Below are 55,567 nucleotides of genomic sequence, written 5' to 3' on the forward strand. Positions count from 1 at the left end.
TCGAAGTACTCCCTCGGCGGCAAGGTCGTGCACACGTACTACGACCATGTCTCGTTCGACAAATTCGTCGAGGCCAACTGGAACCTGAAGGACCAGATCTCCGCCCGCAGCCGCGACAACCTGCCTAACCCGGTGTCGTTCCGGGAGAATCCGTATGTACCGGTGAACGCGCCGGCCATCGGCAACCTCATGGACATGTTCAACTTCACCAGGAAGGACGTCAGCGACACCACCGCGATCGTTGACTGATCGCTTACGGTTCGCTCGATACCGACCCTGTCCGCGAAAGCGGACAGGGTTTTCCGTGTTTGCAAGGAGTCAGATGATGATGAAGCTTTCCCTACGCAGATTGGGGGTCAGAGCAATGACTCTGACCCAGCTGGCCGGTGCCGCTGCGTGTGCATTTGCCATGACTGCGACCACACCTGTCCACGCCGATCCCGGTGACTTCGGCGCCATGCCCGGGCTGTGGAAGATCCTGGTGCGGCACGTGGCCAACGGCAAGGCAGGCGCGCCGGAAGTGCATTGGCATTGCGTGGATGAAGGTGCCGATCCCTGGACCACGTTCGCCGCGTGGACGCCGGCGGAGGGCGAGTGCACTGCCACGGACCGGCAACGCCGCAGTACCTCGCTGGCGTGGAAGCTCACCTGCAACGGGACCCCGCCGGCTTCGGCGCATGTAGATTTCGACAGCGCCAAGCACTACACAGGCAGCGTCACGGCCGAAGGCCGCGGCGAGGTTACGCAGGTGGAGGGTAACCGTTACGCCGCCTGCACCAGTCCGCAAGATTAACGCGGCGGCGGCAGCCGCAACGCCAGAATCCAAGGTCATCTGGCACAATGGCCTAATTATGCGGATGGCGACGGCCAGACTATGTGGGACCGCGCAATTGAAACCCGAAGACCTACAACGACTGGTAACGGTCGCGATGCCCTACGGAAAGTACAAGGGCCGTCTCATTGCCGACCTTCCCGGCGCGTATCTCGCCTGGTACGCGCGAAAGGGTTTCCCCACGGGCAACCTCGGCACCTTGCTCGCCCTGGCGCTCGAACTCGATCACAACGGCCTGAAGTCCCTGCTCGACCCCTTACGTCAACGATGAGCAGGCCTACCGAGGCCCGGTCGACCCCCGCACCACCAGCTCAGCGGACAACACCCGCTTGCGCGGCGGCACCTCCGGGTCGTTGAGTATCTCGATCAGCATCGTCATGGCTTCGCGCCCCAGCGCGTTTTTCGGCTGGGAGATGGTGGTCAGCGGTGGCGAGGTGTAGCGGGAGAAGCGGATGTCGTCGAAGCCGACGACGGAGACGTCTTCCGGGATGCGCAGTCCACGGGAGACCAGGGCGCGCATCGCGCCGATCGCCATTTCGTCGTTGGAGCAGAAGACCGCGCTGAAGGACTGGCCTTGCGAAAGGAACAACTCGACCGCTCGTTCGCCGGCTTCGATAGAGAAATCCCCGGCGGCGGTAAGGGCAGGGTTGGCGGCGATGTTCGCTCGCTGTAAGGCGAGGTGGTAACCCTGCTCGCGGTCGACGCAGATCGGGCTCAATGAGGGACCTGCGATGAAGGCGATGTCGCGGTGTCCCAGGGTCACGAGGTAATCGACAGCTGCGGACGCCGCCGCGACATTATCGACATAGACGCTCGAGATGGCGCTGTCCTTGACGTATTCGCAGGCGTTGACGAGCGGCAAGCGGCCATCGATGGGAATCGCCGGCACGCGATGGAACATGGTGATGATGCCATCGGCCTGCCGGGCTGCGACCATGTCGGCATAGGCCTGTTCGCGCACGAGATTGCTCTGCGTTTCGCCTAGAAGCACGGAGTACCCATTTTCATACGCGACCTGCTCGATCCCTCGGATCACTTCCGAGAAGAAGGGATTGGTGATGTCGGGAAGCAGAGCGACAATCAGCCGTGTACGCGCCGTCCGCAGATTGCGCGCAAGCGCGTTGGGCGTATAGCCGAGACGCTTGACGACCTCGTGGATGCGCCGACGCGTTTCCTCGCTGACGATTTCCGGGCGTTGCAGCGCACGCGACACGGTTGCCACTGAAACCTTTGCGATGGCGGCGATTTCCTTCACCGTGCGCACGCGAGCGGGCTGCGGCGCAACATCGACGCCTTGGCCCTTGTCGCCTTGCCGCTTCCGGCTTGTTTCCTTTGCACTCACGCGCGTCCCAACCCCTACTTGTCCGACAATATGCTGCATCGCAATGTAATGGATTACATAAAACCGTTGCAGGCTTCTTCACCCATCTGATACATATCTTTGCATGTTCAGGGCGCTCTACCATCAGACCGCCGGGGAAATCACGACTCCACGCAGGCGAAGGGCTTCGGTTCGACATGCCAACGCGGATGTAATCGAATACATTTGGGCGGCGGTGGGGCCGTCAAGGGGAAAGCATGGCAAGCCAGTCGATATCGACCCGCGCCAGGACAACCGCCCGATGAAACTCGGCATGGGCCTCGTCGGCCCGGGCTTCATCGCTGCGCATCATCTCGATGCCGTGCGGCGTCTGGGCAACGTGGAGGTGGTCGGCATCGCCGGGTCCAGCCTCGAATCCGCGAAAAAGCGGGCACGCGAGCTAAGCGCCGGGCAGGCTTATGCGGGATACCGCGAACTGTTGGCCGATCCCGCCGTGCACGTGGTGCACAACACCACGCCGAATCATCTGCACCGCGAGGTTTCGCTGGCAGCGCTGCGCGCCGGCAAGCATGTGATCTCCGACAAGCCCCTGGCCCCCACGGTGCAGGAGGCGCGGGAGCTTTACGAAGCCGCGCGCGCCGCAAGCCTCGCCCATGTGGTCACCTTCAACTACCGCGGCTACCCGCTCGTACAGCAGGCACGCGCGATGATCGCCAAGGGCAAGCTCGGACAGAGCGTGTTCGTGCACGGTTGCTACCTGCAGGACTGGCTCACCGATGAGCGCGCCTATACGTGGCGCCTCGATCCCAAGCGGGGCGGCGCCAGTTCCGCGCTCGGGGATATCGGCTCGCACTGGTGCGACCTGGCCGAGCACGTGACGGGCGCGCGTATCGCCGCCGTGCTGGCCGACCTGCACACGGTGGTACCCGTGCGTGAAGTCCCGGACGCCTCGGCGAAGGCTTTCGCGGGCGCGGCGAAGACCGCCGGGAAGCGACGCAGGATCACCAGCGAAGACCTTGCCAGCGTGCTGCTTCGCTTCGACAACGGTGCACGCGGTTGCGTCACCGTCGGCCAGGTACTTCCCGGCCACAAGAACGATCTCCGCCTGGAGGTCAACGGGCGCGAAGGTTCGCTGGCGTGGCGTCAGGAACAGCCCAACGAACTCTGGATCGGGCATCACGCGAAGGCGAACACGGTGCTCACGCGCGATCCCGCGCTCCTTGATCCCTCCGCCCGGGGTTATGCGCACCTGCCCGCGGGTCATCCCGAAGCCTGGGCGGATGCCTTCCGCAACGTGATCTCCGATGCCTACGCGTGGATCCGCCGCGGTGCCAGGCCGGAAGCGAAGCCCATCGCACTGCCCACGTTCGCCGACGGCTACCGCAACAGCCTCCTGGTGGACGCGATGCTCAGGAGCCATGCCGCCGGGGGCCTGTGGCAACCGGTCGAAGACCCTCTCGAACCCACACGGACAATGAGGAAACGCGGATGAAGTGGCGCCTTAGAGTGATGATGCTGTTCGAGTTCGGGATCTGGGGCGCGTGGTACGTCACGGTCGGTACCTGGCTCGGCAAGACGCTGCATTTCACCGGTACGGAAATCGGCGCCGTCGCGGGCACCACCGCCGTTGGCGCGATTATTTCGCCGCTGTTCGTGGGGCTGCTCGCCGACCGCCTCTTCGACACGCGCCGGGTGCTCACCCTGTTGCACCTCCTCGGCGCGGTGTTGCTCGCGATTGCCGCGCAGCAGACCACCTTCGCGCTGGTCTACGCTCCCCTGCTGGCCTACAGCCTCTGTTACATGCCGACCCTGGCCCTCACCGCCTCGCTCGCCATGCGGCACATCAAGGATCCGCAGGAAGAATTCGGCGCCATCCGGGTGTTCGGCAGCATCGGCTGGATCGTCGTGGGCCTTGTCGTCGGCGCGTGGGGCGTGGAAGCCACGGCATCTCCTCTTCTCCTGGCGGCCGGACTGTCGGTCGTGATGGCGGGCTACTGCTTCACCCTGCCCCCGACGCCACCGCTGGCGCGCAACACGCGCTTCGAACTTCGCCATGCGCTGCCGCTCGAATCGCTGCACCTGCTCCGTGAGCGCTCGATGGCGGTGTTCGCCCTCGCCTCATTCCTGATCTGTATCCCGCTGCAGTTCTACTACGCCTTCACCAACCTGTTCCTCAACGAGGCCGGCGTGGTCAACGCTGCCGGCAAGATGACCGGCGGGCAGATGTCGGAGCTGTTTTTCATGCTCCTCATTCCGTGGTTCTTCCGGCGTCTGGGCGTGAAGTGGATGCTCGCGGTCGGCATGCTTGCCTGGGTGGTGCGTTATGGCTTGTTCGCCTTTGGCGGCACCGGGGAGCTGATGTGGATGCTGTGGCTCGGCATCATCCTTCACGGCGTCTGCTTCGATTTTTTCTTCGTGGTGGGCCAGATTTACATCGACCGCGAAGCCCCGCACGCGCTGCGCGCGGCAACGCAGGGGCTCATCACCTTCCTGACTTATGGCCTTGGCATGTTCGTCGGTTCGTGGCTGTCCGGCGTGGTGGTCCAAACGTATACGCGAGGCGACGGAACGCATGACTGGCACGCCATCTGGATCATCGCCGGTACCTTCGCCGCCTTCGTCTTCGCGCTCTTCGTCTTGCTCTTCAAGGATCGCAAGGCCACGGCAAACGCTGCCGTCGTCGGCATCCACTGATCCGGGAGAACCTCTCATGATGACTCGAAGGCAGTTCCTCGCGCGTTCCGCGCTGTGTGGTACGGCGCTGGGGCTCGGCCTCGGTATGTCGGGAAGACTCCTTGCCGCCGCGCCGGCGGGCAAGGGACTGGGTATCCAGCTCTACATGGTGCTGGATGCCTATAAGAACGACCCCATCGGTACGCTCAAGACCCTGAAATCGATTGGCTACACCGAGATCGAGGCGATCATCACCAGCACGGCCGGGACCTTGCGCGACCAGCTGAAGGAAGCCGGCCTCGGCTGTCCGAGCATGCACTTCGACAGCCTCGGTTTCGAGGCCGGCATCGAAGCCGCGCATACGCTGGGCGCGAAGTACATCGTCAGCAGCATGCTGCCGGAGATCATGCAGAAGGAAGCGAACAAGTCGGGAGGGCCGACCTACACGCTCGACGACGCGAAGCGCACAGCCGAATATGCGAACCGTCTCGGCGAGAAGGCCGCCAAGGCCGGTCTCCAGTACGCGTATCACAACCACCATGACGAGTTCACCGATGTGGGCGGCGGGCAGGTGTTCTACGACGTGCTGCTGAAGGAAACGGACAAAAAACTCGTGCAGTTCGAGCTCGACTGCGGCTGGGTCGCCGCGGGCGGAAAGAATCCGGCCGACTACTTCAAGGCCAACCCTGGGCGCATCCCGCTGATGCACGCGAAGGACTTCCTGCGCGGCGAGCAGAAGGATTATCCGGGTGCAGAACTTGGCCGCGGCAGGCTCGACTACAAACCGATCATGGCGGCAGCCGATACCTCCGGACTGAAGCACTGCTTCGTCGAACAGGAGGGTCCGTACGCCCGCATGAGCGCGCTCGAAGCGGCGCGCGTCGATTACGACTACCTGCGCCCGTTGCGCTGAAGAGGAAGGCATGGAAAAGAACACATTCGACGCCATCGTCGTCGGTACCGGCGTCAGCGGTGGCTGGGCCGCCAAGGAGCTCACCGAGAAGGGCCTGAAGACGCTCGTGCTCGACCGTGGCCCGATGGTCAAGCATCTCGACTACCCCACGGCCATGAAGGCACCGTGGGAGCTGCCGTACGGCGACGAGCCGACGCAGGAAGACATCGCCCGCTGGCCGAAGCACACGCGCCCATCGTTCTACGGCATCACCCAGTCCACCAAGCACTGGTTCGCCGACGACATCGACAATCCGTACGAGGAAACGAAGCCGTTCGACTGGTTTCGCGGCTACCACGTCGGCGGACGTTCGCTGATGTGGGGCCGGCAGAGCTATCGCTTCAGCCAGATGGACCTGGAGGCGAACGGCAAGGAAGGCGTGGGCGTAGATTGGCCGATCCGCTATGAAGACCTCGCTCCCTGGTACGACTATGTGGAGCATTTCATAGGCGTCAGCGGCAACACCGACCATCTCGCGCAACTGCCCGACGGCGATTTCCTGCCGCCGATGGACCTCAACTGCGTCGAGAAGGATTTCCAGGGCAAGCTGGATAGCAAGTTCAACCGCAAGCTCATCATCGGCCGCACCGCCAACCTCTCCGCGCCGCTGAAACACGACCAGAGCCCGCAGCGCGGTACCTGCCAGTATCGCAACCTGTGCATGCGCGGCTGTCCGTTCGGCGGTTACTTCAGCAGCAACTCGTCCACCCTGCCTTCCGCCGAGCGCACCGGCAACATGACGATGGTGACCAACGCCATCGTCTACGAGCTGATCTACGACAACGACAAAGGCAAAGCCACCGGCGTGCGCGTGCTGGATGCAGAGACTGGCCACCAGACCGAATACTTCGCCCGCGTGATCTTCATGAACGCGTCGACCTTCGGCACCGCGCACATTCTGATGAACTCGACCTCGAGCCGGTTCCCCAACGGCTTCGGCAACGACAGCGGCGAGCTCGGCCACAACATCATGGACCACATCTTCGGCAACGGCGCGCGCGCCATGGTCGACGGCCATGAGGACCGCTATTACTCCGGCCGGCGCCCAAACGGCTTCTATATTCCCCGCTACCGCAACGTTGGTACCGACAGGCAGAAGTACCTGCGTGGCTTTGGCTTCCAGGGTGGCGCGGGACGCCAGGACTGGACCCGCCTCGTCGATCAGCAGGTGCTGGGCGAAGACCTCAAGCGTGCCGCCCAGGCTCCCGGTCCCTGGTATGTCTCGATGATGGGTTTTGGCGAAATGCTGCCTTCCCACAAGAACTTCGTGACCCTCGACCACAACCACAAGGACAAGTACGGCCTACCCATCCTCAACTTCGATGCCGCGCACCAGGAAAACGAGCTCATGCTTACCAAGGCCATCGTCGACGATGCGATGGAGATGCTGGCCGCCGCGGGTTATCGCGACGTGGGTTCGTTTTCGATGAAGGCCAACGTCGGCGCCGGCATTCATGAAATGGGCACCGCGCGCATGGGCCGCGATCCGAAGACCTCGGTGCTCAACGGCTGGAACCAGATGCACGCCTGCAAGAACGTCTACGTGACGGACGGTTCGGCCATGGCCTCGTCTGCCTGCCAGAACCCGTCCCTCACGTACATGGCGTTGACCGCACGCGCGGCCAAGCACGCCGTGGAAGAACTCAAGCGCGGCAATATCTGAGGATCGAAGTCATGAATCGTCGCGAATGGTTGAAAAGCATGTCCGTGCTGGCCGTCGGCGCCGTCGCCGGACCGTCGTTACTGGCGGTGTTCGACGCGCACGCCGCGGCACTGAAGCCGGATGCGAAGCCACAGTTCTTCAAGCCGGCGCAGTACAGCATGGTCGGCGCCGTGTCGGACATCGTGATTCCGCGCACCGATACCCCGGGAGCAGTGGACGCGGGCGTGCCGTTGTTCATCGACCAGATGTTCACGGCCGTCTATACCAAGGCTGACCAGACACGTTACCTCACCGCCATGGCTGCCTTCGACAAGGCGGGCGGCAAGCCCTTCCTCCAGCTCGACGACGCCAGTCGCAAGGCGCTGGTGACCAGGCTGCATGCCGACGCGTTGGCGGTGCCCCCGGGTGGCGAGCTGGCCCCGGCGGCCGACTTCGTGCTGATGAGCAAGAAGCTCGCGATGCTGGGTTTCTTCCTGTCGGAGCCGGGTTGCACGCAGGTGCTCCAGTACGCCTCCGTTCCCGGCGCCTGGAAAGGCGACATCCCTTTGTCCGAAGCGGGCAACGGCAGGGCCTGGGCCGTTGAGACCGAACTGAAGATCTGACATGAAGACACTCAAGGGCCCAGGCATTTTCCTCGCCCAGTACGCATCGGACGAGGCACCGTTCAACACGCTGCCCGACATCGCCCGCTGGGCATCGTCGCTCGGTTTCATCGGCGTGCAGATCCCGTCTAACGACCCTCGTCTGTTCGACCTCGAGCAGGCGGCGACGAGCAAGACGTACTGCGACGACATCGTGGGCATGCTCGCGGGGCACGGCCTGGTGGTTACCGAGTTGTCCACGCACCTGCAAGGGCAACTGGTGGCGTCGCATCCCGCGTACGATCGCCTGTTCGACGGCTTCGCTCCCCCGGCGCTGCGCGGACACGCGCCGCAGCGCCAGGAGTGGGCGGTACAGCAGCTCAAGCTTGCGGCCACGGCAAGCAGGAACCTTGGCCTGACGGCACACGCCACCTTCTCCGGCGCGCTGGCCTGGCACCTGTTCTATCCATGGCCGCAGCGCCCGGCCGGGCTCGTCGAAGAAGCCTTCGCGGAACTGGGCAAGCGTTGGCGTCCGATTCTCGACGCCTTCGACGAGGCGGATGTCGACGTCTGCTATGAACTTCATCCCAGTGAGGATCTGCACGACGGTGTCACCTTCGAGCGATTCCTCGACGCGGTCGACCACCATCCGCGCGCCAACATCCTCTTCGATCCAAGCCACATGGTCCTGCAGCAGATGGACTATCTGCAGTTCATCGACAACTACCACGAGCGCATTCGCGCCTTCCACGTGAAGGACGCCGAGTTCCGGCCCAACGGGCGCTCGGGCGTCTACGGCGGCTACCAGGACTGGATCGACCGCCCCGGGCGCTTCCGTTCCCTTGGCGACGGGCAGATAGATTTTCGCGCGATCTTCAGCAAGCTCGCGCAATACGACTATCCGGGCTGGGCGGTGCTCGAATGGGAGTGCTGTATCAAGGATGCGCAGCAGGGCGCGATGGAAGGTGCACCCTTCATCCGCGACCACATCATCAAGGTCACCGATCGCGCCTTCGACGACTTCGCTTCGACGGGCAGCGACCGTACGTTCAACCGCCAGATCCTGGGGCTCGAATGAGCATGCCTGACGACACGACCGACATCGGCCGCCGTACCGCGCTGGGCCGCCTTGCCGCGGCCGCGGCGGTGGCGGGAGCGGCGCCACTGCTCGTTTCCACCGCAACCGTCGCCGGAAAAACCACCGCTCCGCCGGCTTCCGGTGGCCGGCTCAAGCAGTCGCTGAGCCGCTGGACGTCCAAGGCGCCGCTTCCCGAGCTGTGCAAGCGCTTGAAGGCCATCGGCTTCGTCGGAGTCGATCTGCTCTACGCGGACGAATGGTCGGTGGTGACGGACAACGGAATGGCAGTGTCGATGGGGTATCCCGCTAAACGGGACAACTTCATCGAAATGGGCTTTAACGATCCGGCGAACCACGCCACGCTGATCAAGGAAATCGAGACTACGATCCCGCTCGCGAAGCGAGCAGGCGTGACCAATGTGATCACCATGTTCGGCAACCGCAAGGCCGGCATCGACGACCAACGGGCGATCGACAACTGCGTCGCCGGGCTTTCGAAGATCGCACCCTACGCGGCGGAGAATGGCATCACGTTGTGTCTGGAATTGCTGAACAGCAAGGTGGATCACCACGGATATCAGGGTGATCGCACTGCCTTCGGCGTGGCGGTGACCAAGGGTGTCAACTCACCCAACGTCAAGCTGCTCTACGACATCTATCACATGCAGATCATGGAAGGCGATGTGATCCGTACCATCCGCGACAACATCCAGTGGATCGGCCACTTCCATACCGGCGGCGTTCCCGGTCGCCACGACATCGACGGCACGCAGGAACTCAACTACCGCGCCATCGCCACCGCCATCGCGGACCTGAAATACCAGGGCTTCATCGCGCATGAATTCATGCCGTCGCGCCCGGATCCCTTCGACTCGTTCGCTGAAGCGTTCAAGACGTGCTCCGTATGACATCTTCCAAGGAATGCCCCATGAAGCGCTTCCCCTCGACAGCCCTCACCCTCTTCGCTCTCGCCATCGTCGGCTCGTCGTGCGCATCGGCGCAGGACGATCCCAAGGCGACGGAGCAATGGGAGCCGGTCCCCAAGGTCGTGACGTCCGGTGCAAAGGACAATGCGCCGCCGTCCGATGCCGTGGTGCTCTTCGATGGCCGCGATCTCGCCGCCTGGGAAGCATCGAAGGATCACTCGCCTGCTCGCTGGAAGGTGCACGATGGCGTCGTCACCGTCGACAAGACCACCGGCAACATCCAGACCCGGCAGCGTTTCCGCAACTACCAGCTGCATCTGGAATGGCAGGTGCCGAAGGACATCACCGGCGAAGGCCAGGGACGCGGCAATAGCGGCCTCTTCCTTGCCTCCACCGGACCCGGCGACGAGGGCTACGAAGTCCAGATCATGGATTCGTTTGGGAACAAGACTTACGTCAACGGGCAGGCCGCCAGCATCTACAAGCAGGCGGCGCCCCTCGTAAACGCGGCGCGGCGCCCCGGCGAATGGCAAAGCTATGACGTCGTCTGGACGGCGCCGGTCTTCGCCGCCGATGGCTCCGTGAAATTGCCGGCGTACGTCACGCTGTTCCATAACGGCGTGCTCGTGCAGAACCACACCGAACTTGCCGGTGAGACGTTCTACATCGGCAAGCCCAAATACAAGGTCTATACCGATGCGCCGATCAAGCTACAGGCGCACGGCGACCACTCCCAGCCCATCAGCTTCCGCAATATCTGGGTGAGGCCGCTGGACTGATCAAATACTGCCCATATCCAGGCCAGCCATACCGCGGGCCTTAGACCACGGAGTTTGCAGCGCCCATGACCGATGAATCGAAGATCACACGCCGGGAGTTCCTCGCGGGCACGGCCCTTGCCGCGACAGGGTTGATGATCGTGCCACGCCACGTCCTGGGCGGGCCCGGCCATACGCCGCCCAGCGATCGATTGAACATTGCCGGCATCGGTGTCGGCGGCATGGGCATGCACAATATGCGCGCGCTGGCCGGTGAGAACATCGTCGCCATGTGTGACGTGGACTGGGGCTACACGGAGAAGTCCTTTCGCGGGATGGTTGCCGGGCTCGGAAAAGCACAGGCGCGACTCGACAAGGCGCAAACCCCTGCAAAGCGCCAGGAACTGCAGGAAGAGATCGCGCAGACCAGGCTGCTTTCCCGCAAGTTCGATTCGATCAAGCGCTATACCGACTACCGCCGGATGCTCGAGCAGCAGAAGGACATCGACGCCGTCGTCATCGCGACGCCGGACCACTTGCATGCGACGATCGCCAGCGCGGCGATGGGCCTTGGTAAGCACGTGTACGTGCAGAAGCCGCTTGCCTGGTCTATTTACGAAGCCCGCGAGATGGCCAGAAAGGCCAGGGAGAACCCGAAGATCGTCACGCAGATGGGCAACCAGGGACACTCGACCGACGACGCCCGGCTGATCAACGAATACATTGCGGCAGGCGCGATCGGTACGGTAAGCGAGGTCCACGTCTGGACGAATCGACCGCTTGTCTACTGGCCGCAGGGCATTCCGCGTCCGCAACCCAGGCCGAAGCCGGACGATGCGAACTGGAGCGAGGACGCGGTGATGGATCGCCTCGCCAATGCCATGGTCGGCAACTATCCGAAGCCGGAGGGGCTGGCATGGGATCTCTTCCTTGGTCCCGGTCCCGTCGTCGACTACCACCCCGTGTATCACCCCTTCAACTGGCGCGGCTGGGTGGACTGGGGCGTGGGCGCCATCGGCGACATGGGAGCGCACCTGATCGATTCGCCGTTCTGGTCGCTGGACCTGGGTTTTCCGACGTCTGTGGAAACCGTCTCGACGCCGTTCGACAACGCGTCGTACCCCCTGGCGACGATGACGTACTACGACTTCCCGGCACGCGGCAGCAGGCCCCCGGTGAAGCTCACCTGGTACGACGGCGCGTTGCTGCCGCCCGGACTGCAGGCGCTGGGAGCCGGGCAGATGAGCAAGGATGGCGGCGTACTCTACGTCGGCGACAAGGGCAAGCTGATCCACGAGACCTACGGCGCGAACCCGCGCCTGCTGCCGCAGTCGTTGCATGATTCGGTGGGCACGCCCCCGCAGAAATACGCGCGCATCAAGACCTCGCACGAGATGAACTGGGTGGATGCCTGCAAGGGGAAGGCGGAAGCTTCGTCGCCATTCTCATACGCCGCGCAGCTCACGGAGGTGATGCTGCTCGGCGTCGTATCCCTTCGCGCGGGAGGCAGGATCGAGTACGACGCGCAGAACATGCGCATTACCAACCTCCCCGAAGCAAACGCGTTCCTGCGCCGCGACTATCGCGAAGGCTGGTACCTCTAGGCATCGAGCGCCGCGGCGCGACTCTTCGTAGGAGCGCGCCCTGCGCGCGACCGCTCTTCGCGAAGCCTGCAAGACTTGGGCGCGCTCGCGAAAACCTGTCGCGCGCAGGGCGCGCTCCTACGGGTCGGATTCTCCCCGCTGCAGCGAATTTGCCCTAGACAATCAGCTGCCGCTCCCGAAGCACCCCAACGATACGGGCTGCGAGGGATGCCGGCGTCAACTCTGCGCCGTCAAGGCGAAGGTCGGGGGTTTCGGGCACCTCATAGGGATCGCTGATACCGGTGAAGTGTTTGAGCACCCCCGACCGAGCCTGCGCATACAGCCCCTTGGTATCACGTGCTTCGCACACGTCCAGGCTGGTGCTGACATGCACTTCGATGAAGTCGCCGTGCGCTTCAACCAGCGCCCGCGCCTTCGCCCGGTCATCGGCATAGGGTGCGATCGGCGCGCAGATGGCGATGCCGCCGTGGCGGACGACTTCCGATGCGACGTAGGCGATCCTGAGGATATTGGCGGAGCGGTCGGCCCGCGAAAACCCGAGCCCAGCCGACAATGTTCTTCGCACCTCGTCACCGTCGAGCATGCTGACCTGCCGCCCGGTGTTTTCGAGGATGGTGGCCATGAGTGCCTGCGCGATGGTTGACTTGCCGGCGCCGGACAGGCCGGTGAAAAAGATGGCACATCCCCGGTTCTCAGGGCGCGGGAAACGCTGCCGGAGGATGGCTTCCACGTCCGGATAGGTGAACCACTCCGGGATGGGCGTGCCATCGCGGAGGTGCTTGCGCAGTTCGGTGCCGGAGACGTCGCTCACGTCTTCGCCTGCCTTCAGTTCTTCGGTGGAAACGTAAGCCTGGCGTCCTGGCGAATACACCATGGGCGCAAACGGCAGAACGGTTATGCCCAGTTCGTCGGCGTGTGCCTGGACCAATTGCTGCGCGGCCAGTTTCGCGTAGAACGGCCGCCCCGATGCATCCTTCCCCGGCCCGGCGTGATCGCGACCGACGATGAAGAAGTTCGCGCCGAAGTTTTTCCGGATGATGGCGTGCCAGAGCGCTTCGCGCGGGCCGGCCATGCGCATGGCCAGCGGCAGTACCGACAGCTTGACTGAGTCGCGCGGGTAGTGCGCCAGCAACGCGCGGTAGCAGCGGACGCGGGTGTACGTATCGATATCGCCGTCTTTCGTCCGTCCGACGACGGGGTGCAGCAGGAGTTTGCCATCGACGGCCTGCATGGCTCGCCGCGTAAGCTCCACGTGGGCACGGTGCAGCGGGTTGCGCGTCTGGAAGGCGACGACGCGTTCCCATCCCTGGTCGGCAATGTAGCTACGCATCTCACGCGGGGAAGCCCGCAGGTCGGAGAAGTCGTGATGGGCCGGCCGCTGCAGCCCGCGAAGGCGACCGCCGAGATAAACGTTGCCTCGGTGCAGCAGGTCGGCGACACCGGGGTGCTGGCGGTCCAGCGTGCCGTAAACCTGCAAGGCTTCACGACCCTTGTACGGGCGGAAGATGCCAGACAGGGTGAGCACCGCAAGCGCCGTTCCCTGGACGTCACGCAACACGACATCCTGCCCGATCGATAGCGATGCCGCTGCGTCTTCGGAGACATCGAGCACGATCGGCATCGGCCAGAGAGTACCGTCGGCCAGGCGGAGATCGTCGACGACGGCGTTGTAATCAGCCTCTCCCATGAAGCCTTCGAGCGGTGAGAACGCGCCGTCGAGAAGCAGTTCGAGATCGCAAAGGTGTCGATGATCGAGCACGACGCTGGGCAGCGCACCCGATGCGCGCCTCGCGTCGAGCGCCTCCGCTTCCGGCAGGTACAGGTCCTTGAGCACACCACCATGCGGCTCGGTCGGCACGATCAAACGATGGTCACCTGGTTGACGTTGTTCTTCGTATCCGCCCAGAACGCCTCGTTGGCGAAACGCCCGAAGACCTCCCGCGGCAGGACAGGCGTGCGCTCGACGGCCTCGACCTTGGCGCGGACAGCATGCAGCCCCGGCATGCCCACGCGGGCATCGAATTCGTCGGCGCTGTACGCGATATGGTCGAAGTCATGCTCGAACCACGGCTCGCCCAGGAACCGGTACACCGCGCGCGTGGCCGTCTCCGGATCGCGCACCAGGCTCTCGTAGGTAAGCAGCAGCAGATGATCGCGTGCGTGCTCGCCGTAAAACGCTTCCTTTGTCGCCTGGTACGCGAAACCGACCATGCCGCGTGGATCGGTCAGCGCCTCGACACGCGAGTACACCGTCGTGTTCGTGTCGTAACGGAACACCTTGCTGACGCTCACCGGCTGCTTGAGCACCAGCCGCTCCATGCTGTCGAGTACCCAGGCCAGCTGGCGCACGCAGGCGATCACTTTCACTCCCGGGAACAATGCGTTGAGCAGACCCATGCGGCTGCACCACAGGCGGCTCATGTCGAACACCGCGTCGGCGCGGGTATCGACCGAATAGAAGTTCTCTACCAGGCCTCGCAGCAAGGCCACGCGCTGTTCGTCCGTGACATCGAAGGCGAAGTCGTTCTTGCTGCTGGCCTCGGCCACCACGACGCCCATGATGTCGGCTAACGGGCTGGTCATCCCGGCGCGGAAGCGCGGATTCTGGTTCAGGATGGCGGCAAGCAACGTGGTGCCCGCGCGTGGCAGACCGGAGATGAAATGGAACCGGCGCTGGGTGTTGGGGGCATCGGGTGTTGCTGACATGCGGTGCTTCCTCTATCGGGGTGCGGGCGCCGTGGATGCACGCAGGCGCATTTGGTAGTCCACTTCGACCATGCGGGGCTCGCCCTTCCCAAGGAGGCCCTGCAGGAGCTCCTCCGTGGCGCGCTTACCCATGTCGCGCACCGGCTGGTGAACCGTCGTGAGCGGGGGCCACACCTGCGTCGCGATCGTGGTGTCGTCGAAGCCGCAGATGGACACCTCGCTGGGCACCGAAACGCCGGCTTCGGCGGCGGCCCAGATGGCACCCACGGCCATGTCGTCGTCTGCCGCGAAGATGGCCGTGGGCCGCTGCTTCAGGCGCAGCAGCTGGCGGGCGGCCTTTACGCCCGACTCGAAGGAGAACTGGCCCTGGACCATGTAATCGTCACGTTCCGCCAACCCGGCGCGCTTCAGCCCATCGCGGTATCCCGCAAGGCGCCACACGCCCGCGCCGTGTTTCGGGTCGCCGATGATGTGCGCGATGCGACGATGTCCCAGCGCGACGAGGTGGTCCACCATCGCCGCCGCAGCCTCGCGTTCCTGAAGGATGACGCCCGCGATACCCTTGGGCTTGCGCGGCGCGATGGATGCGAATGGGAGCTCGGCGGCGCGCAGGTGCGCAAGCAGTGCCGGGTGGTCCGTAATGGGAGGCGTGAGGATCAGGCCGTCGGGGCGGTGCCGCCACAGGATGCCTTCGACCCGTTCCATGAAATCCCGCGCCTTGGAGTCCAGGGACTGCACCATCATGCTGTACTGGTGCGCCTCACAGGCCTCCTGCACGCCCGCCTGCACTTCCATGATGTAGCTGGGCGACAGGTTGTCGTAGAGCAGCCCGATCATGAAGGAACGATTGGACGCCAGGCTGCGCGCCGACGTAAGCGGCCGGTAGTTGAGCTCGGCGACGGTGGCCATCACGCGGTCGCGCACTTCCTCGCGCACGCCCGGTTCCTGGTTGAGCACGCGTGAGACGGTCTTCTTCGATGTATCGGACGCACGAGCCACATCGTTGATGGTCACGCGCGACATGAAGACCTCTTCAATGCTTCGTTCCCTGGGTGACTGCCGCGACAACTTGCTCCGCGGGTGTGTTCCAACCGGATACCTCGACTACCGTACCGGCCCTGCCCTTCGCCGGGTAGCGCGCCGTGAGCACGACGGATTCACCAGGCCAGAGCGTGACGTCATTGTCTGTCCACCTTACAGGCAACGCAAGGTCGCCCTTCGCGCCGCGCCGTATCGCCAGGTGCTCCTGTATGACGGCCGACGGCGACGATGCGGGTACGGACAGTGTCACGGTCGTGACCTCCTCGTCGCCCTCGCGCACGGTCGAGGCATGAACCTCGCGGGTCGCTTTCGGCAACGACGCCAGGGCGGTGAAATCGCCGTACTGCGTGACCGGCGTGAGATACCAGTTCGACTTCGCCCAGTCGAGCTTGTCTTCGCGCGTGGATAGCCAGTAGACGTTGCGGCTCACGGGCTTCCCGTCGGCCCCGGCGAGCTCCAGCTCGATGAAATAGACCGTGGACAACCCCGCGACCGACGGCAGATCGAGCGCGGACTGCGCGTGGTTGCCCGGCAGGTCGATGCCCTGCACCTGCTTCTGGTAGCGCACGCTTCCGTCGAGGTTGCGGACCTTTACCGAGGCCTGCAGTCCGCGGCGCTCGTCCAGTGTGTGGTTCACCAGCACAATGGAGCGCGAATCGTACGCGTACTGGATGTGCACCGGCTCGTTGGCCTTCTTGGCGCCGTAGTACGCGCCCGCCGGATTCATGTAGTAGTCGTACAGGTGCCAGTGCAGCGAGGGCCACGCGTTGTTGAGCATCCAGTAGATGACGCCGGTGGAGGGGTTCGCTGCATTCATGCGCGCATTGAAGGCTTCGAACTGTGCACGCACATTGTCATAGTTATCGAGCTGCGCCTTCGCCACGTAGTCGTCGAGGCCGCTCGGCGCACCGTAACGCTTCGCCAGCGCCGTGTCGAAGGGGGTGAGCACGGCGAACGTCGACCAGTCGGCCGAGGCATGGTATTGCCGGGCGTCCGGGTACTTCCACAAGGCCTCCTGCTCCTGCGCCGACAGCATGCGCTGCACGTCCTCCAGGCGAGGGATGACCGCGCCCGCGCTGACTTCCGAATCGAAGCCGAACGCTGCGCCCAGTTTGTCCGCGTACCAGTACGACGGAGGGATCCAGTCGTAGGGGCCTGCCATCTTCATCCCGGAGGGGCCGGCTTCCGCCGTCTTCTCATCCACGGCCGCGGAGATGATGGGTAACGACCAGCCTTCGGCGCGCAGCGTATCCGTATACATCTTCGCGAGCGCCGGCGGGGGCGCGTGGTCGCTACCGATGTAGAAGCCGATCACCGAGGGATGGTTGCGCAGCAGGCGAGCCTCGGTGGCCATCGACGCCTGCGCCACGCGCAGGTCGGCATCGGTCCAAGGCTCACCACCTGTCTTCGCGGCGGCCTCCCACTTGTCGCAGCATTCCCAGCCCGGCAGGACGAGGATGCCATTGCGATCGGCAAGATCGTAGAACCGATCGTTCTCCAGCTTGCCCTCGCTGCGGATGGTGTTGATGCCGAGGTTCACCACATAGCCGAATTCGGCCTCCATGCGCGCGGGATCGTCGCGCAGGAACATGTCCGGTGCCCAGCCACCACCGCGTATCAGCAAGGGCTGGCCGTTGACGATGAACTGGCGATAGCCCTGGCGGGTCAGCGTGGATTCCACCCGGCGTACGCCGAATGTCGTGGTCGCCCGGTCCGACGACGCACCATCCACAGTCGCGGTCACCGCCATCTGGTACAGCGGGTGCTCGCCCATGCCGATGGGCCACCACACCTTGGGGTTGTCCAGCGCCACGGCCGGTGTCGACCCGGAGCCGAACGACACGACCTTCGCCTCGCCCGGGGCGAGATGGACCATCTGCTGCACCGGCTTGTCGGCGACGGTGCCCGAGACGGTTGCATCATGGGCCACCGTATCCAGGTTCGTCGCCGTGACGCTCACGGCCAACGTCGCCTGCCTGAGGTCCGCCGACAATGTCGGCGCCACGTGCGGTGCACTCAACGCCACGGGGCCGGTCTGGACGATGTCCACCCCTCGCCACGGGCCCATGTTGTTGTCCGGCGGCGTGGGGTTCCAGTCGACCCAGCCGATGGACAGACTCATGCGTGGGTCGCCGGGATAAACCTTCAAGGCCACGGCATTGGCGCCGGCGCGCACCCATCGCGTCACGTCGATGTCGTGCGCCGGATAGGCCCCCGCGAGATCCGCATGGTCGGCGACCTTCTGCCCGTTCACCCACGCGTCCGCGCTGGCGATGATGCCGTGGGTGCGCAGCAGGGTGTATCGCTTGCCTGCAGCTTTCGGCAGGCTGAAACCCGCCCGGTACCACCACGGCGTCACGAACAGGTTGCCACTGGCATCGGGTACCTGCACGGCACGAAGGTTGTCGCTGTGGAACACGTCGCCCTTGAAGACATCGTTTTCCAGCAACCCGGCCATGACCGTGGCGCGGCCTGTGACCGGGTACCAGTCCTTGGTGGCGAAGCCGCTGGCGGAGATCGCCGCGCCGCCTTGCTGCGCTCTCGCGCTGTCCTGGATCTGCCAGCGGCTAATGGGGTTGACGGCTCCCGCCTCCGCGGCAACGCGTGTATCGGCGTACGTGGTACGTGCCATCGACACCGGGCTGGCGACCAGGCCCATCACGATGGCGGCGGCGAAGGCGGTCCGCGCTGCACTCTGCATGGTGTCAATGCTCCCCGGCGGCTGTACGTTGGATCTCAAGCGGTGCGAAAGGCCACGCGGCGTTCACCCGCGCCCACAGCGCGAAAACCACCAGGCCGATGACGATCCATGCGCCCGAAAGCATCAGCGACAGGGTCGAAGCAGACACGTACACATACACCCAGCCCACCAGCGCGATGATGCAAGGCACCGGGTAGAGCCATTGCCTGTACGGTCGGGGAAGCTGTGGCTCGCGCCGGCGCAACACGATAAGCGCAACGACCTGGGCGAGCGACTGCACCAGGATGGTCGCCGTCAGCAGCATGTTGATGACTTCGGTCAGGTCGAAAAACGTACCGATGGCAGTGACCGCGCCCATGGTCAGCAAGGCGACGTGGGGGAAACCATCCTTCGCATGGAGCCGGCCGAACGCCGAAAGGAAGACCTTGTCCCTCGCCGCCTCGAACGGTACGCGCGAACCGCCGAGCAGGCCGGTGAACACCGAGGCCAGTGCCGTGACGATGATGAGGGTGGTCATCACCGCGGCGGCCGCGTGGCCCCAACTGCGCTCGACCACCAGCGACGCGACGGATTTGGACGTTGCGATCTCCCGCCACGGCGCCACGCCCAGCACGCTGATGTTGAGGAGAAGATAGACCACCATCATCGCCGTGATCGAGATGATGATGGTGCGCGGCATGGTGCGGCCGGGGTCGCGCAGCTCGTCCCCGATATAAGCCGTGGTGTTGTAGCCCAGGTAGTCGTAGACACCGATGATGAGGCCCGCCCCAAGCCCGACGAAGAAGCGGGAGCCGAACGCATCGGGCGGGAAATCGAACGCGAGCCTGGCGTCGAAGTGCGAGAACCCGGCGGCAGACACGCCGATGATCGAGACGAGCATGATCACCCACAAGGCGATGGTGATGACACGCACCGACTCGATCCGGCGGTACAGCAGCCACGTCACAAGCGCCGTCGCTGCCACCCCGACGAGGTGCGCGGTCCACCAGCCCATGTCCGGGAAGAAGAACTGCAGGTACTCCACCATGCCGATGATGCCCGTGGACATCAACAAAGGTATGGCCAGCAGCATCGTCCAGATGAAGAGGAACGGCATGAGCTTGCCGGTCCGCTCCTGGAAGGCCTTCCGGAGGTACACGTAGGTACCGCCGGAGCCTGGCATGGCGGCGCCCAGTTCCGCCCATACCAGCCCATCGGCCATGGCCAGCAAGGCCCCCACGATCCACCCGACGATGGCCTGTGGGCCGCCCATCGCAGCCACCATCAACGGGATGGTGATGAACGGGCCAATCCCGCACATCTGCGTCATGTTGATGGCGGTGCCCGAAAAGACCCCGATCGACCGGTGGAAGCTACGCTCGCTCATGGATTCCCCTACCACTGACCACGGATGCCGAACATGAACATACGCTCGGAGAATGTCGAGTGCCCGGGCTGGCCCGGCCACACCAGGTAGTAGCGCTGGTACTCGTTCGTCAGGTTCGTGCCGTTGAGGAACACTTCCAGCTGCTTCGCGAACTTGTACGAGATGGACGCGTCGATGTACTTCTGCGGCGCCTCGTACATCTCCAGCCCGGTGATGCCACCGACGCTATCGGCCACCGCGCGCCGCGAGCGATAGTTGTACGCCACGCGGGCCTGGAAGCGGTCGTCCTGGTACCAGAGGATGAAGTTACCCGATTTCTCGGAGTTGTCCTGGAACGGGATCTTCTTGCCGGCAAGATCCTTTTCTCCGGATTCGCTGGGCGCGTACGTAGCATTCAACTCCATGCCCGTCTTCGAGAAGATGCCCGGCAGGAAGGTGAAGCCCTGGCGGTAGTCGAACTCCGCACCCTTGATGCTGTTGCCCGTGCCCTGCACGGGCTCGGTGATCACGATGCAGTGGTTGCGCACCACGCCATCTTCGTCGGGCAACGTGCAGTTGGTGACGCTGCCGTTCTTGATGAAGCTATCCACGTTGATGCGGAACAGCGCGAGGCTGACCATGCTGGTGGGATTGATGTAGTACTCCGCCGAGGCGCCGAAGTTGGTGGATCGCCAGGGGTCGAGGTTCGGGTTGCCGCTGGAGGTACCGTTGGCGACGCGGAAGATGGGCCCATCGGGCGTCTCGGACAACGAATAGTTCAATTGCAGGCCGCCCCCCCAGGTACTCAGGTCCAGCGGCATCATGTTCTTCGAGTAGGCCAGGCGGAACTTCAGGCTGTCTGTCACGTCCAGGGCGAAGTTCGCCGACGGCAAGACATCCTGGTACGAGCGCTTGGTGATGTCCCTGCCCACGTCCTCCGGCTCGTTGCCGTAGGCACCCGGGTCGCCGCTGAGGTGCTGTGTCACGTCGAGCTTGCTGCGGATAAGACGCACACCGACGTTGCCGCTGTAGTTCATGTCACCGATCATGCCGTTGAAGTCGCCCTGCAGGTAACCCGACAGTTCCTTCAGCCGCACGCCCCATGTGGTACCGGGTTCGGCTACCCGTACGGTATCGGGGTAGAGCGATTTCCAGTAAGCCTCCGGGTTCTTCATGGCATCGGGATCGATCGCCCAGAAATTGATGCCGGAGCCGAGCAGGTTGTTATAGGCCTTGAAGTTATTTGCCAGCGGTCCGGCGGTCTTCGGCATGGAGAGGGCCGACAGCGGACCGGCGCGGAAGTAGCCCTGGTCGTTGCCGGCCGTACACGACCCGCTGTTCAGCACCACGTCGGCGCCGACATAGCGCACCAGGCAGCCGTTCGGGTCGCTTGCGCCCATCCCGGCGTATACCGGCGTCTCGAATGTCCAGCCGTCATTGCTTGCATCGCGGATGCTGTTGCGCACGCCGAACTCAAGCTTGAACCCATCGTCGAAGTCGAACTTGCCGTCGAACCGCAAGGCGTTGAGGGCCACCTCGCGATCGTAGTTCCCCGACGACTCGAGCGTCTTCATGGTCCAGGCGTTGGGATCGGCGAACGCCGCCGCGAGCTCGGCCGGCGTGCTGATCTTCAGATAGCGACCGCGGAAGTCGGCGACGATGGGAATCGTGTTCTGCGGGATGCCCGTGGGGTTGAACACACGGTTGCCGCCCAGTTCCCCGGGATACACCATCGTCCCCGTTGGCACCGCGTCGTCAGGCACGCCGTCCTTCAGCACATTGGGCCACAGGGCACCGTCCGAATCGGAGATGTTGACGTCGGTTTCCTGGAGCGACTGCGACGCCGTGTCGTGGATGCCGCGAAGCGAGCCGGTGAAGGGTCCGCCGTTGTCATAGTCCAGCTGCAGGTTCAGGTTCTTCGCCACGGAGAACTTGCGGATCATCGAGGAGTACGACTCCACGTCGCCCGGCCACTTCTGGTACACCTTCGTGGTGTAGATGTTCGACCCTTCCCAGCCGGGTTCAGGCGTGCCGTACGACCCAAGCGCCGGGTGGCCGGTATCCTGCGACTGCAGCGGCACGTACGTGGCGCCCTGCCAATTGGTGGAGTTGAACTGGACGCCGACGTTCCGGTCGAATTCGTGCTGCTGCGAATAGAAGTAGTCGCTCGTCAGGCTGAAGCCATTGCCGATGTCGAACTGGAAGGAGGCGTTGCCCGACTTCCGCTTGCGCTGGGTGATGATCTGGTTGATGCCGAAGTTCTGGCTGCCCATGAAGACGCCGTTGGACTTGCCGTCGCCGTTCACGTCCACGCTGCCGTCGGCGTTCTGCACGATCTGCGACGGGATAGGCGCGTCGTTCCACGGCGTGAGGAAGCCGTTATAGCCACCGGCACTCGCGGCATTCTCGCCATTGAGCACCACGCCGTACTGATCCAGGCCTTCGGTGGAGTTCATGCGCCGGGTATCGGAGTAGTCACCCGATATCAGGAAGCCCCACCGGCCGCTGTCGTTGTACGAGATGAGGCCATTGGCCTCGGGGCCCGTGTGGCTCGTGGTCGAGCCTCGCTCGCCGTTGGCCGAGTAGCTGTATGTGAAACCGGAAGGCAGGTCCCAGGGGCGGTAGGTATGCAGGTCGATCGCACCGCTGATGCCCGCATCGGTTTCGTTGGCGGTCGCCGATTTGACCACGTCCGCGCCATGGAACAGCGTCGACGGCAGCATGCTGAAGTCGGGCTGCTGGGAGTCGATCTGGTCCGCGGTGATGAACACCTCGCCGTTGAGCATGGTGCCGACCTGCGGCAGGCCGCGGACATCCACCGACGTGCCCACGCCCGCGTCGCGGTTGATCTGCACGCCGGTGATACGCTGGAGCGAGTCGGTGATCGTCGTATCGGGCAACGCGCCGATGTTCTCGGCGGTAATGCTGTCCTGGATCCTGTCAGCGTCGCGCTTCACGTCGATCGCCTTCATCTGCGACGCGCGGACACCGGTGACGGTGACGCCCGACAGATCGACGGCACTCTTCGCGGCGTCGCCTTCCTTGCCGCTTCCCTTTTTTGCCGCGGCCGGCGGCGGCGGCGCTTGCGTGGTAGCCGCCTGGGCGGGTTGCCCGTCCTGCTGCACGTCGAAGAAAGTGGAAGCGCCCGCCGACGTCGAGGCGACGGCCAGCAGTGTCACCGTGATGGCGAACGATAAAGGATGTTTGCGAAGTGCTGTGGACATGGGCCGTGACCTCGTGACTGTTGCCTATCGGGAACGCGTAATGCCCGGCCCCGCCCGAAGACGCACGCCGTTGTGCTGCCAATGCTTGTTTTCCCCAACCCCCGGTGCGCCCCCGCGCACCGCCCTACTTCGAGAACGAAATCTTTCCCAGCGCCCACTGTCCCTTGCGTGGGTCGCCCGTTGCAAAGACACACAAGGCATGCACATCCGCCGCGATAGGCGCGGAGAGGTTGGCCTCCAGGTGCACTTGCCCGCCTGCTGGCGTGGCGCGGCCAAGCGGCAACGTCGCAAGCCGCGGGCCGTCGCAACTGTTCCCGCGGATCTCGATGGCGTCGTCCGCACCGTGGCTGCCACGCACCACGGCGCCGCGGGCTTCGTCGCCGTAGCGCCACGGCAGCTTTTCAGCCGTCACGGTGACGCGGGCTGCGCCTCTCACGTCCGCCATCGGCCACATCCAGCAGGCGTTGCCAATCTCGACTGCGTACACCGGACTCGTACCACGATCCGGCCTGGCACCTTGCAGGCGCGACGACGGCTCGCCCGAGCAGGTCGCCAGCGCGGCGCTGTCACGACTCAATAGCGTGGCCTCGTCCAGCAACGTCGAGCGGGCCGCGGCAAGCACACCGCCGTCCGGAGCGAACGTGGCGGCTCGCAAGGTGGTGCCTGCGGGCAACGCGAGTGGATGCGTATACGTCGCGGACGCCGCGACAGGCTCCGTGCCATCGGTGGTGTAACGGATGCCGCTCCCATGGACCTGGTTGTCGAGCACGACGCGCATCGCGCCATCCGCAGCACGCGACATCTCGAACGTCGGCGCGAACGCGCTATCCGCGGCATCGATGCCCAGCGCGCGATAACGGGACATTTCGGCGGGGAGGCGCGCCAGGAAGCCGTTCCAGTCGTGCGCGGCCGGCGGTGACCAGCCGAGCTCCGCCAGCGCGGCGATGCGCGGGAACGTGGCGTGCTGGTCGTGCGCGAAGGTCAGCATCTGCTCGGCCCAGAGGCCGCCCTGCACGCCGATGATGTGCTTCGCTTCGTCTGCACTGGTGCCCGCAGGTACCAGTTGCGCGTCATAGGCCTGGCGCGGCGTCACCTCGGGCGGCGGTCCGGCCCATTCGTCCGGAAGCCCGGATTGCAGGTGGTCGAAGTACAAGGATTCCTGCGGCGTCATGACCACGTCGTGGCCCTGGCGCAACGCGGCAAGCGCCACGCGCTCGTCGTGGTCGCCGTGCCAGGACATCACCACCTGCGCGCGGGGCAGCGCGACGCCGGCGGCTACTTCGTCGTCCCAGCCCACCGGCGTGCGGCCGTGGTCTACGAGGTACGTAGCGACCCGCTGCATGAACCAGCCTTGCAACTCGTCCATATTGGCGAGCTTCAGCGCCTTCATCTGCGCATTGACCTCGGGCGAGGCATTCCACTGCTGCTTATCCGCCTCGTCGCCACCGAAGGAGACGTAGCGCGAGGGGAACAGGCGCATCACCTCGTCCATCACGTCAGTGACGAATCGCAGCGTCTTCGCATTCGGATTCAGCAGCCAGGGGCTGACGCCCCAGTTGGTCCACACGGGCGGGCGCTTGCCCGTCACGCCCAGCCACGGGTAGGCGGCGATGGCGGCCTGCGAGTGCCCGGGAAGATCGATCTCCGGTACGACCTCGACGTAACGTTCTGCGGCATAGCGCACAATGTCGCGGACTTCCGCGGCCGTGTAGACCTTGCAATAGGGCTTGTCCCGCGCGCCCGACACTTCGCTGTCGTTGCCCACGGCCTCGCGGCATGCACCTTTCGTGGACAGTTCGGGATAGGTCGGTACGGGCAGGCGCCAGCCCTGGTCATCGGTGATGTGCCACACAAGCACATTGAGCTTGTCGAGCGACATCCAGTCGATCAGCCGCTTGATCTCGTCGGCGCTCTGGTAGTGCCGGCTGGAGTCGAGCAGCAGGCCACGCCACGCGAAGCGCGGGTGATCCTCGATCGTGCCGTAGGGCACGTGTGCCGTGGCTCCGCGCGTCCAACCCGGCTGTGTCAGCAGTTGCCACACCGTCACGCTTCCGTAGAACGCACCACGGGCGGTACGGGCCGAGACGACGATGCCGTGCTCACCCACGTCTATCGCATAGCCTTCATCGCCCACGACAGCCGCGTCTGGACGAACGTCGAACGTCACCGCCGCTGGAGCCGCGCCGCTCGTGGCTTTACGCATCGTCAGCCCGCGCACGTCGGCGACGCGCCGCATGAAGTTGTCCACCACAGCCGCCGTGGCGGCGTCGTTGGTTCCGCGCACGGCAACGCCTGCACCGTCGCCAATGTCGACCGTGCCGGTACCAGCCGGCCTCACCACGGCGGGCACGGGCACGAGCGACCACGCGGATGCGGCGAAAGCATTCGTCGCGAGCGCGCCGATGGCGAAGGCCGCACATGCCATGACGATGCGGCGGATACGTGTCGTCAGCGCGCCCGGCTTCATGCGGCAGCACCCGCGAGGGTCGTGGCGCCAGAAGGTGCACGGTGACGGGTGTACCAGCGGGCGGCACCCTGCACACCATGGCAGCCGTGCTCGGTAACCCACACGGGCACCTGGGCCAGCAAGGCCCGCACGCTACGTCCATGCAAGAAACGTTCTTCGAACGCGCTGCGCCTGAGCAGGTCGAAAATGGAGGACAGGAAGCCGCCGGCAAGGAAAACGCCGCCGGTCGGCATGGTCGTCATGGCGAGATTGCCGGTGAAGCTGCCCAGGGCTGCGCAGAACAGCTCCACCGCCTCCACGGCATGGCGGTCGGCCTGCGCCTCGGCTGCCAACGTGACGGCCTTCGGCGTCGCCAATACCGGCGCCTCGCCATCGAGTGCGCACAGCGCTTCGTAGACGGTCAGCAAGCCCGGCCCCGACACGATGTGTTCGACGGGTACATAACCACCGTCCGGCGCCAGCCAGGCCAGCACTTCGCGTTCGCGCAGCGAGTGGGGTGCAAAGTCCATCTGGCCGGCTTCCGTCGTGAAGATCGCCGCATGGGGCACGCCGGGCACATACGCGGCCGCGCCCAACCCCGTGCCCGGACCGACTACCAGTGATGGCCCCGGGCCACGAGCCGCCGGACCGCACAGATGCCTGCCACTCGCGGCCAGCGGCCCTTCGATAGCGTAGGCCAGGGCTTCGAAATCATTGAGGAGCGCCACCTCGGTCAAACCGAGCGTCGCGCGCAAGGCATCGGGCCGGATCGGCCAGGCGAGGTTGTCGTTCACCACCTCGTCGCCCATCACCTGGCCGGCGCATGCGAGCACGCAATGCGAGACCGGCGTGCCCACCTCGGCGTCGATGAATGCCTGGAGCAGCGCGGCGAGCGAGCCGAACGCGGCGCAGGAGTACACGCGATAGGCGAGCGTCTCGATGGCGCCCGACCCGTCGTTCGCGGCGCGCACGAGCGCGACGTGGCCATTCGTGCCGCCGATGTCCCCTGCAATAAATTGCATCCCCCGACTTCCCCCCGCTTTGGACCAAAAGCGCGAATCACGCCATCCAGGGTGCCCCCGCACCGGATTCGACATCAGGGTGGGACGGGACTGACACCGGTGTCAAGGCGCGCCGCAACAGGGCCGGGCTCGTGATAGCGTGCCGCTGCGCTCACGAACTACGCGCACTCCAGTTCGCTCCGCAATCCTGAGGCCAAAGCGCACCGTCACTTCACGAAATAACGCCGCCACAGATAAATGGGCGCCCCTGCAAGCAGCAGCACGGCACCCCACATCAAGGTCTCGGCGCCCGTACCGATCAGCGCCCAAAGGCTGAAGGCCAGTGCTCCTACGGCAATCCATCGACGCCACCTCCTGGCGGTAGCGTCGATTCGCCACCACGCGAGCACCGTGACGAGATAGGGAACCAACGTAGCTGCGGTCGACAGCAGGATGGTAAACGTGAAAAGCGCCACCAGCGTGCGGCTGTAGTTGGAGGCGATCAACGCACTCGCGAGAATGCTACTGATCAACAGGCCGATCCACGGGGTGCCGCGCTTGTCCAGTCTGGCGAAGACTGCCGGAAACAGACCATCCTGCGCGGCTGCCAGCGTCGTCTGCGCCTGCAGCAGCACCCACCCATTGAGTGCACCGAGACACGAAACGGTGGCGACTACACCGATCGCGACGCCGGCCGCGTCGCCCCATACGCGCCTTGCCGCCTCCGCCATCGGTGCCGCCGACGTGCGCAGTACATCGGCGGGAAGCATGCCAATGACCACGGTACACGCCAGCATCGTGGCGAGCCCCGCGATCGCCACGCCGACGATGGTGGCGCGCGGCACCGTACGTTGCGGGTCTTTCACGACATCGGTCGGAACGGTCGCCGTTTCCAGCCCGAGAAACGCCCAAAGCGTCAATGCGGCGACGGAGGAAGCCACCCTCACCAGGGGCAGTCCGCTGGGATTGAAGGGCTCGAAGGCGCTCCTGTGCACCCAGCCCAATCCCACCAGGCCAAAGACCACCAGCGGCACCAGCTTGAGCAATGTCATGACGATGGCGGTGCGGCCCGCTTCGCGCACGCCAGACAGGTTGATGGCCGTGCAGACCCACAATGCACCCAGCGCGCACAAGGCACTGCGCAACGGCGTGGCCGTTGCCGCCGGCCACACCGAGCCCAGGCTGCCGGCGAACGCCACCGCGATCGCCGCGTTGGCGGACCATACGCAGACCCAGTAACTCCACGCCACGATGAATCCGACACGGTCGCCGAAGGCGGTTCGCGCATAAGCGTACGCACCGCCGTGGTTGGGAATCAGTTGTGCCAGCCGCGCATACACCAGGGCCAGCATCAGTGCGCCACCCAGGCTGATGCCCCAGCCGATGAGGCTTGCAGCACCGAAAGGTGCCAAGGCCGCCGGCAAGACGAACACACCTGATCCGATGATGTTGCCGATCACCAGGGCGATCAGCATCCATTGCCCGAGGGCCCTTCGGTTGTAGCTCATGCGTTCGCGAGCGAATCGCGGTAGGCACGCCTGACCATTTCATGGAAATGATGGACGGCGTTCTCGCGCAATGGATTCAGTCGCCCGGCTTCGTACGAACCGGACGCGAGCCCTCGCTGCACGTCTTCGCAGATGGTGACGTCTTCGTCCTGAACCTCGTCACTGAAGGCGATATCCCGCTCGCGCCGTGACAGTGCTTCGGGGCTGCTGTCCGGCGCGTAGTAGAAGTCGAACACCACCCGGCAGCGATCGACACCCAACGGCAGGACACGGTTGGTCTGCAGCCGGCCGGGAAGAATGTTGAGCATCGCGTTTGGGTACAGGAAGTAGTACAGGGCCTCGCCGCTTCCGTAGAGGTCGTCGCCGCTTTCCAGCGGGCTGAACTGGAACGAATACCACTCGGCGGTCTCGGTGATGTAGCTGCGATAGTCGAGAAGGCTGTTGAGCCCCGGATGGATGTGCGGCACGTGGTAACCCTCCAGGTAGTTATCCACGTAGACCTTCCAGTTGCACGCAACGTCGTATGCGACGCGATGATGGAACTGGTAATCGTGCAGTGTCCGGTTCTGCCCAAGCCGTTCATCAATGCCCGCGACGAACTCATCGAACGGCGGCGCGTCGCCAATGGCGACGAAGACCAGCCCCTGCCACAGGTGCACGCGGACCTCGGGAAGACGGATGTCCGCAGGATTGAAGTCCGGGGTACGCCCCATCTCCGGTGCACCGCGCAGCACGCCGTCCAGGCCGTAGGTCCAACCGTGATAGCGGCAGCGGAGGTGCTTCGCCCCCTGACCGTCGCAGCTGGCGATGGGCCCGGCACGATGCCTGCATACGTTGTGGAAAGCACGGATGCTCGACATGTCGCTGCGCACGACCAGCAGGGGCAGCCCGGCGATCTCGGTGACCACATGATCGCCCACCCCTGCCAGTTGCGACTGGTGGCATACCAGCTGCCAGCTCCGTGCAAAGATGGCCGAACCATCTACTCCCGGCATGCGCAAGTCGGTATAGAAGCGGGCCGGCAGGGTCAGCGCATGGTCGAGTTCCTGCGGGGTGAGTGCATCCGGTGAAAGCAGCTCGGTCATGGCGGGTACTGGGCAACGGCGATAACCGAGTATTCATCCAACCGCGGTGCAGCATCAACTCGCGCGGGGGAAGTAGTTCATGGGCCGATCAGTGATCTGCCTACTCGGTTCGCACAGGAATGTCGGGCCTTCCCAACCATTGGAGCACCCGGCGTATCCACATGCCGGCTGCGTTCGGATTCCACACGAACGTAGCCACGCTTTCCGGCGGCATAAGGTATTCGAAGTGGAACTGGCCTTGGTCGACCGCGACGGTACGCGCGCTCTTGCGGATGTTCACCATCACCAGGACAACCGAGCCGTCCGTGGCGTTCTCGAACGCCACGTTGGCGATACCCTTGTCGGCATCGGTGTCGGTGGATTGCACACGGGCGGCGCCGGGCAGCACGAACCGGCTGAAGTGGGCCAGCGCATAGTACTCGTCGGTGCGAGTGATGGCGCCGGTTCCCGAGTCGATCGTTATCACGCCATTGCAGAGCGTGCAACCGCCGAAGTGCGGACCATGGGTCTCGTCCAGGGCCAGGTTCCAGTAGATGACGCCGCGCGCCCACTGCCGCGTACCGGTCACCAACAGGTTACGGGCGAACCAGAGCAATTCGCCGTTCACGCTCAACGGCCAGTCACCCCCTGAACACTCAGTGATGAAAGTGTCCTTGTCGGGGTGATCGCGGTGTACGCGCCCCTGCGCATGCTGGCTGCCTTCGTAACAATGCCAGGCTACGCCGTCGACATAACGAGCGGCGGCGGAACTGGCCAGCACGGCCAGTGGCTGCTCGGGGTGGCTCCAGTTGTGGTCCCAATCGAGAATGCGCGTTCGGGACCTGCGCTTCGCCAGCTTCGGACCGAGGTAATTCGCAATGATGCGCGCCCGCGTCTCCGGGCCCATCAACATGCCGGGATAGCTGATCGGCGAATAGCCCGGTTCGTTCTGAAGGGTCAGCGCATAAATGGGAATGCCATGGCCACGGTATGTGTCCAGGTACTTGATGAGGTAATCCGCGTAGGCTTCCTCGTGCTCCTCCAGCAACTCCCCGCCGATCAGGTTCTGGCTGTCCTTCATCCATGCGGGCGCGCTCCAGGATGAAGCCACGATAAGCAGGCCGGGGTTGATCGCCAGGATGTCGCGCACCGTCGGAATCAGGTCCTGCAGATTCGGCGCGACATTGAAATAGCGCAGCTGCGGATCGGATTCCCCGAAAGGAATGTCGTCCAGCGTATAGAGGTTCAGCGAAAAGTCCGACGCGCCGATGGTCAGGCGCATCATGTTGAAGTTCAGGTTGGGCGGCGGTCCATACAATTCGCGAAACAGGGCCTGGCGCTGTGATTCGGTCAATCTGTTCCGGATCAGCCACGCCGACGCATCCGTCATCGCCGCCCCGAAGCCGGTGATGGTCTGGTACTTCGCATCGAGGTCGATGGTGATGTCCGCGGATGTCTTGCCCCGGGCGCTCATGACGATGCCCGGCTGCGCTGCCAGCTTCTGCCGGTGGTCCGCGGTGCTCAGCCAGACCTCGACGGCCGGCATGATCGGCTGTATCGCGGGCGTGGCCGCCCTGGCGGCCAGCCTGGACTGCTCGAGGCCCGGCGCGTAGAGAGCTGCCAGGGTCAGAAGGGAAATGAGGGCGACGAAGATGGCGGCGACCCGGCCGGAATCCGGTCCTCGCTCATCCATGGCGCGCGCCGGCCTGGTTGCTCACATTGACAGTCACTTCGATCACGGCCGAAGCATAGCGAACCAGGTAACTTTACGCAGCGAGGATCGCCCGCATTTCGCTGACGAGGCACACGCTATTCCCCGGGTAGCTGGCGGTACGTAATTTTGCCTACCCCGGACCGAATTGCTTGCGATACGTCGCGGGCGGGACACCGAACGCCGCAGTAAACCGCTGGCGCAAGGACACCGCGGAGCCGAAGCCCACCCTCTCGGCGATACCGTCGATGGGCGTCCTGGTGGTTTCCAACAGGCGCTGTGCGGCGATCAGGCGGTGATGGACCAGCCACTTCGCTACCGTCGTGCCGGTCCTGGCCCTGACCAGGCGCGCAAAATGTCGCCTGCTCATGAGGGCACGCGCTGCCAGCGAATCGATACCATGCGGCTGCGCCTGGTGCTGGAGGGCCCAAGCCAGTACCAGGTCCACGGCGTCGGCCTGCTCCGCTTTGGACACGGGCTGTTCAATGTATTGCGCCTGACCTCCGTGGCGGTGCGGTGCCACGACCAGCCGCCGCGCGACACGTTTCGCGACTTCGGCTCCGTGATCGCGACGAAGCAGGTGGAGGCAGCAATCGACCGCTGCGGCCGTGCCGGCCGAGGTCAGGACATCACCATCGTCCACGTACAGGACTTCGCGGTCCAGTTTCACGTCCGGATGCATGCGCCGGAAATCGTCAGCCCATACCCAATGAGTACACGCCCTGCGGCCGTCCAGCAATCCGGCCTCCGCCAGCACGAACGCCCCGAGACAGAGTCCGACCATGCGAGAGCCCCGCACATGGGCCTTCCGCAGAGCGTCCAGCAAAACATCGGACGGGCGTTCTCCAGGATCACGCCAGGCAGGCACGACAATCGTTTGGGCTTGCTCCAGGACCGAAAGATCATGCTCGACGTGGATGCCGAAGCCGGACATCGTCTGGATTCGTCCAACTTGCTCGGAACAGACCATGATCCGATACCGAGGTGTGTCGAGCCGGGAAAGGCCATCGCCGAATACGAGGCAGGGAACGGCAAGATGGAACGGGCTGATCCCTTCGAATGCGATGACCGCTACCGTGTGGTCGAATCCAGACATGCTTGTTGTGACTACGATTCAGGATGGCCCGAATCTATCAGTTTATGTCTCGAATCGTGCTTTCGCTCGAACGGACTGAACGTCCAGACTTGGTTCCGTCCGATGTCGGACGCGAACCCCAAGGAAAACTCTCCCGTGAATCGCTTGCCCGCCATTCCATTTGCCCTAGCCGCGTTCTTTATTTCCGCTCCGATGCTCGCGTTGGCACAGCCCAAGGGCGCGGCACCGGCGGCCGCTCTCGTACGGTCCTTCCCTGCGAAAAATCTGAAATGGATCGAAATCGCGGGCACGGGAGGCATCAAATACGCGAACGTCAGCGGCAATCTCACGGGCAAAGGCCCTTACGAGGCTTTCGTGACCTTTCCGGCCGGAAAGGCCAACCCGTTCCACCTGCACACGCAGGCCCTTCCGACGGTGGTCATGAAGGGTACCTTCTACGCCGTCATCGACGGTAAGCGCACCGAGTATCCCGCCGGCTCGTTCTATCGGTTACCCGCCCGGCTGCCGCATTACAGCGGTTGCGTCGACGGCGAGGATTGCCTGCTGTTCCAGTACCAGGCGGACCATTTCGACCTGGTGCAACTCGACGAGGTTGAGTAAGAGCTAGCGTAGAAACAGGAATAAATGGTTCACGGTGCGATCCCCCAGGGCGTAGGGGACGTAGATGACCGGCGTTAAAGGATCAGGCGGTCCCGTCCACCCCGGGCCGTACTTTTGCCGCATGCTCTACAGCGTTTCGGGTAACCACGCCCACGCGCAGGCCCATGGGTTTCAGTAGCTTCGCCACCGTGTCCAATGTCGGACTCTTCACTTTGCGTTCGATGTCCTGGAGTCCGCGCGCCGACACACCACACAACTTCGCGTACTCCGCAATCGTCAGGTGAAGCGTGGTGCGGACAAGGCGGATCACCTCGGGCACCGGGCGACCAGGATTCGCCTCGATGTCCGCGATGAGGGCGCGGCGCACGTCCATCTGCTCGCGACTGGTCAACGGCCTGAAGCGTTTGTCCACGTCACAAGGCCTCGAGCTGTGCAACGATGCCGTCGATGGCGGCCCGCTGCATGTCCATCACTTCACGGTCCACTCCGCTGTCCAGTGCGTATTCCCGCAGGCTCCGAAGTGACGGGATCATCTCGGCTAATGCGCTTGCCAGTATGCCGCCGTCGATACCAGTCGCTTCGGTGGTTTGCCGAATGACGCTTGCCCACCGCGGGAAGCCGTCGTCGTCTTCCTTCCAACGCATGCGACGGGCAATGCCATCCGGATGCAACATCATCGGGACGAAATCGAACAGTGGTGTGAGCCCGATATAGCCGTCCGCACGCCGCTGGATGGCTGTGTTTCGCGCATGATTGTCTTTATTCCCCAGTGCCACGTTCGCTACATCGCGGCGCAGGTACTCGGCGATATCGCGTTCGCCATGCGTGCAAATCCGGGCAAGCCGGCCGACTGCCGTGTTGTGCGGTGGCGCGAGGCCGAAACCCGCCAGTCCGCAGACGGATGCAAGGCTTTCCTGCGCGTGGTGCACCACGCCGGCCTCGGTGACCTCCCGGTCAAACCGGGGAATGAAGAGCGTACGCGGGCCCCCTTTCATGGGCCCATGAACATCGAGACCAAGATGGCGCGCCAGCTCCATATAGGGCATTTCGAGGCGAAGGATGGTGGCCAGGGCCGCGTTCGGCCCGCGCGAAAACTTCACCAGCCAATGGGTAACGGCATCATTGTCTGGCAGTGCGTGGTCCAGGTAGTAAAGACCATCGCGCGCTTCGGTGAGGAGAATTTTCGGCCATTCCCCCTGGACGCCCGAAGATCCCGCGACGAACAAGCCATGCCTGGCGAGATGCTCGGTGAAAGCTTCGCCACGCTCGACGATTTCGTCCAGAGTGAACCCACGGCGGTCCGAATCCGCATGTTCCATAAGGCGGTCTGCAGCCTCTCGCACGCGGATATTGCCGATCGTGTTGCCCGCACCGGCCAGCAATAGCCGCCAGTCGGCAGACGCGCCCGTCGTTTCGGACATATCCAGCCGGCGAAGCAGTTCCTGCCTGCCATACCCCTGGGGCAGCAGGTCGGTGAGGAATGGCGGCCATGTGGTAGCAACGGTCTGCTCCAGTGTGACGGGGAAATTTACCGTCAGTGCGGACGCATCCGTCCGCCCGGTGTAGTCCAGGGCATAGGACAACTCGTAGCCTAGTTCCGTACCGGTTTCCCAGCCCCGCTCCTCGGGGCCACGCAGATTCAGGGATGCTGCGTGACGCCACGCGCCTTCGATGTGGACCTCAAGGTGGGCTTCTGCGGTCATATGGGCCCCTCGGGGGAATACATACGCACTCTTGTATCACAAAAAAGCCGAATGACCGTCTTAATAACGATACTTTTGTGTGCATATGTAGCTATACCTGGGGCGTAGCAGGAATCGCCGGTAGTGCTCAGGCGGAGGGTCTGGACCGCGGTTTCCTGGCCTTCCGACGCTTTCCGATGCTTGCCGCCGTCTGCGTCTCGATAACGGACGTAGCCTTGCCATCGCTCAGGCGCTCCATCCAGGACAGGTCGTCGATGTAGGAGAGGAAATGCCGGAGGTACCCCGGCGATGCATCGCGCATCAGGGCCATCGCGCGGTGGACCAGCGCGCTCGAGTTGAGCGGGCCGGCGTTCTCCGGCGTCTGCTGCAGCGACTGCCTGAGTTGGCTTTCCGTACGGATATGGGACCAGATCTTGCGGAATTCGCCGACGGCGGGTAGCTCCGGATAGGTCGACGGCCGGTCGGCCACATCGCCGTCAAGGAGATCGACGAGGTCTCCAAGGGGTCCACGCGGCAACCCTGGCGAATGGGCGGCGTCACGGGCCATGGGGCACCACGGCGCTGGTGGACGGTTTCGGGATAGGCGCGATTTCCACGCGACGATTCATCGCCCGTCCTTCCTCGTTCGCGTTCGAACCGACGGGTTGGCCGGAGCCGAACGCGGCGGCAAACACCGAGGAAGCGGGAACACCTTCCGCCACCAGCGCGCGCGTGACCGTCAACGCCCTTTCGGCAGACAGCTCCCAGTTGTCCGCGAAGTGGCGGTTGCCGTCGTGTACCTGCTGGTCGTCGGTGAAGCCGCTGACCATGAGGATCTCATCGCGGGATTTCAGGTAGCCGGACAAGGGGCCGGCCAGGCTCTTCAGCACCTCGCGCCCTTCCGGCTGGAGCTGGTCCGAGTTCAAGGCGAACAGCACATTGCCGCGAATGCCGATGCGACCGTTCACCAGGGTGACGCGCCCCGCCGCCAGCGGCGCTGCCAACGCCCGTTCGAGCGTCGTGCGGCGCTGTTCCTCGGCCTGCCGCTGTTTCACTTCCTCGTCGAGTCGATGGGACAGCTGTAGCTGCACGCCGATCACGCCCACCAGGATCAGCACGAACGTACCGAGCAGCACCGACATGAGGTCGCCGAAAGCGGCCCAGATGGGTACGCCGGCCTCGCCTTCGATCTCCAGCTCGTCGCTCATGCCGATTCGGCTCCGACGGCAAGGTGCTGGCCACCGAGGCGCTGCATGTCCTCGATGATCTGCTTCTGCGAGAGGACGCTGAGGTCTACGACTTCGCGAGCCTGCGCCACGTAGTAGGCAAGCTGCTCGTCGCTGCGCGCGAGCGTGGCGTCGAGCGCGCCGGCGATGCGGTCCAGGCGCTCCATCAGGGCGTCGTTGGATTTGCCGAACCCTTCGACGGCCTTACCGAACGTTTCGCCCAGGCTGGCAACCTCGGCGGCGCCTCCCGTGATGCCGGCAGCGATGGTGCCAAGCTTGCCGGTTTCCGCCTCTACCTGTTCCGCGAAGCGTGTACCCACACGATCGAGCAGATCGGCGGAGGTGGCGACCAGCGCATCGACCGCGGTTCGCTGGTCGGTGGATGCATGGTTCACGGCATCGAGCAGGGTTTCCAGCGTGGCGAGCAGACGGCTGCGCTCCTCGAGCATCGCCGTGTCGCGCTGCACGCTCTCGGTAAGCTTCTCGCGCAATTCCGCCACTACCTGGGCGGCGATACGCGGCGCTTCCGTCGCTGCCTCCAGGAGGCGGGACACTTCGGCGATGGTGTGGCTTGCCTGCACCTGGGTGCGTTCCGCGACGTCGCCGGCCATCGAGGACAATGCATCCGTCCATGCCACGAGTCGTTTGCCGTCTTGCGCGGCGAGTGTGTCCTGAAGCTCGGCCTGCGACTGCCGTACGACTTGCAGCATGGACCCGCTGCCCTCGCGGAAGACGGTGGTGGCTTCGGCCAGTGCATCCCTCCAGGCCAGTGCCGCGACCTGCGAAGACGCCTCGAAGTGGCTCGACAAGCCGTCGAGCTGGCGTTGCACGGCGTGTGTCACCGTGTCGTGCAGTGCGGTCGTTTCACGGGCGATGGCACTCATCGTGGATTCCACGACAGGTTGGAACGCGACACCGGCGGCACGCGCACTCTCGGCCACGCCTTCCTTGAGCGACTGTTCAACGGACGAAGCAAGGCGCGTGTAGACAGCCTCGGTGCGCGAATGGAACGCCTCCTGGTGCGCCAGCTGGCGTTCGCCGGCGGCGAGGTTCTGCCGCTCGACGGAAGCCACCATCGCCTCCACCCGCTCGACCAGCGCGGGCATCGACGCCGTCTGCTGCTGCAATAGCTTGAACGCTTCGTCGCGCTGGTGGGCCTGAGAATACGGCCGCAGCGTCGTCGCGATCCGCCCATCGAGCCGCTGCACTACGCGCAGACGTTCGCGCCTGCACAGAGCGGAAAGCAGGCCCAGCATGGCCGAACTCGCGACACCGGCGATCGAGGTGCCGAAGGCGAAGCCGAGACCCTTCACGGGCGCGGCGAGCGAGCCGCGAATGGCTTGCAGGTCGGTGGCGCTCTCCAGCGCGATGCCGGTTCCGCGCAGCGTGGCCATCATGCCGAGAAGTGTGCCCAGCATGCCGAGCAGCACCAGCAGGCCCACGAGGTAAGGGGTCATCGCGGGCGTCGGCAAGGCCATCCGCGCACCTTCGATGCGCAGGCGCACCGGGTTGCGCAGGCTCGGGTGCAGGCGCTCGAGCCAGGGGCCGAGTGCGGGAGGCGTGGTGGACAAATCGGCCACCGCGTCACGCAGCGTATGCGTTGCGCGACGATACCGTTGCAATTCCAACGCCCCCGCGAGGTAGCAGGCGCCGATCAGCGCAGCAACGACGGCACCGAGCGGGTTCGAGGCCGCATAGCCCAGCCCGACCCAGCAGACGGCGGCAAGGCCAACGAAGAACACGGCGAGATAAAGAAAATTCCTGAACATAATTACCCGATTAGCGGGTGCGAAGCGCTGCGAGCAGCCCTTCCACCGGTTGAAAACGAACGTCCAGCTCGGCGAGCAATACGCTGCGCATGTCGCCGCGGAACGTATCGAGCCAGTTCTGCCGCGACGCGGCCGTGCCTTCTTCCGCGGATTCCGTGGCCGACCTGCGCAGCCGGTCGAAGTGGTCGGCAAGCACGGCCGGTACCGAGGCCAGCAGCTTCTGTTCCCGGGGACTCAGGGCCATTTCCATGACCGCATCCACCTCGGCAAGCCGGGCCATGGTCGGCGATCCCGACGCCAGGACGTCGCGCAGGCGGCCCCGCAACTGGCCGGTGGCACCCTGCATCGACCTCTGGAGGGTCAGATAGCGCTGCCGGAAGGGCGCGTAGTCCGCCTGAGCGACCGGCGGCGAGCCCGATACGGCCAGCTCGCGGGCCCCCTCGATGGCCTTCACCAGCACAGCACGCACCCGGGCACACTCGGCCTCTTCCCGGCTGTCGAAGGCGGGAACGTGCCTTGGGGGCGCCGATGGCCGGCCATCCAGTGCCGTGGAGAGCGCGATGGCGTGGTTCCAGTCGAGCCACCGGCTCAGCCGGTCGGGCAACGATGGTCCGGACGCCCTCGCGTCGACGGCCGTGAGGCGGGCGAGCAGGCGAATGAAGGTCGGGCCGCGGACGGTGGTCCGCTGGTGAGATTGCACGATTCTTCTTGAGAAAAACCGCGATTTTACACGGTATGGGCAACAGGCTTCCCCGGGGCTCCGGCAGCGGTTCCACCGAAAGTCAGGGCGGCACGCCTTGTAGCACTATACGCAGGATCCTACGAAGGCCCTGCCAATGAACCCCGACAGCCCATCTTGCGCCCGCCAGCTGCTTCCGCTGTTACTCGCCGCCACCGGCCTGGCCATGAGCCCGCACGCTTCCGCAAGGTCTTCGGGGACGGACGACATACAACAGATCCTGAAGGCGGAAGGGGAAATCTGCGCAGCATTCGAGCACGAGGACGCCGACTGGCTGGAAACGCACCTCGATCCGACCTTCACGCTCACCAGTTCCTCCGGCAAGGTCACGACGCGCTCGGACGAGGTGGCCGACCTTCGCAGCGGCACGAAAAGCGCATGCCGCCATAGGCGACGTCCTTGCGCACCTCGAAGCCGAGGGTGTCGCGGTAAAAGGCCAGCGAAGCCTCCGGATCGATCTGCGGGAGGAAGCTGGAATAGATGCTGATGTCCATGACGATGGGTTCCGGCGAGTGGCGAAGTCCACGGCGATCAGTCTAGGGAAGGCTCGGTCGCCGGCGCTTCTCGATTCCTGACGGGTCTGCTGATCTGTTTCGCCACGCAGGCGGGCATGCCTTCCGTCGCTTGCGTCTCCTGCGCACGGTAGGCACTGGGCGGCATGCCCACCAGTTCGGTGAAACGGGTGCTGAAGGTGCCGAGCGATGCACAGCCGACATACCCGCGGCGCGGCCGAGGGCCTCGACGTCCAGCGGCTGCGCGTACTCGCGGTCGATCCGGTCGCGGACACGGCGAAGGCGGGCAAGATCGCGCAGGTGCTGCGCGGGGGCGGGCCGGCGGGTCATGGCACCCATCGTGCCATCCCTATCCTGCCCGCTCAAGGATCGCCTGCTTGCCGCCCCGAACCCGCGGTCGATAGCATGCGTCCATCCAGCCGATTGTCGTTATGGAAGCGCAGACACATGAATGGTGAATCACCTAGCACGGCCGACCTGGCCTACGGCCCGGCCGATGGAGCAGCCTGGCGGGCACACTGGTTTCATATCATTTTTGGTCATGACGACGCGGCAGGCCGTGCGTTCGACGTTGTCCTCATCGTCGTCATCCTGTCCAGCGTTCTAGTGACGATCCTTGACTCGGTGCCTGCCCTCCATGGCAATTACCCTGGTACGTTCCTTGTACTGGAGTGGATGTTCACCCTCGTGTTCAGCGTGGAATACGTCCTGCGCATCGCGGTGGTGAACCGGCCGGTCACCTATGCCCGGAGCTTCTTCGGATGGGTGGACCTGCTTTCGCTGCTGCCGGCATATCTGAGCCTCCTCTTCGCTGGAAGCCAATACCTTCTTGTGGTCCGGGCATTGCGCCTGCTTCGCATATTCCGGATTCTCAAGTTGAGTCGTTATGTCGACGAGTCCAATCTCTTGTGGTCGACCCTGGCCCGCAGCCGGCACAAGATTCTCGTCTTCGTGTGCACCATCCTCACCCTCGTACTGATCTTCGGCGCATTGATGTATCTGGTTGAGGGTCCGGAGAACGGTTTCACCAGCCTGTCGCGTGGATGAGCACGAGGCGGATGCCCGGTTCTGCCGGCGCTGCGGGGCGGCGCTGGACACCATCGATTGACATCGAGGTGATCCGACGCGTTAACGGAAGTCTGCGGATGATTTCCAGAGATCGGTGCCGCCGTCGCTGGCGTAGCGGTCGATGTCCGTAAGTTCTTCCGGCGAGAAGTCGAGACCCCGCAGGGCACCCAGCGAATCGTCGAGTTGGGCCACCGTGCGGGCGCCGATCAGCGCCGAGGTAACGCGCGGGTCGCGCAGCACCCAGGCGATCGCCATCTGCGCAAGCGTCTGGCCACGCCGCTCAGCGATGGCGTTGAGTGAACGCACGCGCTCGAGATTCTTCTCGTTCAACTGCTCCTTGCCGAGTGAGCCCTCGCGCGTGACGCGCGCATCGGCAGGAATGCCACCGAGGTACTTGGACGTGAGCAGGCCCTGCGCCAGTGGCGAGAAGGCGATGCAACCGGCGCCGGTTTCTTCCAGCGCGTCGAGCAGGCCGTCTTCGATCCAGCGGTTGAACATCGAATAGTTGGGCTGGTGGATGAATAACGGCACGCGCTCTTCCGCCAGGATGGCGGCGGCCTTGCGGGTCAGCTCCGGCGAATAGCTGGAGATCCCCACATACAACGCCTTGCCCTGCCGGTGGAGGTGCGCCAGCGCGCCCATTGTCTCTTCCAGCGGCGTGGTGGGATCCACGCGATGAGAATAGAAGATGTCCACGTAATCGAGGCCCATGCGCTTGAGCGACTGGTCGAGGCTCGCGATCAGGTACTTACGGCTGCCGCCGATACCGCCATAGGGGCCCGGCCACATGTCCCAGCCGGCCTTCGTGGAAATGACCAGCTCGTCGCGATATGGCGCGAGGTCGCTCGCCATCACGCGGCCGAAGTTCTCCTCCGCGGATCCATACGGCGGACCGTAATTGTTCGCGAGGTCGAAGTGCGTCACGCCGCGGTCGAAGGCACGGCGCAGGATGGCGCGGCCGGTCTCGAAGACGTCGGCGCCGCCGAAGTTCTGCCACAGGCCCAGCGAGATGGCCGGCAGGTCGATACCGCTGCGACCGCAGCGGCGATAAGGCATGAGGTTGTCGTAACGATCCGAGGCGGGTTGATAGGTCACGGTGGGGCTCCGGTGGAGGGCTGTGGGGACGGCCGGATGAAGCCCCTCATGTTACGCTTCCAACGCATGCATCGACGACCTCCGCGCCACCCCGCATGACCACGTTTGCTTCGGCCCTTCGGCTGTGGCTCGGCATGCTCGTGTGCGGCCTGGCCGTCCTGCTCGGTTCCGTCCTGCTCGGTGGTGCGGATTCCACGATCGCGGCATCCTGGCAGGCGCTGGTGTCGCCGGCGGATACCGCCATGCATGCCATCGTGTGGGAACTGCGTGTGCCACGCGCTGTCGCCGCCTACGGGGTCGGCGGCCTGCTGGCCCTTTCCGGCTGCCTTATGCAGATCCTCGTGCGCAACCCCCTGGCCGATCCCTATACGCTGGGCCTCTCCGGCGGCGCCGCCGTCGGCGCGCTGGGCGCCATGCTGGCGGGCGCCGGTGCCGTGATCACGGCCATGGGCGCGGCCACCGGTGCACTGCTCGCGTGCGTGGCCGTCTTCGTGCTGGCGCATCGCGATCTGCTCGCCCGCGCCCGCGCGGCGCAGCGCGAGGACTCGACCGACCTCATCCTCATCGGCGTGATGCTCGCCTCGGGCTTCGGGGCCATCGTGAGCATGATGCTGGTCCTCGCACCCGACAAGAACCTGCGCGGCATGCTGTTCTGGATGATGGGCGACCTGAGCGGTGTCTCGAACTGGCTGCTGCCGGTGGTGCTGTTGATGGCCTGCGTCCTTTTCGTCGTTCCGCTCGGCCGCCAGCTCAACCTGCTGATGCGCGGCGAGGAGTCGGCAAGTGCGCTGGGCGTGCGCCCGAACCTGGTGAAATCGGCGATCTTCGTCGTCGCATCGCTGGCGACCGCCGTGGCCGTGACCACGGCGGGGACGGTCGGCTTCGTGGGCCTCGTGGTGCCGCATGCGCTGCGACGCCTCATCGGCAACGACCAGCGCGTGCTGCTGCCGGCATGCGCGATCGGCGGCGGTATCGTGGTCGTGATCGCCGACACCGTGTCGCGCGTGGTCGCCGACCCCATCCAGCTGCCCGTCGGCGCGGTCATGGCGATCATCGGCGTGCCGACCTTCATGTTCCTGCTGGTGCGGCGCCGATGACCCTGGAGCTCGTCGCCGAATCGCTCGCCCTGTCGATGCGTGGCCGCACACTCGTCGATGCCCTCGACATGCGCGTGGCGCCCGGCGACGTCTGGTGCGTGCTCGGTCCCAACGGCGCCGGCAAATCCACCCTGCTGCGCACCCTGGCCGGCCTGCGGGCCGCGGACGGGGGTCGCGTGCTGCTCGGCGATCGCGACATCGCCGGTTATCGCCCGATAGACCTCGCCCGCCGTCGCGGATTCCTGCCGCAGACGATCGTGGACGCCTTCAGCCTCACGGTGATGGAGGCGGTCATGTCGGCGCGCCATCCGAGCCTGCCCTTCTGGGCCTGGGGCGAACGGGATACCGGCGCCGCCGAACATGCCCTGCACACCTTCGAGCTGGAAGCGCTGGCCGATCGCGACGTCACCACTCTCTCCGGTGGCGAACGGCAGCGCGTGAACATCGCCGCACTGTTCACCCAGGACGTGGACGTGCTGCTGCTGGATGAACCGCTGTCGTCGCTGGACCTGCATCATCAGGTGAAGACGCTGCACGAGTTGATGCGCGCCGCGTCCGCACAGGGAAAATCGGTGGTCTACACCGTCCACGACATCAACCTGGCCTTCCAGCACGCCACGCACGCCGTGCTGCTCGACGGCAAGGGCGGGGCACTGGCCGGACTGAAGGACGACGTCGTCACCAGCGAACACCTGAGTGCGGCCTTCCACCATCCCATCCACGGCGTGATGCTGGGAGACGAGCCGTTCTTCCGCGCCGGACGTCTGCATGGAACGCCGCCATGATCCGCCTTCTCGCCTGCCTGGGCCTGCTCGTCGCCACATCGGCCACCGCTTCGGTAACCGTGGTCGACGATGCCGGGCGCAGCGTCACCCTTCCCGCGCCGGCGCATCGCATCGTGAGCCTGGCGCCCAACGTCACCGACGCCTTGTTTGCCGCGGGCGCGGGGGCGTATGTGGTGGGCACGTCGCGCTTCACGGAGTATCCGGCGGAGGCGAAGAAGGTGCCGGTCGTGGGCGATGCGACCATGATCGACCTCGAACGGATCGTCGGCCTGAAGCCGGATATCGTCGTGGTGTGGAAAAGCGGTAACGCGGCCGCGCAAGTCGACAAGCTGGTTCAGCTCGGGCTGCCGGTGTTCTATGCGGAAACGACGCGCCTTGCCGATGTCGCCCCGGCCGTACGCCGGTTCGGGAAGCTCGCAGGCACCGGCGACGTGGCCGAACGGAACGCACGCTCGTTCGAAGCGGGTCTCGAACATCTGCGTTCGACCTATGCCGGCAAACGGCGTCTCACGGTGTTCTACCAGATCTGGGACCGGCCCCTGATGACCATCGGCCGGGCGCAGATCATCGACGACGCCCTCGATCTCTGCGGCGGCGACAATGTTTTTGCCGATCTTGTGCAGGCGTCGCCCGCCGTGAGCCGCGAAGCCGTGCTCGCGCGCGATCCCGACGTGATCGTGGGCGGTGGCGAGACCGGCGAATCGCTGGACGGGTGGAAACAGGCCAGCTTCCTCTCGGCGGTAAAGCACGGGAACGTGCTTACCATCGATGCCCCGACCCTGGCCCTGCCTTCGCCGTCGATCCTTCCAGGCGTGACAGCGCTTTGCCGTGCACTGGACGAGGCGCGACAACGGATGACCCGCTGGCGCGCCTCGCCATAGCTACGCAGGGGTTCCGCAATCCCCGCAGAAGCGGTCGTTATCCTGGATCCTGGTGCCACAGCTGGAGCAGGCCCGCCCGGCGACTGTCGCCGGAGCTTCGCCCGCCGTTGCCTGGGGCCGATGTTCCGCCAGCTTGCTCCTGACCTTCGAGACCCCGCCACGGAGACGTTCCTCGGCATTCGCATCGAGGCCAGCGCCGAGTGAGTCATGGATCATGATGTATCCGAACATGCCCACCAGGACGAACAAGGCAACGAGCACCAGCATGACCACGCCAATCGATGCGCTCGCGGCTCCCGCGGACTGGAACTGGTTCATCAGGCCATCCAGGGGGCCTGACATCCCGCCGTAGCCATAACGGCTACCCATGCCGCCGAAGATCGACCCCGTGCCGCCGCTGAAGATCGACAGGCTGAGCGTCGACGTCAACGTCAACAGGCCCATGACGAACGCCGCGACGGGAACCACGAGGATCGCCAGCACCACGAAATGCAGAAGCGCATCGAGCGGCCGCTTCACGACGATGTCGATCGCCCGACCGATCGCCCCCAGCACGCCGGCGCCACGCCAGACCGCAACCAGCATCAACGGGGTGCCAATGGCCAGTAATCCGTAGCAGAACGCGAGCACGATCGCGCCGGGTCCGGCAAGCAGGAAAGCAAACAGCGAACCCACCCCCGGAAGGCGCGTGAGCAACGACAGCAGGTACATCGCCAGGAAGACGCCTGCCAGACCCAGGCCCAGCAGGAGGAAGGCAAGGAAGGAGGTCCAGGTGCCGTGCAGGCCACCCACGAAGGCCGCACCCATCGTGCGCGGCGGACGCCGGTCGGCCTGATCGAGTAACAGCAAGCCCGCGCCATTGATACCGGCGAGATAGACGATGAGCGCCACGAGGACGAAGAGGCCGCTGACGATAAAGCCTGCCTGGAACGCCAGTATGCCCGCCAGCGAAACGCTCGCTCCTCCACACAGGATGGCGATGGCCAGCAGCGAAAAAGCACGCCAGTTGCGCATGCCTTCGTAGCAGCGGACAAGCATGCCGAGGCCGGACTCACCCGGCACAGTGTTTACGGCACTCATCAGCTCACCACCAACATGGGTACATCGTTCGAATCGACCTGCCGGTCATCCATCGTCAGCGTCGAGCGCACCACGTATCGGCCGTTCTCGATGCCCTTGGGTAGATTGAAGTTGAAATTGGTCTGGTATTCGCCCGTGCCACCGATATCGTTCGCTGCCTTGGTCACCGTCGAGAGCTGCTTGCCATCGGGCGAAAAGAGGGTCAGCGTTTCCGACAGGCGCGGGGCCTGGTCGCGAGTTCCATTCAGCACGACGATGCTCGACCGCATCTCCACCGGACTTCCCGCACGAACCGTGCCCGACGGCTGCAAGGAACTCTGATAGGTGGAAACGGTATTGCTGGTGGGAAGCGCGCCACGCTCGCGCATGTAATCGGCTTCCACCGCGGTGTGATCGCGCACCTGGCGCGCTCGGTAGTTGTACACCGTGCACGCCAGCGCACCGATGCCCGCGCCGACGGCCGCACCCACAAGGTGTCCCTTGCCCTTGCCGAACAGCGCGCCGGCAAGGGCGCCGACCGCGACGGCCGTGCCCGTGCTGCAACCGGAAGATTCCGGCTGCGCCACCGGTTGGCCCGCATAGGGGCCACTGTTGTGCGTGCCGCTTTGCGCGGGCATCTGTGCGCAGCCCGCGACGACAGCGAGGGCGGTAGCGCCGGCCACGAGGCCGCACGCACGAATCGACTGGTGGATGATCCTCATGACGAACTCTCCTTTCATTGGATGGAAATGCTGCTCATGGCCTGCTGCTGGGCGCGCTGTGCTTCATCCAGCAACTGCTTCGCGCGTGCGAGACCGGGGTTCACTTCCAATGCCGCACGGGCGTTGGCTATCGCAGTGGAATAATCCTGGCGAGAAAACGCGCTTTCGCCTTTGCGGACCAGTGAAAGGGCCACGTCCTGCATCGGTGCGGCGGCTGGAGCGACAACCGGCGTCCGTGTAGCACGCACCGGCTTTTCGGCCGGACCCGTGACGACACGCGGGGCTGTCTGGCTGGGTCGCTCGATGGCCGGCGCCGCGAGCGGCGTCGCAAGTGGCGTCGCCTCGGCGACGGTGGCCGCCACGGTCGGCGCTGGTGTTTCCACTGCGGGAGGCACCACGGGCTCCGGCGCGACCTGCGCTGGCGTGGCTGTGTCGTTGGCCGTCCTGGACGTGTCGGCCGTGTGGGACGGTGCGTCATTACGCAGGAAACCCCAGGTAACGAGGCCCCCTAAGGCCACGACACCGATCACGACAGCCGCCGCGATGACGAACCCGCGGGAACTGCCGGCGGAACCTTCGCGCGCGGCAGACGGCGGCGGCGAACCGGGCTCGACGGGACGCCCGGGCGTCTCCGGCGCCGGCACGGCGGCTGCGGCTGCGGCTGCGGCAACGGCTGCGGGTTCCGGCGGATCCGTTTCCACGGGCGCCGAGGCTGTCTCCTCGTGCTGCGCAACGGTGGCACCGCATTGTTTGCAGAACCGCGCTCCAGACTGCAGTGGCGCGTGGCATACGGTGCACGTGGGATTCATATCGGCCCGGTATTCCGCCGGCGCTCCGCAACCTCGACAGAATTTGCTGGCGACGTCGTGGGGCCGTCCGCAGTTCGGACAGTTCATGGGGTTTCTCCTGCACGGGGTGTTACGTGATCGACACGGGACGTTACGGCGATCGCGCGCGTCTCGTGTCTGATTGTCGATAAATTGACTGGCGCCGATAAAATGGCACTGAAGAAGGCGCATATGGGCCTGCCGCGTGCGTACGGTCCTCGTCGACGCCGCTGCTGCTGCGGGCTCGTCCTTTCGTCCATATCGGTTCCCTGTGAATCGCAAATCGCCGGCGGCTCGCCGTATGCTTACAAATCTTCACGGGCACACGCAAGCTGCGCCGTCATCCACCCGCTTCATGCCAGGGATCGCCACGATGTCATACGAGTACAACGCCGAAAGCCAACGAATGGATTTCCCGAACCCCTCCTATGTGGAGAACTGGTTCCTGGTGGCAACGACGGCCGTCCTGTTGGCGGGTGGAATCAGTCTACTCATCTCCAGCCGTGGGGCGATGTCCGGCGGGCACGGGCTGCAGGGCACGTTGCCGCTGCTGCTCGGCATCGGGTTGCTCGTTACCGGGCTTCGGCATGGCCGCCGCCTGCTCACGCAGCTGCGTTTCTTCTTCGGTCGTGGGCTACCCGTTGGTCTCGCTCCTGAACTCACCGGGGACGCGAGCGGCAAGAGCGCACAGGCCGATGAGCTGAAAGAAATGCTGCGGCAGAACGCCATCACCTACCCCGAGCCTACCGGCCCGCTCAATGGCCTCCTCTACGCATGGATCCGTGACCTGATCTTCGCACCGCGTCCCGTGCAGTACATCGCGCAACGCCAGTTCCAGACGGGCATCGTGATCATCGTGACGCTGCTGTCCTTCCTGGTCGCCTGGGCCGGCTTCTCCGATCCACAGGCGGCGGCGTGGATGGGGCTGTTCTATTTCGTCTTCAGTGTGGTCCTGCTCCTCATTCCGCTGGAGACAGGCGCGAGGGCGCGCGCCAACGTGGGCATGCGCGGTCTTGTCATCCTGGTGCTGGTCGCGGTGTTCGCGCCTGTCCTCTTGCCGCTCGTATCGCACTCGCTTCCGGATATCGGCTGGCTTTCGCTCGAAGTGCAGACGCTATTCCTGTTGCTCGCGTCGTTGGGCAGTGTCGGCCTTTACTTTCGTGCGCTCATGAACCAGATGACGGGGGCGCCGAATACGAACATGGCGCGTGAGCAGACCAGCCTTTCCATGAACTGTCATCCAAAGCAGCTGATGGACGAGCTTGATCGCACACTTCAGGACGAGTGGATTGAGCGGATTCCGAATCGCCGCTATCTGCGCGTGCTGCCCATGGTCGATGGCGGTGCCGGGTCGTTCAGTGCGGAGCTCGTCGAGGAGACCCAGCCGATGCCAGCTGCCGAACAGCGACGTCTCGACGTCGCCACCGCATTCCGTCTTGCGCGCTTCCGCTGGATCGCATGGCTGGACGTGGCCGGTGTTGCCCTGATCACACTCGCCACCGGCTGGCTGGTCGTTTTTGGTATCAAGCTCGATCCAACCGTCATCGAGCCCCGGCTTTTTTCGCTCATGACGCTCGGCCTGGCGATGCTGGCGCTCGGCTCCTACTGCCTCAACGCGGGCCGCGTGCTGTGGCAGCGCTTCGACTTTACGTCGCGCATCGTCTGGATCGAAATGCAAGGCAACTACCAGGCAGCGCGGATGGATTTCGGCAACACCTTCACTGACCGCGTGAAGACCGAGAAGCAGATCATCAACATCGAAACGATGACTCTGCGCGTCTGGGCGGCCGAACTGGACACCGTGATTTTCGGCAAGGGCGCCACCCGCATCGTCACCGGGCTGCGGGGCACGCCGGCCTTCGCGCGCCGGATGGTCCAGCACCTGTCGACCTTCGCGGGGGAACAGAGCGTTTTCGTTGCGCCGACGTCACAGGCGGACCTGCAGAAGAGTGCCGTCCTCGGCGCCCTGAATCGCACGAGCGGCGTGACGCCTGCCGCGAGCCCGGCCGCCGCTGCCATCCGGGCAGCCGCCGGCGCATGCCCTTCCTGCGGCTCGGACGTCGATAGCTCGGACAGGTTCTGTGGTGGATGCGGCACCGCGCTCCAGCCGGCCTGACCGGAGCCGATATTGCATCCCTCGTCACATATCGTTTCTCCATCCAACTCCCATGACCCCCACATCCAGCGCCCGTACCGGTGAAATCGGCGACCTGTCGTGGCTCGACGGTGGCGGTGAAGCGGGCGCGCTGATTCGCGCCTTCGACTGGTCCGCGACCGGTCTCGGACCGATCGGGACCTGGCCGCAGAGCCTGCGTACCGTTACCGGCATGCTGCTGCTTTCCCCGGTGCCGATCGTGCTGCTGTGGGGCGAGAAGGGCATCATGATTTACAACGACGCCTATTCGGTCTTCGCCGGTAACCGTCACCCGGCCCTGCTCGGGTCGGAAGTCCGCAAGGGCTGGGCCGAGGTCGCGGACTTCAACGAGAACGTGATGCGCGTAGGTCTTGCCGGGGGCACCCTGGCATACAAGAACCAGGAACTGATGCTGGTCCGCCATGGGAAGCCCGAGCCGGCCTGGATGGACCTGGACTATTCGCCGGTACTGGACGAGAGCGGGAGTCCCGCCGGCGTGATCGCGATCGTCGTCGAAACCACCGAGCGCATGCTGGCCGAAGCCGAGGTACGCGAAAGCGAGCGTCGCTTTCGTGAAGAGCTGGAGGCCAAGGTGGCCGAGCGCACTGCGGCCCTGCAACGCAGCGAGGAAAACATCCGCAAAGCCGAGCAAGCCCTGATGCAGGTGCAGAAGATGGAAGCGCTGGGCAATCTCGCCGGCGGCATCGCGCACGACTTCAACAACCTGCTCATGGCCGTGCACGGCAGCCTGGAACTGCTGCGCGAGCGCATGCCGCAGGAACCGTTCCTGTTACGCCTTCTCGACAATGCCATGGCCGGAGCGCAACGCCACGGACTCGCCGAACAACTCGGCGGCGCGCTGGTCCTGCGCAGCCGGATGGCTACCGGCTACGCGGACGTGCCGGCCGGGGTGCAGCTGGATCTGCCGCGCCTTGCCAAGCCGTATTCGCAGGCGGCGTTGGCGAAGATGGTGGCGCAGGTGATGCCTGCCGCGTGAAGGCCTCCACAAGATGAAGGATCAGCACTAGCAGGCATCTCGTGTGGATTACATCGATATCTGGGCTTCCCGCCGTGATTCGAGAGTCGCCGTCACATTGAGCAGGACCATCAAACCACAAGAAAGCATCGTCACCACCAACGGCATCTCTTTCCCGACCTCTGCGGCCAGCGTCAGTTCGAAGATTGCAGCAGTCAGAAGTCCATAGAAGACCATGGCCGATACCGTCATAGTGCATAACTTGTCGGACGCGGAAATCAACGCAACAGCCGATGTCATGATCAGAAGAGATGATGCGACTCCGCCCAGAAGCCAAACAGACAATTCGGGCCTCAATGACGCCGATACCTCTGCGGAAAAGGCGAGCATGAATACCCCGGGGATTGCAATTGATCCGCTGAGAATATTCAGCAAGCCCGCTGCCCAAAGCCGAACGGGACGCCCGACAAGAATCTCTGTCGCCAAGATCGCTTCGTTCAGCAGGCGACCTCGCCGCTCCTCCATCTTACCTTCGAAGTATTTCGGGCTAGGACCGAAACGATTTGGGCCTCGCGTTCCGTCAAGAAAGATGAGAATCAAAGACACAAAGGGCACGAGATACCACCACCCTCTCCAGTCCACGTCGTGCAGGCGCCTGACGGTAACCGGAATGCATGCGACGCATCCAAGCAGTTGACAAAGGCCAACGATCAGTTCGTAGGCGCTTCCTCTTGCATCCGCGAGATACGCGAAAACCCCGATAACAAACTCGGTCACGGTCGCGAGCACGACCGTTGTCCAGTACTCGGTGCGACGGGCACGGCCACAAAGGCTCAGGAACTCACCGTGTTTTTTCAGAATCCGATTCATCAACTCTCCAGCGCGGACCTCCTCGCGGGAGGTATCTGCAATGTCAGTTCACTCTCTCGGTTAGTTGACATACCGATGCCCTCATCCGGCGCGCAGGATATTTAGGGCTGGCTCCGAAAGCGATTTGGGCGTCTCGGGAGAAATCACTATGAGCTCTCCTATTCGTTTGCTCTCTCATGGACTCTTCTAGTGGATGCTCAGTAGTCGCTCCTGACAGGCGCAACACTAACGCTACCAACGCGCCGCATGCCGTACTTTGGACTCGGCCCGAAGCGATTGGGACCGGGCGTGCCATCAAAGAATGCGAAGACAAATGTCGCTAGTGGTACGAGATACCACCATCCGCTTCGATCTACGTCATGCAATCGCCTGACAGAAACGGGAAGACAAATCATTGACTTGACCGTGCGAGTAACGATGAACAAGAACAGGAAAGCGTCACCGCTTACGCCTGCATAGTCAGCAAAGAACTCAATCGCGTACACCACCGCGCTTACGGTCAGAAACGTGATCCAGTATTCAGTGCGCGCGGCACGCCCAGCGAAACTCAGAAATTTCCCGAGGAGGTTGAAGATTCTATTCATTGATTCAACCATTGATTCATCACCTCAGAAAATCCCAGGGGTTTCACGATCAATCCCCATGATCTCCCGTATTTCTTGATCCCCCCGCGGCCTCGTTATCGCCTGCTCTCCGACATCAGTATTCATCTGACCACTCACTACCGACCCGCCCTCGCCAGTCCCTACCAGTAGAGACATGGAAAACTTGCCGCCGTAGTTGTATTTGACCTCAATACCGCCTCCCACAATTTCATATGCGCCCAAGTGGAGACTATATGAGTGTGCCGATGCCGGCCTGTCCGGGTGGAAGTCCAGCGAAATGATCTCAGATTTCACGCTGACCGAAGCTTCTGCGCCAAGTCGCAAGCCGGATGTGTCTATCGAGATCGAATCGCTTCCACCATAGACCGACTTACTTGCGGTCGCTCCGGGCACGCTAAGTGAAGCACTTATCTCCGTCTTGTCTGCCCTATCCAGCAACATCCCAGTGGCTGCGACCATCACTCGATTTCCCTTATCGGAAATTTCCTTACGAATTATCTTAAGATCAGTGAGCAATTCCGGCGCCCGCCCATCCGGATCGACATACCGATGCGGGTTGTTCCGCCCGTACGCATAGCGATTGAAGTCGGCCAGCTGGCCGGGCGCGCCCACCACCGGATCGACCGACAGGAAACGACCGATATGCGTGTCGTAGTAGCGGGCCTGCATGTACACCAGGCCATTGATGTCGTCGTCGTGGAAGTGGCCTGCGTAACCGACGCGGCCTGACTGGCGACCCAGCATGCCTTCGCCAAAGGGGGTATAGGTTTGCGGGATTCCTGCCGCCCCCCCTTGGGCATCGGTCGTTTCCAGCACCGTGCCCTGCTCATCGGTGAGGTAGTAGGTGACGACTTCCTCGTCGGCACGCGCGGGGCCATGCATGAACAGCCCGATCAGGAGAAGGAACAGGACGATCCAGCTCCTGCGCTCCATGTGCGCCAAAGAGGGATTGGCGGCGTGGAGACGACGCTTCATGGCACGGCGTTCGGCGCGCGCACACAGGTACACCCGAACCATCTTCAACATCATGGGTATCGATCCTTCGAGGGAGGACATCAGATCGGGCCGTGCCAGTCGGAGCAACCAAGGTGGTTGCACGCGCGGAGCTTGTACGTGCCTTCGCGCTGGTACGGCGCGAAACCGGATTCCACCCGGTGCTCAAGTAGGGGCCCGCGATAGACGGTCTGTTGCCCGGGCATCCGCATGAGTTCATAGGTGGTCGCGTAACGCACGGCTGGCCACGAGGCGTCGTGATGCTCGATCTTGCCGCCCCACACGAGACTGAAGTAAAGCGCGGTGGGCATGAGTGGCATCCGGTCCACCGTCACGGTCACGGCATTGCTCCAGTCGGCGCATCCGGCGTCGTTGCAGGCCCGGACCTGATAGGCATAGCCGCCGTTGTCCTTGTCGGTCACGGACCAGCTGCCCGATGGGGCGTCCTGGATCACCTGCCAGCCGCCACCGTTGAGACTTTCCTGAAGCTCGTAGCGGGTCGCGTCCTTCACGCCGGTCCATGTCAAGCCGTAGTTTCCGTCGTGGGTGGTCCCACCGCCTTGCAAGGCTGGCCGGTCGCGCGGAGCCACGACGACGTCGACACCGTCCTTCTGCATGTACTCGCCACACCCATTGCTGTTACAACCCCTGAGCCGCAACGAATGGATGCCGCTACTGGTGGGCGCGAGGCTGGCTTGCAGGCCGGTCCCGGCATACAAGGCGTGCCATATGGCGCCGTCGCCATGATTGAACCCGTCGACTTCGTAGCGTTCGGCATGACGAATGGCGCTCCACGAGGTGTCTACCCGATTCATCAGGCGACCGGCCGGGACATCGAAGATGCCCGGCTTCCATGGGATACGCACGATGTCGAGGGGTGACGACACCGTGCGGTAGCCGCAGCCATGCTCGTTGCATCCGCGCGCCGCGAAGCGGAACTGGCCGTCTTCCGTCACGGGGAATGCCAAGGGCGAATTCTCCACGTCGCCCACCAGCAGCCAGCCCGCACCGTTGCGCGAGTACTCCACGCGTGAATGCGCCACGGGTCCGCCATGCGTCCAGGCGACTCGAACGATATCGTGCTCGTCGTTAGCTTCCCTTCCAGCATCGATAGAGGTCGGTGCCGGCGGCGCGAGCTTCGACGGTGGCATGTCCACCGTCCCGCTTCCCGCGATAGCCAGGTTTCCGTTGCCGACCGGCGATATGCCGTACACCGCGAGGGGAGCCAGAGCGTGCTCCTTGCGCTCCTCTTCCAGTAACGGAATCTCGAAGCGATACGCCGTTCCCTCTGCGTGGCACGGCGCCTGGATCTGGGTTTCGCTCGGCAGATCGGCCTTTCCGACCTTGAGGACCGTGTCACCGGCGTACAGATGGACAACGACCGGACTCTCGAATCCCGTGGAACAGGCCCATCCACGCAGCGTCGCCTCATCGCCCTGCCAGGCCAGGCCGTCGATGTTTCCGACGATGGCGGAGATCGAATGCTTCGTGCTGGCAACGAGCTTGGGACCGAGGTACAGGTAATCAGTGGCCCGCGTGGATCGGCTGTCGTACTGCCACATCAGCTTGCCGGATGACGTATACGCAGAATAAACCGGATACCTTCCATAGCCATCGCGAACACGGCGTCCATTCGCGTCATAAACGATCTGCCTGAACCGACCGACGCCTACCAGTCGGTTCGCCGCATCGAATGCGAAATCGCTCTCATCGCGCTTGACGACATTCCCTCGCTGATCGAATTCGTAGCGATGCGATGACAACCCGCTGCTGCTGACCGAAGCCAGCCGATGGTTCGCGTCGTAATGGAAGACCTTCCGTTCCTTGTAGTTGTCTTCGGACAGTATGTTTCCGAGCGCGTCATAACTGAAACGATACGGGTCCAGGTAATTTGCCGTTTGAGAGACGAGGCGATCCAGTCCGTCGTAGCCCATTACCGCATCGTGCAAGCCTGGATAGGGCCTTTCGGCACGGCTGATCGTATTGCCGTTGCCGTCATAGGCATAGTCGAGCCCAAGCCTGGTACTTTCGCGCGCATAGCTCAACGATTCGACCAGACCGCGTTGGTTGTGTCTGGCGTTGTAGCGAAGCCCGTTAGCGAGCGCAAACCCTGTCAGGGCGTTGTCTGCCGCGTGTGTGGACTGAGTGAGGTAATCGCCGACCCGCGTCGGCCGCCCATGCACATCGGGGGCGAAGGCCACCAGCTTGCCGTCCGGGTAGCGCATGGACGCCATCGCGCCGGAAGGATCGTAGGCATAACCGAACGCCCACTCCCAGCCGTCGACCTGAAGCGTCTCCTCGACGAGCTGCCCCCGACGATTCCGGCCGTACGTCCACCCGACGTCCCCCGCCCGCGATGTGGCAACCTCGCCCCTCAGATCATAGGTAAAGGTGCTCGGCACCGTACCCAGCGGATAGACGATGGACGTGACGCGACCCATGCGATCATAGGCATAACGGGATATCGCTCCGTCCTCGACTTGCTCCCGACCGCAGCCATCTCCCTGGAAAACCGAACCGGACGTTGTCCATGACAGCTGCCCCGCGGCGTCGTAGTCATGTATTTCGCTCCCGCGCTGAATTTCCCAGAACCGGCAAAGCCGGTGATCGGCGTCGTAGATCAAGTGCTTCGATTCACTGACATCGCCGCCGGATTGCGTGACGACGGTGGGCTCGCCATAGCTGTCGCGTGCGATGGTCTGGGTGACGCCTTCGGGGGCCTCGATGCGCACCGGCCGCTCGTAGTTCGGCGCATCGAACGCCTGGTACCAGCGAGTCGTGACGTTGTCCTTGGGGTCAATCGTCCTGACGGCAGTGCCTGGATGGTAATCGTGCCTGGTAGTCAGGACGCCGTGTTCGCTGTCCTCCTGCTCGCTGAAAGGCCGTCCGAGCACGTCGCGATAGGTGCGCTTGCCGATCGTCATCCCACCGATGTCGGGTAACCCGTCGTAGGGAATCGAGCGCAGGAATGGCAGGTCGCGCCAGTCGTAGGCCGTGCGTGTCGATATGGCGAGCGCGCCATCCGCACGGTACGCGCTATGCAGGACAGGACGCAGCATGGCGTTGTAGTGGATGGTTTCCAGGCGCGGACCTTCCGCTATCGTCGTCTTCCAGTGCGGACCCGCGATCCCGCGCTCGGGACCGACATACATGTGCACGAGATGCCGTGGATACGAGGGTTGCCCCTGTTCTTCGGGGTACACGATGCTCGCCAGACGCCCCGCCGGGTCATAGGTGTAATTCGTCGTCGCCCCGGTCTGGTCGGTGATGGCGGCCACCTGACCAAGGTCGTCCACAGTCAGTCGTGTAGACGTGTCGTCCGGGAAGCCGATCATCTGCGGAATGCCGCGCTTGTAATCGTCCAGCCTTGTGGTTCGACCCAGCGCATCCGTATACGTGGAAAGCTGTCCGCCAGCGGCATAGGTGTAATCCATTACTTTCCTGCCAAAGCGATATCGCGATGCAACAGTCGCGTTGCTTTCGGCGTAGGCGTACTGGTCCACTACTTCGCCAGTCGTCAGGTTGGCCGTTTCTGCCGGCTGTCCGATGACCCACCCCCCTGCGTCAGAATAGTTGTCGCCCCGATAGATCCATGAACGGGGGCGCAGATGAGAGAACGAATTGGCTCGATACGGACAAGCATTCAAAGGCCGGGCGGTAGCGCGCATGCTGCCACCGGAGAGCACGTCACCGGAG

46 protein-coding genes and 2 pseudogenes are annotated in these 55,567 nt (G+C 64.1%); 19 read left to right on the plus strand and 29 right to left on the minus strand.

Features of this window, described 5'->3' with window-relative positions:
• From VGM71_RS06415 to VGM71_RS06425, 3 genes and pseudogenes are all read left to right on the plus strand, one after another.
• A pseudogene (locus VGM71_RS06415) lies at positions 1 to 249 on the plus strand (hypothetical protein); the annotation flags it as partial.
• Positions 250 to 409: 160 nt separating this feature from the next.
• Positions 410 to 793 (plus strand): DUF3617 domain-containing protein, encoded by a 384-nt coding sequence (locus tag VGM71_RS06420; protein ID WP_331543162.1) that lies wholly within the window; start codon positions 410 to 412, stop codon positions 791 to 793.
• 97 nt (positions 794 to 890) lie between these two features.
• Complete coding sequence (locus VGM71_RS06425; RefSeq protein WP_331543164.1) at positions 891 to 1,103, plus strand: DUF3820 family protein; 213 nt, start codon at positions 891 to 893, stop codon at positions 1,101 to 1,103.
• A 6-nt stretch (positions 1,104 to 1,109) separates the two neighbouring features.
• Here the strand turns inward: VGM71_RS06425 and VGM71_RS06430 are convergent, their stop codons facing one another.
• A complete protein-coding gene (locus VGM71_RS06430) occupies positions 1,110 to 2,174 on the minus strand; it encodes a LacI family DNA-binding transcriptional regulator (RefSeq protein ID WP_331543166.1) in 1,065 nt (354 codons plus the stop codon).
• Between the two features lie 280 nt (positions 2,175 to 2,454).
• Between VGM71_RS06430 and VGM71_RS06435 the strand changes: the two genes are divergently transcribed.
• From VGM71_RS06435 to VGM71_RS06475, 9 genes are all read left to right on the plus strand, one after another.
• A complete protein-coding gene (locus tag VGM71_RS06435) occupies positions 2,455 to 3,645 on the plus strand; it encodes a Gfo/Idh/MocA family oxidoreductase (protein WP_331543168.1) in 1,191 nt (396 codons plus the stop codon).
• Positions 3,642 to 4,847 carry a nucleoside permease gene (locus tag VGM71_RS06440; RefSeq protein ID WP_331543170.1) on the plus strand — a complete coding sequence of 402 codons (1,206 nt, stop codon included), beginning with the start codon at positions 3,642 to 3,644 and terminating at the stop codon, positions 4,845 to 4,847. Before VGM71_RS06435 ends, VGM71_RS06440 begins: the two co-directional genes overlap by 4 nt.
• Positions 4,848 to 4,863: 16 nt before the next feature.
• A complete protein-coding gene (locus VGM71_RS06445; protein ID WP_331543172.1) occupies positions 4,864 to 5,739 on the plus strand; it encodes a sugar phosphate isomerase/epimerase in 876 nt (291 codons plus the stop codon).
• A gap of 10 nt (positions 5,740 to 5,749) precedes the next feature.
• Positions 5,750 to 7,441, plus strand: coding sequence for a GMC family oxidoreductase (locus tag VGM71_RS06450; RefSeq protein WP_331543173.1), 1,692 nt, complete (start codon positions 5,750 to 5,752; stop codon positions 7,439 to 7,441).
• Between the two features lie 11 nt (positions 7,442 to 7,452).
• A complete protein-coding gene (locus tag VGM71_RS06455) occupies positions 7,453 to 8,043 on the plus strand; it encodes a gluconate 2-dehydrogenase subunit 3 family protein (protein WP_331543175.1) in 591 nt (196 codons plus the stop codon).
• 1 nt (position 8,044) lies between these two features.
• Positions 8,045 to 9,100 (plus strand): sugar phosphate isomerase/epimerase, encoded by a 1,056-nt coding sequence (locus tag VGM71_RS06460; protein ID WP_331543177.1) that lies wholly within the window; start codon positions 8,045 to 8,047, stop codon positions 9,098 to 9,100.
• 2 nt (positions 9,101 to 9,102) lie between these two features.
• Entirely contained in the window at positions 9,103 to 10,008 is a 906-nt protein-coding gene (locus tag VGM71_RS06465; protein WP_331543179.1) for a hydroxypyruvate isomerase family protein, read from the plus strand.
• Between the two features lie 20 nt (positions 10,009 to 10,028).
• Positions 10,029 to 10,805, plus strand: a complete 777-nt coding sequence (locus VGM71_RS06470) for a DUF1080 domain-containing protein (protein WP_331543181.1) — start codon at positions 10,029 to 10,031, stop codon at positions 10,803 to 10,805.
• A 65-nt stretch (positions 10,806 to 10,870) separates the two neighbouring features.
• Complete coding sequence (locus tag VGM71_RS06475) at positions 10,871 to 12,388, plus strand: Gfo/Idh/MocA family protein (protein WP_331543183.1); 1,518 nt, start codon at positions 10,871 to 10,873, stop codon at positions 12,386 to 12,388.
• 154 nt (positions 12,389 to 12,542) lie between these two features.
• On the opposite strand, the gene VGM71_RS06480 is transcribed toward VGM71_RS06475, so the two are convergent.
• From VGM71_RS06480 to VGM71_RS06535, 12 genes are all read right to left on the minus strand, one after another.
• On the minus strand, positions 12,543 to 14,246 hold the full coding sequence (locus tag VGM71_RS06480; RefSeq protein ID WP_331543247.1) for a bifunctional sulfate adenylyltransferase/adenylylsulfate kinase: 1,704 nt from the start codon (positions 14,244 to 14,246) through the stop codon (positions 12,543 to 12,545).
• Positions 14,247 to 14,248: 2 nt separating this feature from the next.
• Positions 14,249 to 15,094 (minus strand): sulfotransferase, encoded by an 846-nt coding sequence (locus tag VGM71_RS06485; protein ID WP_331543185.1) that lies wholly within the window; start codon positions 15,092 to 15,094, stop codon positions 14,249 to 14,251.
• 12 nt (positions 15,095 to 15,106) lie between these two features.
• Positions 15,107 to 16,117 (minus strand): LacI family DNA-binding transcriptional regulator, encoded by a 1,011-nt coding sequence (locus VGM71_RS06490; RefSeq protein ID WP_331543187.1) that lies wholly within the window; start codon positions 16,115 to 16,117, stop codon positions 15,107 to 15,109.
• 10 nt (positions 16,118 to 16,127) lie between these two features.
• Entirely contained in the window at positions 16,128 to 18,836 is a 2,709-nt protein-coding gene (locus tag VGM71_RS06495; protein ID WP_331543189.1) for a glycoside hydrolase family 2 protein, read from the minus strand.
• 4 nt (positions 18,837 to 18,840) lie between these two features.
• On the minus strand, positions 18,841 to 20,202 hold the full coding sequence (locus VGM71_RS06500) for an APC family permease (RefSeq protein ID WP_331543191.1): 1,362 nt from the start codon (positions 20,200 to 20,202) through the stop codon (positions 18,841 to 18,843).
• A gap of 8 nt (positions 20,203 to 20,210) precedes the next feature.
• On the minus strand, positions 20,211 to 23,405 hold the full coding sequence (locus VGM71_RS06505) for a TonB-dependent receptor (protein WP_331543193.1): 3,195 nt from the start codon (positions 23,403 to 23,405) through the stop codon (positions 20,211 to 20,213).
• 124 nt (positions 23,406 to 23,529) lie between these two features.
• Entirely contained in the window at positions 23,530 to 25,872 is a 2,343-nt protein-coding gene (locus VGM71_RS06510) for a beta-N-acetylhexosaminidase (protein ID WP_331543195.1), read from the minus strand.
• Positions 25,869 to 26,873: a glucokinase gene (locus tag VGM71_RS06515; RefSeq protein ID WP_331543197.1), complete on the minus strand. Its 1,005-nt coding sequence runs from the start codon at positions 26,871 to 26,873 to the stop codon at positions 25,869 to 25,871. Before VGM71_RS06515 ends, VGM71_RS06510 begins: the two co-directional genes overlap by 4 nt.
• A 206-nt stretch (positions 26,874 to 27,079) precedes the next feature.
• Positions 27,080 to 28,360: an amino acid permease gene (locus tag VGM71_RS06520; protein ID WP_331543199.1), complete on the minus strand. Its 1,281-nt coding sequence runs from the start codon at positions 28,358 to 28,360 to the stop codon at positions 27,080 to 27,082.
• A complete protein-coding gene (locus tag VGM71_RS06525; protein WP_331543201.1) occupies positions 28,357 to 29,445 on the minus strand; it encodes an aromatic ring-hydroxylating oxygenase subunit alpha in 1,089 nt (362 codons plus the stop codon). The genes VGM71_RS06520 and VGM71_RS06525 overlap by 4 nt, the downstream gene beginning before the upstream one ends.
• Positions 29,446 to 29,545: 100 nt before the next feature.
• A complete protein-coding gene (locus VGM71_RS06530) occupies positions 29,546 to 31,117 on the minus strand; it encodes a glycoside hydrolase family 30 protein (RefSeq protein ID WP_331543203.1) in 1,572 nt (523 codons plus the stop codon).
• 151 nt (positions 31,118 to 31,268) lie between these two features.
• Entirely contained in the window at positions 31,269 to 32,231 is a 963-nt protein-coding gene (locus VGM71_RS06535) for a GlxA family transcriptional regulator (protein ID WP_331543205.1), read from the minus strand.
• 192 nt (positions 32,232 to 32,423) lie between these two features.
• Here VGM71_RS06535 and VGM71_RS06540 point away from each other — a divergent pair, with 192 nt between their 5' ends.
• Positions 32,424 to 32,831: a cupin domain-containing protein gene (locus VGM71_RS06540; RefSeq protein ID WP_331543249.1), complete on the plus strand. Its 408-nt coding sequence runs from the start codon at positions 32,424 to 32,426 to the stop codon at positions 32,829 to 32,831.
• A gap of 82 nt (positions 32,832 to 32,913) precedes the next feature.
• On the opposite strand, the gene VGM71_RS06545 is transcribed toward VGM71_RS06540, so the two are convergent.
• The 7 genes from VGM71_RS06545 to VGM71_RS06575 all read right to left on the minus strand — a co-directional run bounded on the left by VGM71_RS06545 (position 32,914) and on the right by VGM71_RS06575 (position 38,741).
• The gene (locus VGM71_RS06545; RefSeq protein ID WP_331543207.1) at positions 32,914 to 33,243 is read right to left on the minus strand and encodes a helix-turn-helix transcriptional regulator; all 330 of its coding nucleotides are present in this window, start codon (positions 33,241 to 33,243) and stop codon (positions 32,914 to 32,916) included.
• 1 nt (position 33,244) lies between these two features.
• Entirely contained in the window at positions 33,245 to 34,414 is a 1,170-nt protein-coding gene (locus tag VGM71_RS06550) for a type II toxin-antitoxin system HipA family toxin (RefSeq protein ID WP_331543209.1), read from the minus strand.
• Positions 34,415 to 34,661: 247 nt separating this feature from the next.
• Complete coding sequence (locus tag VGM71_RS06555; protein ID WP_331543211.1) at positions 34,662 to 35,081, minus strand: DUF2894 domain-containing protein; 420 nt, start codon at positions 35,079 to 35,081, stop codon at positions 34,662 to 34,664.
• On the minus strand, positions 35,071 to 35,721 hold the full coding sequence (locus VGM71_RS06560; RefSeq protein WP_331543213.1) for an OmpA family protein: 651 nt from the start codon (positions 35,719 to 35,721) through the stop codon (positions 35,071 to 35,073). The genes VGM71_RS06555 and VGM71_RS06560 overlap by 11 nt, the downstream gene beginning before the upstream one ends.
• A complete protein-coding gene (locus tag VGM71_RS06565; protein ID WP_331543215.1) occupies positions 35,718 to 37,508 on the minus strand; it encodes a hypothetical protein in 1,791 nt (596 codons plus the stop codon). The genes VGM71_RS06560 and VGM71_RS06565 overlap by 4 nt, the downstream gene beginning before the upstream one ends.
• Before the next feature lie 10 nt (positions 37,509 to 37,518).
• The gene (locus tag VGM71_RS06570) at positions 37,519 to 38,211 is read right to left on the minus strand and encodes a DUF3348 domain-containing protein (protein ID WP_331543251.1); all 693 of its coding nucleotides are present in this window, start codon (positions 38,209 to 38,211) and stop codon (positions 37,519 to 37,521) included.
• Between the two features lie 362 nt (positions 38,212 to 38,573).
• The gene (locus VGM71_RS06575) at positions 38,574 to 38,741 is read right to left on the minus strand and encodes a VOC family protein (protein WP_331543217.1); all 168 of its coding nucleotides are present in this window, start codon (positions 38,739 to 38,741) and stop codon (positions 38,574 to 38,576) included.
• A gap of 207 nt (positions 38,742 to 38,948) precedes the next feature.
• On the opposite strand from VGM71_RS06575, the gene VGM71_RS06580 reads away from it, so the two are divergent.
• A complete protein-coding gene (locus tag VGM71_RS06580) occupies positions 38,949 to 39,806 on the plus strand; it encodes an ion transporter (protein WP_331543219.1) in 858 nt (285 codons plus the stop codon).
• An 81-nt stretch (positions 39,807 to 39,887) separates the two neighbouring features.
• Here VGM71_RS06580 and mgrA read toward each other — a convergent pair whose 3' ends face one another.
• A complete protein-coding gene (gene mgrA / locus VGM71_RS06585; RefSeq protein ID WP_331543221.1) occupies positions 39,888 to 40,922 on the minus strand; it encodes an L-glyceraldehyde 3-phosphate reductase in 1,035 nt (344 codons plus the stop codon).
• A 95-nt stretch (positions 40,923 to 41,017) separates the two neighbouring features.
• Between mgrA and VGM71_RS06590 the strand changes: the two genes are divergently transcribed.
• Genes VGM71_RS06590 through VGM71_RS06600 form a run of 3 tightly spaced genes read left to right on the plus strand, consistent with a single transcriptional unit; the run spans position 41,018 to position 43,685 of the window.
• A complete protein-coding gene (locus VGM71_RS06590) occupies positions 41,018 to 42,019 on the plus strand; it encodes an iron ABC transporter permease (RefSeq protein WP_331543223.1) in 1,002 nt (333 codons plus the stop codon).
• Entirely contained in the window at positions 42,016 to 42,804 is a 789-nt protein-coding gene (locus tag VGM71_RS06595; protein ID WP_331543225.1) for an ABC transporter ATP-binding protein, read from the plus strand. Before VGM71_RS06590 ends, VGM71_RS06595 begins: the two co-directional genes overlap by 4 nt.
• Positions 42,801 to 43,685 (plus strand): cobalamin-binding protein, encoded by an 885-nt coding sequence (locus tag VGM71_RS06600; RefSeq protein WP_331543227.1) that lies wholly within the window; start codon positions 42,801 to 42,803, stop codon positions 43,683 to 43,685. The genes VGM71_RS06595 and VGM71_RS06600 overlap by 4 nt, the downstream gene beginning before the upstream one ends.
• On the opposite strand, the gene VGM71_RS06605 is transcribed toward VGM71_RS06600, so the two are convergent.
• The 4 genes and pseudogenes from VGM71_RS06605 to VGM71_RS17655 form a co-directional block, all read right to left on the minus strand.
• Complete coding sequence (locus tag VGM71_RS06605) at positions 43,686 to 44,765, minus strand: zinc ribbon domain-containing protein (protein ID WP_331543229.1); 1,080 nt, start codon at positions 44,763 to 44,765, stop codon at positions 43,686 to 43,688.
• On the minus strand, positions 44,765 to 45,466 hold the full coding sequence (locus VGM71_RS06610) for a hypothetical protein (RefSeq protein WP_331543231.1): 702 nt from the start codon (positions 45,464 to 45,466) through the stop codon (positions 44,765 to 44,767). Before VGM71_RS06610 ends, VGM71_RS06605 begins: the two co-directional genes overlap by 1 nt.
• A 14-nt stretch (positions 45,467 to 45,480) precedes the next feature.
• A complete protein-coding gene (locus tag VGM71_RS06615) occupies positions 45,481 to 46,167 on the minus strand; it encodes a hypothetical protein (RefSeq protein ID WP_331543233.1) in 687 nt (228 codons plus the stop codon).
• Between the two features lie 51 nt (positions 46,168 to 46,218).
• Positions 46,219 to 46,485, minus strand: a pseudogene (locus tag VGM71_RS17655) (double zinc ribbon domain-containing protein); the annotation flags it as partial.
• A 214-nt stretch (positions 46,486 to 46,699) separates the two neighbouring features.
• Between VGM71_RS17655 and VGM71_RS06620 the strand changes: the two are divergent.
• Together VGM71_RS06620 and VGM71_RS06625 are read left to right on the plus strand one after the other, a co-directional pair.
• A complete protein-coding gene (locus VGM71_RS06620; RefSeq protein WP_331543235.1) occupies positions 46,700 to 48,409 on the plus strand; it encodes a zinc ribbon domain-containing protein in 1,710 nt (569 codons plus the stop codon).
• Positions 48,410 to 48,461: 52 nt separating this feature from the next.
• Positions 48,462 to 49,424 (plus strand): PAS domain-containing protein, encoded by a 963-nt coding sequence (locus tag VGM71_RS06625; RefSeq protein ID WP_331543237.1) that lies wholly within the window; start codon positions 48,462 to 48,464, stop codon positions 49,422 to 49,424.
• 48 nt (positions 49,425 to 49,472) lie between these two features.
• On the opposite strand, the gene VGM71_RS06630 is transcribed toward VGM71_RS06625, so the two are convergent.
• The 4 genes from VGM71_RS06630 to VGM71_RS06645 form a co-directional block, all read right to left on the minus strand.
• On the minus strand, positions 49,473 to 50,273 hold the full coding sequence (locus VGM71_RS06630; protein WP_331543239.1) for a DUF805 domain-containing protein: 801 nt from the start codon (positions 50,271 to 50,273) through the stop codon (positions 49,473 to 49,475).
• Positions 50,274 to 50,470: 197 nt separating this feature from the next.
• Positions 50,471 to 50,857: a DUF805 domain-containing protein gene (locus VGM71_RS06635; protein WP_331543241.1), complete on the minus strand. Its 387-nt coding sequence runs from the start codon at positions 50,855 to 50,857 to the stop codon at positions 50,471 to 50,473.
• 24 nt (positions 50,858 to 50,881) lie between these two features.
• The gene (locus VGM71_RS06640) at positions 50,882 to 51,907 is read right to left on the minus strand and encodes an RHS repeat-associated core domain-containing protein (protein ID WP_331543243.1); all 1,026 of its coding nucleotides are present in this window, start codon (positions 51,905 to 51,907) and stop codon (positions 50,882 to 50,884) included.
• 26 nt (positions 51,908 to 51,933) lie between these two features.
• On the minus strand, positions 51,934 to 55,305 hold the full coding sequence (locus tag VGM71_RS06645; protein WP_331543245.1) for a hypothetical protein: 3,372 nt from the start codon (positions 55,303 to 55,305) through the stop codon (positions 51,934 to 51,936).
• Positions 55,306 to 55,567: the final 262 nt, after the last annotated feature.

Source organism: Luteibacter sp. (genome assembly GCF_036499525.1).
Taxonomy (GTDB): Bacteria; Pseudomonadota; Gammaproteobacteria; order Xanthomonadales; family Rhodanobacteraceae; genus Luteibacter.

Excerpts from the sequence above, each read along its gene's own strand:
- VGM71_RS06420 (WP_331543162.1), top strand. The coding sequence starts at position 410 with ATGACTGCGACCACACCTGTCCACGCCGATCCCGGTGACTTCGGCGCC.
- VGM71_RS06435 (WP_331543168.1), top strand. The coding sequence starts at position 2,455 with ATGAAACTCGGCATGGGCCTCGTCGGCCCGGGCTTCATCGCTGCGCAT.
- VGM71_RS06440 (WP_331543170.1), top strand. The coding sequence starts at position 3,642 with ATGAAGTGGCGCCTTAGAGTGATGATGCTGTTCGAGTTCGGGATCTGG.
- VGM71_RS06445 (WP_331543172.1), top strand. The coding sequence starts at position 4,864 with ATGATGACTCGAAGGCAGTTCCTCGCGCGTTCCGCGCTGTGTGGTACG.
- VGM71_RS06450 (WP_331543173.1), top strand. The coding sequence starts at position 5,750 with ATGGAAAAGAACACATTCGACGCCATCGTCGTCGGTACCGGCGTCAGC.
- VGM71_RS06455 (WP_331543175.1), top strand. The coding sequence starts at position 7,453 with ATGAATCGTCGCGAATGGTTGAAAAGCATGTCCGTGCTGGCCGTCGGC.
- VGM71_RS06460 (WP_331543177.1), top strand. The coding sequence starts at position 8,045 with ATGAAGACACTCAAGGGCCCAGGCATTTTCCTCGCCCAGTACGCATCG.
- VGM71_RS06465 (WP_331543179.1), top strand. The coding sequence starts at position 9,103 with ATGCCTGACGACACGACCGACATCGGCCGCCGTACCGCGCTGGGCCGC.
- VGM71_RS06470 (WP_331543181.1), top strand. The coding sequence starts at position 10,029 with ATGAAGCGCTTCCCCTCGACAGCCCTCACCCTCTTCGCTCTCGCCATC.
- VGM71_RS06475 (WP_331543183.1), top strand. The coding sequence starts at position 10,871 with ATGACCGATGAATCGAAGATCACACGCCGGGAGTTCCTCGCGGGCACG.
- VGM71_RS06485 (WP_331543185.1), bottom strand. The coding sequence starts at position 15,094 with ATGTCAGCAACACCCGATGCCCCCAACACCCAGCGCCGGTTCCATTTC.
- VGM71_RS06490 (WP_331543187.1), bottom strand. The coding sequence starts at position 16,117 with ATGTCGCGCGTGACCATCAACGATGTGGCTCGTGCGTCCGATACATCG.
- VGM71_RS06495 (WP_331543189.1), bottom strand. The coding sequence starts at position 18,836 with ATGCAGAGTGCAGCGCGGACCGCCTTCGCCGCCGCCATCGTGATGGGC.
- VGM71_RS06500 (WP_331543191.1), bottom strand. The coding sequence starts at position 20,202 with ATGAGCGAGCGTAGCTTCCACCGGTCGATCGGGGTCTTTTCGGGCACC.
- VGM71_RS06505 (WP_331543193.1), bottom strand. The coding sequence starts at position 23,405 with ATGTCCACAGCACTTCGCAAACATCCTTTATCGTTCGCCATCACGGTG.
- VGM71_RS06510 (WP_331543195.1), bottom strand. The coding sequence starts at position 25,872 with ATGAAGCCGGGCGCGCTGACGACACGTATCCGCCGCATCGTCATGGCA.
- VGM71_RS06515 (WP_331543197.1), bottom strand. The coding sequence starts at position 26,873 with ATGCAATTTATTGCAGGGGACATCGGCGGCACGAATGGCCACGTCGCG.
- VGM71_RS06520 (WP_331543199.1), bottom strand. The coding sequence starts at position 28,360 with ATGAGCTACAACCGAAGGGCCCTCGGGCAATGGATGCTGATCGCCCTG.
- VGM71_RS06525 (WP_331543201.1), bottom strand. The coding sequence starts at position 29,445 with ATGACCGAGCTGCTTTCACCGGATGCACTCACCCCGCAGGAACTCGAC.
- VGM71_RS06530 (WP_331543203.1), bottom strand. The coding sequence starts at position 31,117 with ATGGATGAGCGAGGACCGGATTCCGGCCGGGTCGCCGCCATCTTCGTC.
- VGM71_RS06535 (WP_331543205.1), bottom strand. The coding sequence starts at position 32,231 with ATGTCTGGATTCGACCACACGGTAGCGGTCATCGCATTCGAAGGGATC.
- VGM71_RS06540 (WP_331543249.1), top strand. The coding sequence starts at position 32,424 with ATGCTCGCGTTGGCACAGCCCAAGGGCGCGGCACCGGCGGCCGCTCTC.
- VGM71_RS06555 (WP_331543211.1), bottom strand. The coding sequence starts at position 35,081 with ATGGCCCGTGACGCCGCCCATTCGCCAGGGTTGCCGCGTGGACCCCTT.
- VGM71_RS06560 (WP_331543213.1), bottom strand. The coding sequence starts at position 35,721 with ATGAGCGACGAGCTGGAGATCGAAGGCGAGGCCGGCGTACCCATCTGG.
- VGM71_RS06565 (WP_331543215.1), bottom strand. The coding sequence starts at position 37,508 with ATGTTCAGGAATTTTCTTTATCTCGCCGTGTTCTTCGTTGGCCTTGCC.
- VGM71_RS06575 (WP_331543217.1), bottom strand. The coding sequence starts at position 38,741 with ATGGACATCAGCATCTATTCCAGCTTCCTCCCGCAGATCGATCCGGAG.
- VGM71_RS06580 (WP_331543219.1), top strand. The coding sequence starts at position 38,949 with ATGCACAGCCGACATACCCGCGGCGCGGCCGAGGGCCTCGACGTCCAG.
- VGM71_RS06590 (WP_331543223.1), top strand. The coding sequence starts at position 41,018 with ATGACCACGTTTGCTTCGGCCCTTCGGCTGTGGCTCGGCATGCTCGTG.
- VGM71_RS06595 (WP_331543225.1), top strand. The coding sequence starts at position 42,016 with ATGACCCTGGAGCTCGTCGCCGAATCGCTCGCCCTGTCGATGCGTGGC.
- VGM71_RS06600 (WP_331543227.1), top strand. The coding sequence starts at position 42,801 with ATGATCCGCCTTCTCGCCTGCCTGGGCCTGCTCGTCGCCACATCGGCC.
- VGM71_RS06605 (WP_331543229.1), bottom strand. The coding sequence starts at position 44,765 with ATGAGTGCCGTAAACACTGTGCCGGGTGAGTCCGGCCTCGGCATGCTT.
- VGM71_RS06610 (WP_331543231.1), bottom strand. The coding sequence starts at position 45,466 with ATGAGGATCATCCACCAGTCGATTCGTGCGTGCGGCCTCGTGGCCGGC.
- VGM71_RS06620 (WP_331543235.1), top strand. The coding sequence starts at position 46,700 with ATGGATTTCCCGAACCCCTCCTATGTGGAGAACTGGTTCCTGGTGGCA.
- VGM71_RS06625 (WP_331543237.1), top strand. The coding sequence starts at position 48,462 with ATGACCCCCACATCCAGCGCCCGTACCGGTGAAATCGGCGACCTGTCG.
- VGM71_RS06630 (WP_331543239.1), bottom strand. The coding sequence starts at position 50,273 with ATGAATCGGATTCTGAAAAAACACGGTGAGTTCCTGAGCCTTTGTGGC.
- VGM71_RS06635 (WP_331543241.1), bottom strand. The coding sequence starts at position 50,857 with ATGAATAGAATCTTCAACCTCCTCGGGAAATTTCTGAGTTTCGCTGGG.
- VGM71_RS06640 (WP_331543243.1), bottom strand. The coding sequence starts at position 51,907 with ATGATGTTGAAGATGGTTCGGGTGTACCTGTGTGCGCGCGCCGAACGC.
- VGM71_RS06645 (WP_331543245.1), bottom strand. The coding sequence starts at position 55,305 with ATGGATTACACCTATGCCGCTGGCGGACAGCTTTCCACGTATACGGAT.